The 54,221-nt window shown below is 61.5% G+C and carries 57 protein-coding genes, 1 tRNA gene and 1 other RNA gene (1 of these 59 cut by a window edge); 31 read left to right on the top strand and 28 right to left on the bottom strand.

Annotation, left to right across the window (positions count from 1 at the left end; translation table 11 throughout):
• The 3 genes from CXQ94_RS07485 to CXQ94_RS22860 all read left to right on the top strand — a co-directional run.
• Positions 1-720: the 3' portion of a Nif3-like dinuclear metal center hexameric protein gene (locus tag CXQ94_RS07485; protein ID WP_258066840.1), read on the top strand. Its footprint begins 372 nt before the window's first position; only the last 720 of its 1,092 coding nucleotides appear in the window; the start codon falls outside the window, past its left edge; its stop codon occupies positions 718-720.
• Between the two features lie 51 nt (positions 721-771).
• Positions 772-1,509, top strand: a complete 738-nt coding sequence (locus CXQ94_RS07480; protein ID WP_104087886.1) for a zinc ribbon domain-containing protein — start codon at positions 772-774, stop codon at positions 1,507-1,509.
• A gap of 224 nt (positions 1,510-1,733) precedes the next feature.
• Positions 1,734-1,874, top strand: coding sequence for a hypothetical protein (locus tag CXQ94_RS22860; RefSeq protein ID WP_219817000.1), 141 nt, complete (start codon positions 1,734-1,736; stop codon positions 1,872-1,874).
• A 16-nt stretch (positions 1,875-1,890) separates the two neighbouring features.
• On the opposite strand, the gene CXQ94_RS07470 is transcribed toward CXQ94_RS22860, so the two are convergent.
• Positions 1,891-2,655, bottom strand: a complete 765-nt coding sequence (locus CXQ94_RS07470; protein ID WP_104088502.1) for a YaaA family protein — start codon at positions 2,653-2,655, stop codon at positions 1,891-1,893.
• A gap of 240 nt (positions 2,656-2,895) precedes the next feature.
• On the opposite strand from CXQ94_RS07470, the gene CXQ94_RS07465 reads away from it, so the two are divergent.
• The 5 genes from CXQ94_RS07465 (at position 2,896) to CXQ94_RS07450 (ending at position 6,625) form a co-directional block, all read left to right on the top strand.
• On the top strand, positions 2,896-4,371 hold the full coding sequence (locus CXQ94_RS07465; protein ID WP_104087883.1) for a glyceraldehyde-3-phosphate dehydrogenase: 1,476 nt from the start codon (positions 2,896-2,898) through the stop codon (positions 4,369-4,371).
• Between the two features lie 127 nt (positions 4,372-4,498).
• An RNA gene (rnpB, locus tag CXQ94_RS07460) (RNase P RNA component class A) lies at positions 4,499-4,879 on the top strand.
• 116 nt (positions 4,880-4,995) lie between these two features.
• Positions 4,996-5,154 carry a hypothetical protein gene (locus CXQ94_RS22515; RefSeq protein WP_181034112.1) on the top strand — a complete coding sequence of 53 codons (159 nt, stop codon included), beginning with the start codon at positions 4,996-4,998 and terminating at the stop codon, positions 5,152-5,154.
• A 29-nt stretch (positions 5,155-5,183) separates the two neighbouring features.
• Positions 5,184-5,726: a GNAT family N-acetyltransferase gene (locus tag CXQ94_RS07455; protein WP_104088499.1), complete on the top strand. Its 543-nt coding sequence runs from the start codon at positions 5,184-5,186 to the stop codon at positions 5,724-5,726.
• A 110-nt stretch (positions 5,727-5,836) separates the two neighbouring features.
• Positions 5,837-6,625, top strand: coding sequence for an HNH endonuclease family protein (locus CXQ94_RS07450; protein ID WP_104087880.1), 789 nt, complete (start codon positions 5,837-5,839; stop codon positions 6,623-6,625).
• A gap of 1 nt (position 6,626) precedes the next feature.
• On the opposite strand, the gene CXQ94_RS07445 is transcribed toward CXQ94_RS07450, so the two are convergent.
• From CXQ94_RS07445 to orn, 6 genes are all read right to left on the bottom strand, one after another.
• On the bottom strand, positions 6,627-8,234 hold the full coding sequence (locus CXQ94_RS07445; RefSeq protein ID WP_104087877.1) for a peptide chain release factor 3: 1,608 nt from the start codon (positions 8,232-8,234) through the stop codon (positions 6,627-6,629).
• A 150-nt stretch (positions 8,235-8,384) separates the two neighbouring features.
• The gene (locus tag CXQ94_RS07440) at positions 8,385-9,245 is read right to left on the bottom strand and encodes an acyltransferase domain-containing protein (RefSeq protein WP_104087874.1); all 861 of its coding nucleotides are present in this window, start codon (positions 9,243-9,245) and stop codon (positions 8,385-8,387) included.
• Positions 9,246-9,299: 54 nt separating this feature from the next.
• Positions 9,300-10,745, bottom strand: coding sequence for a sugar porter family MFS transporter (locus CXQ94_RS07435; protein WP_104087870.1), 1,446 nt, complete (start codon positions 10,743-10,745; stop codon positions 9,300-9,302).
• 263 nt (positions 10,746-11,008) lie between these two features.
• Complete coding sequence (gene def / locus CXQ94_RS07430; protein WP_104087867.1) at positions 11,009-11,581, bottom strand: peptide deformylase; 573 nt, start codon at positions 11,579-11,581, stop codon at positions 11,009-11,011.
• A gap of 96 nt (positions 11,582-11,677) precedes the next feature.
• Positions 11,678-11,753: transfer RNA gene (locus CXQ94_RS07425), tRNA-His, on the bottom strand.
• Between the two features lie 167 nt (positions 11,754-11,920).
• Positions 11,921-12,523, bottom strand: a complete 603-nt coding sequence (gene orn, locus CXQ94_RS07420) for an oligoribonuclease (RefSeq protein ID WP_258066839.1) — start codon at positions 12,521-12,523, stop codon at positions 11,921-11,923.
• Positions 12,524-12,636: 113 nt separating this feature from the next.
• Between orn and mptB (CXQ94_RS07415) the strand changes: the two genes are divergently transcribed.
• On the top strand, positions 12,637-14,154 hold the full coding sequence (gene mptB / locus CXQ94_RS07415) for a polyprenol phosphomannose-dependent alpha 1,6 mannosyltransferase MptB (protein WP_146070249.1): 1,518 nt from the start codon (positions 12,637-12,639) through the stop codon (positions 14,152-14,154).
• A 370-nt stretch (positions 14,155-14,524) separates the two neighbouring features.
• On the opposite strand, the gene CXQ94_RS07410 is transcribed toward mptB (CXQ94_RS07415), so the two are convergent.
• Entirely contained in the window at positions 14,525-15,904 is a 1,380-nt protein-coding gene (locus CXQ94_RS07410; protein WP_104087857.1) for a DUF2029 domain-containing protein, read from the bottom strand.
• On the bottom strand, positions 15,840-17,255 hold the full coding sequence (locus tag CXQ94_RS07405) for a glycosyltransferase 87 family protein (RefSeq protein ID WP_104087854.1): 1,416 nt from the start codon (positions 17,253-17,255) through the stop codon (positions 15,840-15,842). The genes CXQ94_RS07410 and CXQ94_RS07405 overlap by 65 nt, the downstream gene beginning before the upstream one ends.
• A gap of 141 nt (positions 17,256-17,396) precedes the next feature.
• On the opposite strand from CXQ94_RS07405, the gene mptB (CXQ94_RS07400) reads away from it, so the two are divergent.
• Positions 17,397-18,944, top strand: coding sequence for a polyprenol phosphomannose-dependent alpha 1,6 mannosyltransferase MptB (gene mptB, locus CXQ94_RS07400; RefSeq protein WP_104087851.1), 1,548 nt, complete (start codon positions 17,397-17,399; stop codon positions 18,942-18,944).
• Here mptB (CXQ94_RS07400) and CXQ94_RS07395 read toward each other — a convergent pair.
• On the bottom strand, positions 18,941-19,642 hold the full coding sequence (locus CXQ94_RS07395) for a DNA alkylation repair protein (RefSeq protein ID WP_104088496.1): 702 nt from the start codon (positions 19,640-19,642) through the stop codon (positions 18,941-18,943). The genes mptB (CXQ94_RS07400) and CXQ94_RS07395 overlap by 4 nt on opposite strands.
• A gap of 63 nt (positions 19,643-19,705) precedes the next feature.
• On the opposite strand from CXQ94_RS07395, the gene map reads away from it, so the two are divergent.
• The 4 genes from map (at position 19,706) to CXQ94_RS07375 (ending at position 23,463) form a co-directional block, all read left to right on the top strand.
• Positions 19,706-20,473 (top strand): type I methionyl aminopeptidase, encoded by a 768-nt coding sequence (gene map, locus CXQ94_RS07390; protein ID WP_104087848.1) that lies wholly within the window; start codon positions 19,706-19,708, stop codon positions 20,471-20,473.
• A 67-nt stretch (positions 20,474-20,540) separates the two neighbouring features.
• Positions 20,541-21,401: a putative protein N(5)-glutamine methyltransferase gene (locus CXQ94_RS07385; RefSeq protein WP_104087845.1), complete on the top strand. Its 861-nt coding sequence runs from the start codon at positions 20,541-20,543 to the stop codon at positions 21,399-21,401.
• A gap of 86 nt (positions 21,402-21,487) precedes the next feature.
• A complete protein-coding gene (locus tag CXQ94_RS07380; protein WP_104087842.1) occupies positions 21,488-22,855 on the top strand; it encodes a glutamate decarboxylase in 1,368 nt (455 codons plus the stop codon).
• 122 nt (positions 22,856-22,977) lie between these two features.
• Complete coding sequence (locus CXQ94_RS07375; protein WP_104088494.1) at positions 22,978-23,463, top strand: universal stress protein; 486 nt, start codon at positions 22,978-22,980, stop codon at positions 23,461-23,463.
• Here the strand turns inward: CXQ94_RS07375 and CXQ94_RS07370 are convergent.
• Positions 23,460-23,924 carry an SRPBCC family protein gene (locus CXQ94_RS07370; protein ID WP_104087839.1) on the bottom strand — a complete coding sequence of 155 codons (465 nt, stop codon included), beginning with the start codon at positions 23,922-23,924 and terminating at the stop codon, positions 23,460-23,462. The genes CXQ94_RS07375 and CXQ94_RS07370 overlap by 4 nt on opposite strands.
• A gap of 77 nt (positions 23,925-24,001) precedes the next feature.
• Here CXQ94_RS07370 and CXQ94_RS07365 point away from each other — a divergent pair, with 77 nt between their 5' ends.
• The 5 genes from CXQ94_RS07365 to CXQ94_RS07345 all read left to right on the top strand — a co-directional run bounded on the left by CXQ94_RS07365 (position 24,002) and on the right by CXQ94_RS07345 (position 27,561).
• Positions 24,002-24,892 carry an SGNH/GDSL hydrolase family protein gene (locus tag CXQ94_RS07365; protein ID WP_104087835.1) on the top strand — a complete coding sequence of 297 codons (891 nt, stop codon included), beginning with the start codon at positions 24,002-24,004 and terminating at the stop codon, positions 24,890-24,892.
• A 17-nt stretch (positions 24,893-24,909) separates the two neighbouring features.
• On the top strand, positions 24,910-25,833 hold the full coding sequence (locus CXQ94_RS07360) for an oxygenase MpaB family protein (RefSeq protein ID WP_104087832.1): 924 nt from the start codon (positions 24,910-24,912) through the stop codon (positions 25,831-25,833).
• 45 nt (positions 25,834-25,878) lie between these two features.
• The gene (locus tag CXQ94_RS07355) at positions 25,879-26,340 is read left to right on the top strand and encodes a DUF3817 domain-containing protein (protein WP_104087829.1); all 462 of its coding nucleotides are present in this window, start codon (positions 25,879-25,881) and stop codon (positions 26,338-26,340) included.
• Positions 26,341-26,466: 126 nt separating this feature from the next.
• The gene (locus tag CXQ94_RS07350; RefSeq protein ID WP_104087826.1) at positions 26,467-27,045 is read left to right on the top strand and encodes a hypothetical protein; all 579 of its coding nucleotides are present in this window, start codon (positions 26,467-26,469) and stop codon (positions 27,043-27,045) included.
• Positions 27,046-27,183: 138 nt separating this feature from the next.
• A complete protein-coding gene (locus tag CXQ94_RS07345) occupies positions 27,184-27,561 on the top strand; it encodes a VOC family protein (RefSeq protein ID WP_104087823.1) in 378 nt (125 codons plus the stop codon).
• A gap of 33 nt (positions 27,562-27,594) precedes the next feature.
• Here CXQ94_RS07345 and CXQ94_RS07340 read toward each other — a convergent pair whose 3' ends face one another.
• The gene (locus tag CXQ94_RS07340) at positions 27,595-28,761 is read right to left on the bottom strand and encodes an aldehyde reductase (RefSeq protein WP_219816999.1); all 1,167 of its coding nucleotides are present in this window, start codon (positions 28,759-28,761) and stop codon (positions 27,595-27,597) included.
• A gap of 138 nt (positions 28,762-28,899) precedes the next feature.
• Between CXQ94_RS07340 and CXQ94_RS07335 the strand changes: the two genes are divergently transcribed.
• Positions 28,900-29,943, top strand: coding sequence for an LLM class flavin-dependent oxidoreductase (locus CXQ94_RS07335; RefSeq protein WP_104088489.1), 1,044 nt, complete (start codon positions 28,900-28,902; stop codon positions 29,941-29,943).
• A 163-nt stretch (positions 29,944-30,106) separates the two neighbouring features.
• Here CXQ94_RS07335 and CXQ94_RS07330 read toward each other — a convergent pair whose 3' ends face one another.
• Entirely contained in the window at positions 30,107-31,471 is a 1,365-nt protein-coding gene (locus CXQ94_RS07330) for a reverse transcriptase family protein (RefSeq protein ID WP_219816998.1), read from the bottom strand.
• Positions 31,472-31,722: 251 nt separating this feature from the next.
• A complete protein-coding gene (locus CXQ94_RS07325) occupies positions 31,723-32,421 on the bottom strand; it encodes a PASTA domain-containing protein (protein ID WP_181034111.1) in 699 nt (232 codons plus the stop codon).
• Between the two features lie 233 nt (positions 32,422-32,654).
• On the opposite strand from CXQ94_RS07325, the gene CXQ94_RS07320 reads away from it, so the two are divergent.
• Complete coding sequence (locus tag CXQ94_RS07320) at positions 32,655-33,896, top strand: glycosyltransferase (RefSeq protein ID WP_104088487.1); 1,242 nt, start codon at positions 32,655-32,657, stop codon at positions 33,894-33,896.
• A 25-nt stretch (positions 33,897-33,921) separates the two neighbouring features.
• Here the strand turns inward: CXQ94_RS07320 and CXQ94_RS22510 are convergent, their stop codons facing one another.
• Together CXQ94_RS22510 and CXQ94_RS07310 are read right to left on the bottom strand one after the other, a co-directional pair.
• Entirely contained in the window at positions 33,922-34,092 is a 171-nt protein-coding gene (locus CXQ94_RS22510; RefSeq protein ID WP_181034110.1) for a hypothetical protein, read from the bottom strand.
• A gap of 84 nt (positions 34,093-34,176) precedes the next feature.
• Positions 34,177-34,962: a DeoR/GlpR family DNA-binding transcription regulator gene (locus CXQ94_RS07310; RefSeq protein ID WP_258066835.1), complete on the bottom strand. Its 786-nt coding sequence runs from the start codon at positions 34,960-34,962 to the stop codon at positions 34,177-34,179.
• Positions 34,963-34,985: 23 nt separating this feature from the next.
• Between CXQ94_RS07310 and CXQ94_RS07305 the strand changes: the two genes are divergently transcribed.
• The 7 genes from CXQ94_RS07305 to mtnN all read left to right on the top strand — a co-directional run bounded on the left by CXQ94_RS07305 (position 34,986) and on the right by mtnN (position 41,224).
• Positions 34,986-35,687, top strand: coding sequence for an NUDIX domain-containing protein (locus tag CXQ94_RS07305; protein ID WP_258066834.1), 702 nt, complete (start codon positions 34,986-34,988; stop codon positions 35,685-35,687).
• Between the two features lie 395 nt (positions 35,688-36,082).
• Positions 36,083-36,733 carry a SipW-dependent-type signal peptide-containing protein gene (locus CXQ94_RS07300; protein ID WP_258066833.1) on the top strand — a complete coding sequence of 217 codons (651 nt, stop codon included), beginning with the start codon at positions 36,083-36,085 and terminating at the stop codon, positions 36,731-36,733.
• 95 nt (positions 36,734-36,828) lie between these two features.
• A complete protein-coding gene (locus CXQ94_RS07295; RefSeq protein ID WP_104087811.1) occupies positions 36,829-37,332 on the top strand; it encodes a S26 family signal peptidase in 504 nt (167 codons plus the stop codon).
• A gap of 49 nt (positions 37,333-37,381) precedes the next feature.
• Entirely contained in the window at positions 37,382-38,125 is a 744-nt protein-coding gene (locus tag CXQ94_RS07290; protein ID WP_104087808.1) for a hypothetical protein, read from the top strand.
• Positions 38,122-39,882, top strand: a complete 1,761-nt coding sequence (locus CXQ94_RS07285; RefSeq protein ID WP_104087804.1) for a choice-of-anchor G family protein — start codon at positions 38,122-38,124, stop codon at positions 39,880-39,882. The genes CXQ94_RS07290 and CXQ94_RS07285 overlap by 4 nt, the downstream gene beginning before the upstream one ends.
• A 119-nt stretch (positions 39,883-40,001) precedes the next feature.
• On the top strand, positions 40,002-40,469 hold the full coding sequence (locus CXQ94_RS07280; protein WP_219816997.1) for an S-ribosylhomocysteine lyase: 468 nt from the start codon (positions 40,002-40,004) through the stop codon (positions 40,467-40,469).
• A complete protein-coding gene (gene mtnN / locus CXQ94_RS07275) occupies positions 40,466-41,224 on the top strand; it encodes a 5'-methylthioadenosine/S-adenosylhomocysteine nucleosidase (RefSeq protein WP_104087801.1) in 759 nt (252 codons plus the stop codon). The genes CXQ94_RS07280 and mtnN overlap by 4 nt, the downstream gene beginning before the upstream one ends.
• 158 nt (positions 41,225-41,382) lie before the next feature.
• On the opposite strand, the gene CXQ94_RS07270 is transcribed toward mtnN, so the two are convergent.
• The 9 genes from CXQ94_RS07270 to CXQ94_RS07230 form a co-directional block, all read right to left on the bottom strand.
• A complete protein-coding gene (locus CXQ94_RS07270) occupies positions 41,383-42,975 on the bottom strand; it encodes an alpha-amylase family glycosyl hydrolase (RefSeq protein WP_258066830.1) in 1,593 nt (530 codons plus the stop codon).
• A complete protein-coding gene (locus CXQ94_RS07265) occupies positions 42,972-43,862 on the bottom strand; it encodes a carbohydrate ABC transporter permease (protein ID WP_219816996.1) in 891 nt (296 codons plus the stop codon). The genes CXQ94_RS07270 and CXQ94_RS07265 overlap by 4 nt, the downstream gene beginning before the upstream one ends.
• A complete protein-coding gene (locus CXQ94_RS07260; RefSeq protein WP_181034109.1) occupies positions 43,859-44,905 on the bottom strand; it encodes a carbohydrate ABC transporter permease in 1,047 nt (348 codons plus the stop codon). Before CXQ94_RS07260 ends, CXQ94_RS07265 begins: the two co-directional genes overlap by 4 nt.
• A 66-nt stretch (positions 44,906-44,971) precedes the next feature.
• Complete coding sequence (locus CXQ94_RS07255) at positions 44,972-46,288, bottom strand: ABC transporter substrate-binding protein (RefSeq protein ID WP_104087795.1); 1,317 nt, start codon at positions 46,286-46,288, stop codon at positions 44,972-44,974.
• 117 nt (positions 46,289-46,405) lie between these two features.
• On the bottom strand, positions 46,406-47,389 hold the full coding sequence (locus tag CXQ94_RS07250; protein ID WP_104087792.1) for a LacI family DNA-binding transcriptional regulator: 984 nt from the start codon (positions 47,387-47,389) through the stop codon (positions 46,406-46,408).
• A 217-nt stretch (positions 47,390-47,606) separates the two neighbouring features.
• Positions 47,607-48,371, bottom strand: a complete 765-nt coding sequence (locus CXQ94_RS07245) for an ABC transporter permease (RefSeq protein ID WP_104087789.1) — start codon at positions 48,369-48,371, stop codon at positions 47,607-47,609.
• Positions 48,368-49,192, bottom strand: a complete 825-nt coding sequence (locus tag CXQ94_RS07240; protein WP_104087786.1) for an ABC transporter ATP-binding protein — start codon at positions 49,190-49,192, stop codon at positions 48,368-48,370. The genes CXQ94_RS07245 and CXQ94_RS07240 overlap by 4 nt, the downstream gene beginning before the upstream one ends.
• 25 nt (positions 49,193-49,217) lie before the next feature.
• On the bottom strand, positions 49,218-49,583 hold the full coding sequence (locus tag CXQ94_RS07235; protein WP_104087783.1) for a DUF1048 domain-containing protein: 366 nt from the start codon (positions 49,581-49,583) through the stop codon (positions 49,218-49,220).
• 1 nt (position 49,584) lies between these two features.
• Positions 49,585-49,914 (bottom strand): PadR family transcriptional regulator, encoded by a 330-nt coding sequence (locus CXQ94_RS07230; protein ID WP_104087780.1) that lies wholly within the window; start codon positions 49,912-49,914, stop codon positions 49,585-49,587.
• 142 nt (positions 49,915-50,056) lie between these two features.
• Here CXQ94_RS07230 and CXQ94_RS07225 point away from each other — a divergent pair, with 142 nt between their 5' ends.
• The gene (locus CXQ94_RS07225; protein ID WP_104088470.1) at positions 50,057-51,052 is read left to right on the top strand and encodes a S9 family peptidase; all 996 of its coding nucleotides are present in this window, start codon (positions 50,057-50,059) and stop codon (positions 51,050-51,052) included.
• Positions 51,053-51,082: 30 nt separating this feature from the next.
• Positions 51,083-52,246: a hypothetical protein gene (locus tag CXQ94_RS07220; RefSeq protein ID WP_219816995.1), complete on the top strand. Its 1,164-nt coding sequence runs from the start codon at positions 51,083-51,085 to the stop codon at positions 52,244-52,246.
• Positions 52,247-52,262: 16 nt separating this feature from the next.
• On the opposite strand, the gene CXQ94_RS07215 is transcribed toward CXQ94_RS07220, so the two are convergent.
• Complete coding sequence (locus CXQ94_RS07215; RefSeq protein ID WP_104087777.1) at positions 52,263-52,778, bottom strand: hypothetical protein; 516 nt, start codon at positions 52,776-52,778, stop codon at positions 52,263-52,265.
• Between the two features lie 236 nt (positions 52,779-53,014).
• Between CXQ94_RS07215 and CXQ94_RS07210 the strand changes: the two genes are divergently transcribed.
• Positions 53,015-53,458 (top strand): hypothetical protein, encoded by a 444-nt coding sequence (locus CXQ94_RS07210; protein WP_104087774.1) that lies wholly within the window; start codon positions 53,015-53,017, stop codon positions 53,456-53,458.
• A 179-nt stretch (positions 53,459-53,637) separates the two neighbouring features.
• On the opposite strand, the gene CXQ94_RS22505 is transcribed toward CXQ94_RS07210, so the two are convergent.
• A complete protein-coding gene (locus tag CXQ94_RS22505; RefSeq protein WP_181034108.1) occupies positions 53,638-53,805 on the bottom strand; it encodes a hypothetical protein in 168 nt (55 codons plus the stop codon).
• Between the two features lie 17 nt (positions 53,806-53,822).
• Entirely contained in the window at positions 53,823-54,173 is a 351-nt protein-coding gene (locus CXQ94_RS07200; protein ID WP_104087768.1) for a metalloregulator ArsR/SmtB family transcription factor, read from the bottom strand.
• Positions 54,174-54,221 lie beyond the last annotated feature (48 nt).

Here is a 54,221-nt window from a genome sequence, read left to right as displayed (position 1 = left end):
ATCATGTTCGCCGTTGACCCCACCCTCGCCGTCATTGACGAGGCCCTTGAGTGGGGTGCGAAGCTACTGATCACCCATCACCCCTTGCTGCTGAAGGGCGTAAATTCCGTCGCCGCGACCAACGGAAAAGGTCAGGCCGTGCACCGCTTGATCGAGGGCGGCTGCGCCTTGCTGACAGTGCATACCAACGGTGACAGCGCCGTGGGCGGGGTCTCCGATGTACTGGCGGACGCCTTGGGCCTTCAGGATGTCATGCCGCTCATGCCTGCGACGCACGGATTGGTTGAGGAAGGTATTGGCCGGGTCGGACTGCTGGAAGGTGCCCTCACATTGGGCGATCTAGCTGCCCGGATTTTCCTGACGTTGCCCGCCGTTGCCGGGGGAGTGAGGGTGGCGGGTGACCGCGACGCACTGGTTCACAAGGTGGCCGTTTGCGGTGGCGCAGGGGACTCCTTGTTCGACGCCGTTCGGGCCAGCGACGCCGACGTCTATGTCACGGCGGATCTGCGACATCACCCGGCGTCGGAAGCCAGGGAAGCGAGCCTCGACGGCAGGCCCTACCTGATTGATTTATCCCACTTCGCCAGTGAATGGCTGTGGCTGCCGGCGGCTGCCCAGGCATTGAGCAACGTCTTGGCCGATCAAGGTTTTGTCGCAGAATTGGCTGTCAGCCAGACCAATACCGATCCTTGGGACTTCATTTTGACGCCCGGCAACTAGGCTGGCGTAAGCGAGATATGTTAACCACCGACTTCCAGCAGGAGAAACCACATGGCTAAGGCAGCACCGAGCGAACAAATGCGACTCCTGGACCTCCAGATCCTCGATAGCAAGCTACGTGCCTTGGACGTCCAGGCGAAGGGCCTCAAGGAGGATCCGAGGCTTCCGGACCTGCACTCAGGTGTTACCGTCGCCAAAAGTGACTTGGTAGTGCTGGATACCGAGGTTGGCGACGCCGCCCGCAAGCTCACCAAGGCCGAGGACGACGTGGCTCAGGTTGCCACGCGAATTGCCAAAGACGAAGCCAAGCTCAACAGCGGGACGGGGCTGTCCAAGGACCTGATGGCACTGCAAAGTGACATCGAATCTTTGACCAAGCGCCGTGGCGAACTGGAAGATGTCGAGCTGGAGCTGATGGAAAGTTCAGAAGCCGCCACCTCTCGGCAAGAAGCGCAGCAGGCGCTGGTGGGCCAGATGCAGTCGGTCCTCGATGAGGTTGTAGCGGAAATTCGCGGGCAGCTGGGGGCCCTGCGCATGGAGCGCGACGCCACGGCGGCAGAACGTGCCGAACTGGCCGCCACCTTTGACCCCGCCCTGCTGGGGAGCTACGACCGTGCGCTGACCAAGTACGGTGTGGGTGCTGCCCGGCTCTTCCACGGAACCTCCGAAGGCTCCGGAATGCAATTGAGCCCCGGCGACCTTGCGGTCCTGCTGAAAGCCGCTGAGGACGACGTGGTGTTCTGCCCCGACTCCGGCGCCATCCTGGTTCGTTCACCCGAGTGGTCCTAGCGCCCGCCGGCAGGCTGCGCCACCTCGTGTTTTGAGGCTCGGACTTCGTCCGCATGGAGCCTGTGCTAGCATTTTTCCGGCAACTATCCGACACACGGCCGCGGGCGGCCTTAGTGTCTCCTTTACGTTGCCTACAAAAAATACAGGCACAGGCTCGCACCGTCAGCCGCCGGCCTGAACCACCTCGCGCGCTGGTTGCCGGGCCGCCGTCGAACGTCGATGCCTTGACTGACGAGGCAATGAATCACGGCTGGACGCTGATGTTCGCGGACGAGCACCCCCATGCCGGCGGTACGGGACACTATGCTGCGTACCTGGAAAATGCCGACGGTTTTGAGGTCGAGTTGGTCGCCGAGCAGCGGTGAATTGGCTCGCGGACGGTCAGCCCGCCAGGATGATGTTCAGTGTGTGGGCCTTGCGCGCTGATCCGGCGACCAGTTCCACGGCCCACTTCTCCTCGGCAGCCTTGGCTAACTGTGCTGGGGTTTCCGGCGCTTTGCCGCGGCGGGTGAGAAGATGGCGGGCCAGTTCCCCGCGCGTGTGTTTGGCGAAGTGGGAGACCACTTTGCGGGTGCCGTCTCGCTCCGTGAACACGTTAACCGCCACTGTTCTCGCCGGATCCGGCGCCCACGCCGCAAGATAGGTGCTTGAACGGCAGTCCACCAGAAGGTGCCCTTGTACATGGGACGACAGTGCGCTGCCAAGTTTTGGTTTCCAGTAGCTGGCCAGCTTGCCCACACCCGGCAGCCCCACCGACATGGACAGCCTGTACGCCGGAATACTGTCGGCAAAACCTACGGCACCCCAAAGTCCCGAGACCACCACGACGGCGTCGTCCGCCTTGCGTTTTTGTGTCGGTGTCATGGTGCCGTAGCCCAGTGCGTCGTAGAGGACTCCGCTGTAAATGCTGTGGGCAGGCGCTGCCGGTTCCAGGTCCAGCCGGGTATTGCGCACCACTTCATGGGCCAGTGAGGCCCCAACACCGAGATGTGAGAGGGCGTTCTTCTGCGCAGATACGGCGGCCAGCGCCTCGAGAACCTCTTGCCGAGCCTGGCTTAGTTCAGGGAACTGAAGCTTGGCCAAGTCGACGGGAGCGCCGGCGTCGGCTGGGGTCTTACCTTCGGAAGGGGGCAGCAAAATGAGCACCATGAGAGCTTATCGGGTGCCGCGCCACCGGAAATCCACGCCCCCGAACATCGAGCGGGGAGTAGTTGTTGATCCCGTGCCGCCACATCAACAACTACTCCCCATTCGAGGACGCGTGGGCGGGATGGATGTAGACCGGTCTAGTGAAAGGGGTCACTGAACTCGCTGGTAACCACGCACGCTGCCTAAAATGGGTTCGGCCTCAACCAAGGGTGTTTTGGGCTAGAAAAGGTACTTGACGTGACACTGAACAGTGACCTCGCGCTGGACACATGGATCCAACGCGAAACCATGGCGGAAACAATGATTCCGCTCATCGGCCGCCTCTACCGCGAAAACAACGTGATCACCAGCATCCACGGACGTTCGCTGATTAACCAGTCTGTTATCAGCCTCCTCAAAGCGCACCGCTTTGCCCGGCAAATTGACGACGTAGAACTTCCTGTGGAGGAGACTCTTCCGCTTCTGAAAGCCCTTGTCACTCTGCAGCTGGGCGCCGCTTCGCTGGATTTGGCCCGCCTGAACGCTGGCTTCAAGGCCTCGGCAGAGGACGACCTTGAGAGTTACCTGCGCACTGAACTGGCCGACGTCGTCGATCGCTTTGGTGCCGACGAGCGCACCAGCACCGATGTGGTCCTGTATGGGTTCGGGCGTATTGGCCGCCTGCTGGCCCGCATCCTCATCGAACACTCCGGTGGCGGGCATGGCCTGCGCCTGCGAGCCATTGTGGTGCGCAAGGGTGGCGACGCGGATCTGACCAAGCGGGCCAGCCTGCTCCGCCGCGACTCCGTCCACGGCCCGTTTGACGGCACCATCACCGTCGATCATGAGAACAACGTGATCTTGGCCAACGGCACGGCCATTCAGGTCATCTACTCGGATAGCCCGTCGACCATTGACTACACGTCCTTCGGAATCAGCGACGCCCTGGTGGTGGATAACACGGGCCGCTGGCGCGACGAGGAAGGCCTCTCGCAACACCTGGCCAGCAAGGGTGTGTCCCGGGTGCTGCTGACCGCCCCGGGCAAGGGCACGCTGAAGAACATTGTCCACGGCATCAACCACGCCACCATCTCCGAGGCGGACAAGATCGTCACGGCAGCCTCATGCACCACCAATGCCATCACGCCCGTGCTGAAGGTCCTCAATGACAAGTACGGCATCGTGCACGGTCATGTGGAGACCGTCCACTCTTTCACTAACGATCAAAATCTGACGGACAACTTCCACAAGGGTGACCGCCGCGGGCGCTCGGCCGCTCTGAACATGGTGCTGACCGAAACCGGCGCCGCGAAGGCCGTGGCCAAGGCCCTGCCCGAGCTCGAGGGCAAGCTGTCCGGCAACTCCATCCGCGTCCCCACCCCGAACGTGTCCATGGCGATTCTGAACCTGACCCTGGAAAACGGCACCACGAAGGAAGAGGTCAACACCTACCTTCGCGACATGTCGCTGAACTCGGGCCTGCGCAAGCAGATCGACTTCATCGATTCCCCCGAAGTGGTCTCCAGCGACTTTGTGGGCTCCCGCCGCGCCGGCATTGTGGACGGACTTGCCACCATCAGCAACGACAAGCACCTGGTGCTGTACGTCTGGTACGACAACGAATTCGGCTACAGCTGCCAGGTGGTTCGGGTCATGGAGGAAATGGCTGGGGTCCATCCCCGCGCCTTCCCCGCTCTTGACACCGCTGCCGTGCCAGCCGCAGCGCTCATCTAGCTCTCGCGCCCAAGGCGGGTCCGGCGTCGGACACCAAAGTTCGACGCCGAACCTGCCTTTTGCATTTGTGCCCCGGTGTGTGTCCGTAGAACGCAGGTCGGTGAATCGACTACTATTACTAGTTGGATAGGGCAGCTAGGCAACCGCGCGTCACGCAAGTGGCTCGAGGAACGTCCGGGCTCCGCAGGACAGGGTGGTGGGTAACGCCCACTCGGGGTAACCCGCAGGACAGTGCCACAGAGAATAGACCGCCAGCACGGTTTCGTACCGGAGCAGGTAAGGGTGAAACGGTGGTGTAAGAGACCACCAGTTCCCTAGGTGACTAGGGAAGCTAGGTAAACCCCACCCGGAGCAAGGCCAGACAGGGCATGATTGAGGGCTGTTCGCCCGAGTGTCTGGGTAGGCTGCTAGAGGGCGTCGGCAACGGCGTTCGTAGATGGATGGTTGCCTCTCCGCCGCGGGTAACTGCGGCGGATGACAAAACCCGGCGTAACGGCTGCCCTATCCAAAACAACAGGCCATTCGACGCGTGAATTCGCGCCCGAATGGCCTTTTGTTTGCTGCGAAACCTAACGGCAGGGACGTGATCTAGCCAGCAGCTTGAGGCGGGCGTAGTCTCAAAACATGCTTACTTTAGTGCTGGTTTTGGTGGCCATTTGGCTCATCTTGGGCGTTGTAGGATTCATGTTCAAGGGACTGCTTTGGCTGGGATTCATCGCCATCGTTCTGGTCGTGGCCACGGTCGCCATTGGGTGGGTGCGGCGCAAGGCAGTGGACAAATAGCCGCCGACAATGTGCGTACACTTGCCAACATGTTGATACGCGAGGCAACCGCCGCCGATTGGCCAGGAATCTGGGCCGTCATGGAGCCCACCATCCGTGCCGGCGAGACCTACACCTTTGCCACCGACACCACCGAGGCAGCTATGCGCTCGGAGTGGCTTCCCGATGAAACCCCCACACACGACGCCGGCACCCAGTCCCGCAACAGCCGCAGCTATGTTGTCACGGAGGAAACCGGTGGGACCTCGGCACCCATGATTGTGGCGACCGCGCAGTTGCACCCCAATCATCCTGGTGCAGGGTCTCATGTGGCTAACGCTTCTTTCATGGTGCACCCCAACCATGAAGGCAAGGGATACGGACGGCTGCTGGCCTACCATGTGCTGGATGCTGCCGCGGCCGAGGGCTACCAGGCAATGGTCTTCAACGCGGTGGTCGAGTCCAACAAGGGAGCCGTGAGACTGTGGCAGTCACTGGGCTTTGAGATTCTGACCACTATCCCGGCTGCGTTTGAACACCCCGTTCACGGACGCGTTGGCCTGCACGTCATGTACAAGGCCCTGGGCAAGTAGCCTGGCGGCACACTACCTGTGCATAACCATCTGCGCGACGTTCCTGCTGTGCCTAGACTTGCAGCCATGGCCAACCTTCCACTGGGCGCTCCCGTCCCCGCCGCGCACTGATGCGCGCCCCGCCCGGCCGGACGCGACACCCCGGGCGGGGCCTGCTTGCCTCGGCGGCGGTGCTGGCCTTGTTGCTGTCCATCATGATGGCCGGGTGGCTGCACGCCAGCGGCCGCTGGCCGTTTGAGCCGGAAGCTGGCCCACCGCCAGCCATCAGCACACCGGCTCCGGGGCTGGGGAAACCCGTAGTCCATGTTGGCCCGGCAACGGCGCTTGCTGTGCTGGAGACAATACCCGTCAAAGGCAAGGCACCCAGAAACAAGTATGAGCGAAGCGCCTTCGGTGAAGCTTGGCTCGATGCCGACTCCAACGCCTGCGACACCCGCAATGACATCTTGCGCCGTGACCTGACCCAGACCACCTATGCGACAGGCTCCCTGTGTCTTGTGGCCACCGGCACCTTGCAGGATCCGTACACGGGCCGGGCCATCGATTTCCGGCGTGGCGCGGAAACGAGTGCCGCCGTGCAGATCGACCACGTGGTGGCGCTCGGGAACGCCTGGCAGAGCGGTGCACAGGCGCTGACGCCGGTGCAGCGCCAAAGCCTGGCTAATGATCCCTTGAACCTGCTGGCCGTGGATGGGCCCGCCAACCAGGAAAAGTCGGATGGCGATGCAGCCACGTGGCTGCCACCCAACAAGGTCTTTCGCTGCCAGTACGTGGCCCGGCAGATATCGGTCAAGGCAGCCTACAGGCTGTGGGTCACCCCGGCGGAAAAGGCCGCCATGCAGCGCGTGTTGGGGCAGTGCCCCGGCACCACAAGCCTGCCGTCGGGGTATGGGCCCTGAACTAGGCCATCTTGGTGCCGATTTCTGTCAGCGTGAGATCGGGGTGGTTCTTTTCAACCCGGCGCATGGCCCAAATGTCGTTGAACAGGGCAAGGAACTCGCCGTCGCTGCGCTCAAGCACCTCAGCACCATGGACATTGGCCAGCGTGGCCGCAGCCTCCGGCGTCGTCAGCCTGGCGAGGCTGTAGGGCAGACGCTCCAAACGCATGGGGGCATTGAAATCGTGGTGCATGCGGTCCTCGACCACCTCAAACTGCATGGGACCAACGGCCGCCAGCACGGGCGCCTGGTCACCTCGGAGATCGGACCGCAACACCTGGATGACACCTTCGTGCTCCAGCTGTTCGATCCCGCGCCGGAACTGCTTGTACTTGCTGGGGTCCTTGGAGCGGGCCACCTGGAAGTGTTCGGGGGCGAACAGTGGGATGGCCGGGAATTCCACCGGCTCCTCCACGAACAGGCTGTCACCGACGCGCAGGGCCGAGGCATTGACAAGTCCGACGACGTCGCCGGGGAACGCGGTATCAATGACCTCGCGCTCACGGCCGAACACCTGCTGAGCGTACTTGGTGGCGAATGACTTGCCGGTGCGTCCCTGCGTGACAACCATGCCGCGCTCGAACATGCCCGAGCACACGCGGATGAATGCCACATGGTCGCGGTGGGCCTGGTTCATGCCGGCCTGGACCTTGAACACGAAACCGGAGAACGGGGCCTCGATGGGGCGAGGGGTGCCGGTGACATCGGGGCGTGCGGCTGCCGGCGGGGCGAAGTCCACCAAGGTGTCAAGGATTTGCTTGACACCAAAGTTCAGCGCGGCCGAGGAGAACAGCAGCGGAGTGGCCTTGCCAGCGTAGAACGCCTCCAGATCCAAGGGGGCATCCTGGTCAACCACAAGACTGGCCTCGTCGATGGAGTCGTCCCAGGCGACGCCTTCGGACTCGGCGGCTTGCTCCGGGGTGAGGTATTCGGTCAAGGCGATGTGTGCGCCAGAGCTGTTGCGGGCAAACTTGGCGAACTCGTTGCGCTGAATATCCCAGACACCACGGAAGTCACCGGCAATACCGATGGCCCAGGTCAGCGGCATGGGCGTCAACCCGGTGCGTTCGGTGATCTCGTCCATGAGTTCCAGCGGGTCTAGGCCGGGGCGGTCCCACTTGTTGATGACGGTGATGATGGGAAGGTTGCGCTGGCGGCACACCTCAAAAAGTTTCATGGTCTGGGTTTCCAGGCCCTTACCGGCGTCAACCAGCATCACGGCGCAGTCCACGGCGGCCAGCACGCGGTAGGTGTCCTCGGAGAAGTCGGCGTGACCGGGAGTGTCCAGCAAGTTGATGACGGTGTCCCGGTAGGAGAACTGCAATGCGGCCGAGCTGATCGAGATGCCGCGGTCCTTCTCCATCTGCTGCCAGTCGGAGACCGTGTCCTTGCGATTGGACTTGCCATTCGTGGCACCGGCCGTGCCAATCACCTTCGCGTGCAAGGCCAAGGCCTCCGTCAGCGTCGACTTTCCCGCATCAGGGTGGGAGATGACGGCAAAAGTGCGACGCCGGGTGGCCTGTCCTGTGATTTCAGTGACGCGGGCGGGGGACTGGGCCGGAGAGGACACGAGACTACTTTCTAGGGGTGTTAAATTCTTTGGTGGCGTGGGCGGGGCGAAAGAACTTCAAGAGCACGGCAAAACGCCAACTCCCAAGTTTAGCGCAGCTGCGCCGAGGAGCGCTGATCGGCCAAAAGTGTGCTGGCCAAAGTGTGTGGGCTAGTGCGGCAGCACCAGGTACCCAAAACCCAACTGCCAAGCACCTCCGGCAGCGATGCGATCCAAAACTACCTTTTGCAACGCCGTCGTGCGAGGGAGCTGGTCAAGGTTTTCCATACTGCGCGTGCGGAAGGTGAAGTACACGGCGTCGGTGGGTTCATCCCGTGGGGTGCCGTACGGGGTAAAGAGCGCTGCGAAGCGCGAAATGTTCGACCATTCGTCAATGTGTGCGGCCAGATAGGGGTCAAGCAGCCATGACTCGCAATTGGCGATCCTGACCGGTTGGGCAGGAAAATGGGTGGCGAAAAACTTGCTGGCCGCTGTCAGGCTTTCGGACACGGATTGCTGGCTGAGGCCGCCGTCTTCGGGGATGTGAACGCCCAGGATCCATTCGCCGTCGGACACGCCAGGAACGGCCGCCGTGGGCTGATGAATCAGGTACTGCAAGCGGCCCAGCTGGAAGATCCGCCCGGAGAAGACATTGGTCAGCCACTTGTAAGTGTCCATCCCGAACCGGCCGTGGACGCGGCGGTTGATCGCCAGGTTCCTGCCGAAGTCGGCCAGGGTGTCCCGGCTAACGGCGTCCGGAATGTCTTTTTCGGCATGCCACGTCAGGATGGCGGGAACAAAACGCACCATGGCTTCAAGCCAATCGCGCTCGGTGACAGGGACTTCCGGGGTGCCCAGCTCAGGCACCGAAGCATCGGAGCTTCCCAGCCGTGCGGAGAGGTACTCCTGGACGAGTTGCGCAGCGGGGCTGACGGGCCCCTCGATCAGTGCCTGGCATTGCTGGCGGTCCTCATCAGCTACACCCAGATAATCAAGGGCCAGGTCTGTGCGCAGTGCTGTGTGCGGAATCATCAAGCCAGCTTATCGAGTTTTCGTGATGGCATGGTTTTCGTGACCGTGCCGAGACTACTTGGCGGCCTTGGGTTTCTTCACGAACAATGTCTCGGCCTGTTCAAGGGACATGCCATTGGTTTCCGGGATCTTGAACATGACAAAGAAGAACGACGCCGTAGCGAACAGTGCATACATCCCGTAGGTCAGCGGCAGGGACGCAGCCGCCATGACGGGGAAGCTGAGCGTAATCAAGAAGTTGGCGATCCACTGAGCGGCCGCCGCCAGACCCAGGGCGCGGGCGCGGATACGCGACGGGAAAATCTCACCCAGTAGCACCCAGACGAGAGGTCCCCACGAGGCTCCGAAGCTGACCACGAATACGTTGGCAGCCACCAGAGCTATGGGACCCCATGCGCCGCTCAAGGTCACATCCGAGCCTGTGCCGGTGGCCGAAGCGAAAGCCAAGGCCATAGTGCCAAGGGAAACCGCCATGCCGATGGAGCCGGTGAGCAAGATGGGGCGTCGACCGATCCTATCCACGAGCGCGATGGCGACCAGGGTAACCAAGATATTCACGACGGCGGTCACCACCGAAATGGTCAGCGAATCCTTTTCCTGGAAACCTACCGCCTGCCACAGCGTGGTGGAGTAATAGAAGATGACGTTGATGCCAACGAACTGTTGCAGAACGGAAAGGATGATGCCAATCCAGACCACCGGCAGCAAGCCAAAACGCTTGCCCCGCAACGAGCCCTTCTTCGCAGAAAGCGAATCCTCGGCGATGGCGGCCTTGATGTCGCGGATGCTGCGATCGGTGTCCTCATCCGGGGCAATAGTTTTGAAGACGAGCGCGGCTTCTTCTTCTTTGCCCTTGACCACCAAGAAACGGGGGGATTCGGGCAGGACGAACGCAATGGCACCATAAACGAGTGCAGGGACGATTCCGGCCAGGAACATCCAGCGCCACGCCGGCAAGCCGAACCAGAGGTCTTGAAGGGCGCTACCGGCCGCGTTGGCAAAAAGCGCATCGGAGAGCAGGGCGGCAAAGATACCCACCGTGATGGCCAGCTGCTGCAAAGAAGCCAGACGTCCGCGGTGCTTGCGAGGGGAAATTTCAGAGATGTAGGCAGGGGCAATGACGGAGGCCAGCCCAATGCCCAAACCGCCCACCAGACGCCAGGCAATGAGGTCCACGACGTTGAACGCCAGGCCGGTGCCGATAGCACTGACCAGGAACAGGCCGGCGCCCAGTTTCATGGCCGGGATACGGCCCCACGCGTCGGCAATCCTTCCAGCCAGGTAGGCGCCCAATGCGCAGCCAAGCAAGGCGACAGCCACGGCAAAACCTGTCAGGGCGTCACCGAGTTTGAACTGACCCTGAATGGCGTCAACGGCGCCGTTGACAACGGACGAATCAAAACCGAAGAGGAAACCACCCACCGCACCGGCAACGGCCAAGCCAATCACTTTACGTGGAATCCCCGAACTGACTACGGGCTCGTTATTGATATTGGACATGGTTTCCCCTCAAAGTCAGCTAACCCAGAACGGGCTCGCCATGAAAAAGACCGTATGCAACTTATCCATACGGCCAACATACTCCCCAACTGCTCCCACTGCTCGCTTCGCTCGTAGCGGGCCCCTCGCAGTTGGGGGCCCACCCAAGTTGTGCCACTGTTTGCTTCGCTCGTAGCGGGCCCCTCGCAGACGAGTTGGGCCCACGCGCCCGAGGGACCCGTGTTTGCCGCGCCCCGCGCGGCAAACACGGGAGGGCGTGGGGATTAGTGCCCGAACGGGTCCGGATCCACGCCAGGCATCCACGTCAACCCGGGGACGCCCCAACCGTTGCTCTTGGCAGCGCGCTTGGCCTTCTTGGCGAAGCGGGCGTTGAGCCTATCGACGTAGAGCTTTCCATCGAGGTGATCGTATTCGTGCTGCATGCACCGGGCAAACCAGCCGGTGGCTTCAAAGTCGAGCGGGTTGCCGTCAACATCGAATCCGCGGACCCGCACCCATTCGGCACGCTTGAGCGGGAAGTCGATGCCGGGGACTGAGAGGCAGCCTTCAACCTCGTCGTCGGGGTCAGGGGCGTTGCCGGAAATCTTTCCCACCGTCAGCGTGGGGTTGACCAGCACGCCGCGATCGGGAACGCCGTCGTCGTTCTCCATGTGGTAGGTGAAGATGCGCAGGCCAACACCAATTTGGGGGGCCGCCAAACCTACCCCATGGGCGGCGTCCATGGTCTCGAGCATGTCGGCGACCAGTGACTTCAGGGAGTCGTCAAAAACTTTGACTTCCTCGGCCCGGCGGTGGAGAACGGGCTCGCCCAGAATGGTTACGGGGTGGATGGTCATCGCAGAATCCTTTGCCGACGTACTGCCAAACAGTGGGGAATGAAAAACACCCCGATCAAATGATCGGGGTGTTTCGTGTTTCATCAAGAAACACCTTGGGGTGAGATACGGGGGTTGAACCCGCGACCTCCTGGACCACAACCAGGCGCTCTGCCAACTGAGCTAATCCCACCATGCGCTACCGGCCACATTCACACTCGGAAGTGATCCTTGCGGTTGAGGCAACGACGACTACTTTACACGTTTTCGGGGATGCTCATTGCCAAAAAGGGTTGTTTTGGCCAAAAAGTGATCTAAATCGCTTCCCGAAGCTCCTGCACCCTTGATTTTCCGCGGAGCTTAGTTGGCAAACTTGGCGGCAATCTTTTTTGCCGTTGCCGAATCCGGACCTGGTGCAGGCACAAAAACGGCTTCACGGTAGTACTTGAGCTCGTTGATGCTGTCCTGGATGTCGCCCAGGGCGCGGTGGCCACCCGTCTTGGGCGGCGACTGGAAGTAGGCGCGTGCGAACCAGCGTCGGGAGAGTTCCTTGATGGTGGAGACATCGATGACGCGGTAGTGCAGGTGTTCGACGAGCTCGGGCATGTCCCGGGCCAGGAAAACCTTGTCCGTGCCGATCGAGTTGCCCGCCAGTGGCGCCTTGTTGGGCTGCGGGACGTACTTTTTGATGTACGCCAAAACTTGGGCCTGGGCATCCTCCATGGTGGTGCCGCCGTCGAGCTCGTCAATGAGCTTGGAGGAGGTGTGCATGTTGCGGACAAAGTCATTCATCTGCGCCAACGCCTCATCGGTGGGCTTGATCACCACATCCACCCCGTCGCCAAGAATGTTCAGCTCGGAGTCGGTCACCAGCACCGCCACCTCGATCAATGCGTCGTTGACGGCATCCAGGCCGGTCATCTCACAATCAATCCATACAATACGTTCGTTAGTAATAGGCACGCCTCCAATGTACCGCGAACCCCGGTCTTGCCGCCGCTGGTAAAATTGCATCGACAGATCCTGCGTGGTGACCACCATGACGCGGGAAAGCTACTTTCGACGGCCGGAGACCAGTGACGACACCCTCGCCTCCCGCCTCGGGCGAACAAACAATCTCGGCACACCGGCCGTGGATCGCGTTGCTGCAAGGACTGGTTGGTTCCCTCCTGATCCTGGCAGGATCGCTCGGCGTCGGGTGGATAGCCAACGGCTCGCCGATGATCCGCAACACCCTTGTCATTGCCTTGCGTACTGACGGTACGGGCGTAGTGGTTTCGACCATTGCGTTGACGCTGGGAGCCATGATTTTGCTGAGATCCTGGCTGCGGCTGGGGCAGCGACTTTCACAGTGGGGCGCCGGATCCCTGAAGCAGGTGGTCCTGGCCGTGGTGCTCTGGGGTGCGCCACTTTTTGTTGCCGTCCCCATCTTCTCCCGCGACGTCTACGCCTACACGGGCCAGGGCCGTTTGATGGCGGAGAACCTGAACCCGTACACCACCGGCATCTCCGCGTTGAGCAACTGGTTCATGTTGGGAACCGACCCGTCCTGGGCCGAAAACCGTACGCCGTACGGCCCACTATTCCTGTGGCTGTCCCGCGGCGTTGTGGCCATTACCGGCGCCCAACCAGACCTTTCGGTGCTCCTTTTCCGCCTTTTGGCGTGCATTGGAGTGGCATTGTGCGTGATTTATCTCCCAAAATTGGCCGAATTCTGCGGCTACAACGGGGCACGCGCCTTGTGGATTTCCGTGGCCAACCCCTTGTTCTTGATCTCCTTCATTGCCAGCGCCCACAATGACGCACTCATGGTGGGCCTGGCCGTTTGCGGAACCTACTTTGCGGCAACGAGGAAACCAATCCTGGCTATTGTCATGGTGACCGCCTCGATTGCCGTCAAGCCCATCACCATAGTGCTTCTGCCTTTCATAGGACTCCTCTGGGCCGGCAAGGCTGCCGGGTGGGGGCGCCGGTTCGCTTGTTGGGGCGCCACGGTGGCGATCAGCGCACTACTGCTGTGGCTCGCTGGTATTCCGCACAACCTCGGATTCGGTTGGACCTGGGCCCTGCTGGATGGAACGCCCGGCTATACGGGGTACTCGCCGTCCGGATTCGGCGGGCAACTGGTGGGTTCGGCGGCCCATGCCGTGGGCCTCGATGGCGCTTTATTTGAAGGCGGCTTCCGCACGCTTCTGACCGTGGCGAGCATCGGCATCGCGGGGTGGCTGGTCCTCTTTGGTGACCCCCATAAGGTGGTGCGACGGCTTGCGCTGGCATTCGCCGCCGTCGTCATGCTGGCACCCATCATCCAACCCTGGTACATCCTGTGGTTCCTGCCGTTCCTGGCGGCCACCGGAATCAAGAACAACTGGCAAATCAAGGTTTGCTACGTGGTCATTGGGTTCTTTGTAGTCTTTGGCGCCCAGGACCAACTGTTCGTGTGGAATTTTGTTGACCTGCCGATGGCCACGAAGGCGCTGTCCTACTGGGTGGCGATTGCCGTAGTTGGCTATCTGCTGCTCATCGACGTCCACACACGCAAACTGCTATTCACCAAGGGCCACGAGCTGGCACCCGCCGCTTCCCTGAAGTAGGAGGCTCGACGGCGAGAGGGATCCAGGATTACTCTCTGCCTTGGCCAAGCGAAATCGGCGCAGGTAAAGTCAGGTGCTGCCCTGAAGATCCGAATCCAAGGGCGACCGTCCAATGCGCCAACCTCCCGTTCCTGGCCAGCCCGGGGGTGCCAACGTGAGGGCGCGGTCCTCGGTGGTCCGCAATATGTTCGTCAAGGTGAAGCCCGGCATCGTTGAGTTCTCGGGTTCGCCACGTATGGCCGCTGTCTGGCAGATGGGCTGCCAGCAGCTTCCCCGCGCCGAGGCTCGCCCAGTTTTGGGGCGGTTTCGGTGCGGAACGGCTACCAGGGCGCAGGTGGCAAGAACCGACGTCGTTCTCGGCGCGGACTCGCTACCTCGGCGCGGGGGCGTGAGTCAGGCTGTCGCTGGTCTTCGTGGCCTTGCGGCCTAGCTCGATGGTTCGCTGCACAGCCCACACCAGCAAGGTCACGAGCAGTACATTGCGGATGGTGAGTACCGCGGCCATGATCGGGTTCGCGTGAATGAGCGGGGTGTAGAACAGCGGGTAGATGACAAAGGTTGTGACGGCGATCCCCATCAGCAGCGTGGCCGGGACCTTCCATCGATCCCAGTTGTGCGTGAGGCCGGCGATGACCACCGGTGCCAGCCAGATGATGAACTGGGGGGAGCCCACCTTGTTGAAGACGATGAAGGCGGTGACCATGAGCAAGGAGCCCTCCAGGAGCAGTTCCTCGCGCTCGGCACCGCGGCGTAGCGCCCAGATCATCAACAGCGCGCCAGCAACCGTGGCAACGATCAGCAGCGGCTGCATCAGCAGGGCCGCCACATCGGCGCCGGGACCGTAGACCTCGGTGGAATTGATCGCCACGTTGTCAGCGATCTGGGACCCGCCAATGTTCAAAACGCTCAGCCACACCCACGGGGTGGAAAACGTTGCCTCAAGCTGCATGCCGCGTTCGCCCTGGTTGATGGCGAAGTCGAACAGGTGCGAGCCGGCGCCGGTGAAGAAGGTGATCCCGGCTACGACGGCGCTGACGGCCACCCCGGCCAGCAACACGCGGACCCGTTGGGCGCTGGCAATGAGCAAGGGAGCGATAACAGCGGCGGGCCAGACCTTAATCCAGGTCGCCACGGACAGCAGGACGGCGGCCACAACGGGTCGATCGGCCGCGTAGAGCAAAGCTATAAGCACAATCGGGGCCGTGATGCCCTCGACCCGGGCAAAGCTGAGGTAGCCCATGAAGATGGTGAAGAATAGCCAAAACCATGCCGGGGCAATGCCGCGCTGCACCCGCGGGCCGCGGGTCAAGTAAAAGAGTCCGACGGCGTTGAGCGCAATGATGATCAACGTCCACCCCAGCAGGTACAGGGACGGGCCAAAGATGTTGGCGGCGAAGATCGGGATCTGGGCCAGAACAGGATAAACCCAGGGGCTGATGATCTGGCCCAGGTCGCTGGGGTTGTAACCCAGTTGGGCCCACTGCCGGTATTGCTCCGTGTCGCTAAAAGTGTTGCCGTGAACGATGAATGTCATCATCCACCCCAGGAAAAAGAGGTGAACGGCGGCGAACCCCCACCACACGCTGGCGGGCGTGCGGAACCAGGAAATGAGCGACGGCGGGAGGAATCGGTTGCGGAGCAGGACGGTCCGCTTCAGGATCCGCTCGAAAAGTGGCGTTGAAATCTTAAGACTCCCCGCCGGAGGCTGAGACAGTTGCAGGCCCTGTGTCGGCCCTTGGGGCCACAGCATCAGCGGAAGACTTTGCCTTGCGGCCCGCCAAGAACAAAGCCCGCACCGACCAGATGAACAGCAACACGAGCATTAGGTTGCGCAGCGTAAGCACGGCGGCCATGACGGGGTTGTTGTGGGACAAGGCATCGTAAAACATTGGGTAGACCGCAAAGGTGAGCGCGCCAATGCCAATGAGCATGGCAGCCGGGACTCGCCAGGCCCTCATGTTGTAGGCCAGACCCACGGCAACAGCGGGTGAAAGCCAGACCATAAACTGGGGGGAGCCCACCTTGTTGAACACCACAAAGGCGGTTGCCAAGGCCAGTGAGCCCAGCAGCAACAGCTCCGTGCGGTCCGCACCACCATTGCGCTTGCCCGTGTGCAGAGCCCAGAAAATGAGTGCGGCAACCACCAGGGCGGCCAGAATGAGCAAGGGCTGCATCAGTACGCTCATGACCTCGGTGCCGGGGCCGTCCACCTGCATGGAGTTGATGTCGTGGTTCATGAACATGCGTGCGCCGCCAATGTCCAGCACACTCATCCACAGCCACGGAGTGGTGAAGGTTGCCTCGAGTTGCATACCCCGATCGCCCTGTTCCAACAGGAAGTTCAGCAGTTTGGGCAGCGCGTTCATGCTCAGCGCCAGTGCCACCACAAACGCCGTCACCAGCATGCCGGCAAGGACCACACGCACCCGTTGCTTCACAACAGTCAAAAGGGCCAGAACGACGGCGGCCGGCCACACTTTGACCCACGTGGCTACGCTGAGAATCAATGACGTCACAAACGGTTGGGCCACGCCAATCGAGAGGGCAATCAGCACCATGGGGGCCGTGAAGCCGTCGACTCGGGCGAACCCCAGCCAGCCCAGCAATGCGGTGAAGCCGATCCACCACAGTGCCGCCGGGATCGCCTTGGTGTTCTTGCCCCAGCTGGTCAGCTTTGCCACGGCCAGGCCGTTGAGAATGGTGATCATCAAGACCCAGAGGAACAAGAACGGGCCGCTGCCGAAGAGGTAGGCCAGCGCCATGGGAATCTGCGCCAGGATGGGGTACACCCAAGGGCTGGGGCCGGTGACCTGGTTTGCGTCGAAACCTGCCTCGGCCCACGCCCGGTAAACGTAGGTGTCGCTGAAGGCATCGCCTCGGAGCGACAAGACCGCCGCAAAAATGACGAAGAAAAGGTGAACTACGGCGAAAATGATCCATAGTCCTCGCGGGGTTTGCAACCACGCCTGGGCTGGTGCCGGAAGGACCCGGTCCCGGAAACGGGCGAGCGCGGCAAAGAATGTGTCCGTGGAGATGGTTGGATCCTTCTCAAGCGTGATTGGGTAGAATGCGAAGAACGGTGTTCTTCGCGCTTTATACATATTAGCGCAGCCGATATTTTTTCCACGGTTCGGTGGAGCCATCGCGGGCTGGAAAAGCTGGCGGTTGGCAGAGGCCAGTGACAGTTCAGGAGTGAGTGATTGAGCCGCCCGAGTATTGCTGAACACGAGGTGAGGAGTCCGGTGTCAGCTCAGGATTCAGCGCGCACCGGCACCGCGACTTCCGCGGTATGGCAGGGTTTTGCCGGTTCCATGATGTTGCTGCTGGGATCCTTGGGGGTTGGCTGGTTGGCGAGCAGTTCGTCGTTGATCAGGGCACAGCTTTTCATTGTGGCAAGAACCACACCAGTAGCCGTCGTCACGTGCACCGTCCTGCTTTGCGTTGGGGCGATTCTGATGTTGCGTGCCTGGCTGCGCCTCTCCCAACATTTTCGGGGCTGGGACAACGACTCCAAGTCCCTACTGATCAAGGCGCTGGCGCTGTGGGTGGCGCCCATGATGGTGGCCCTGCCCCTCTTCAGCCGCGACTCCTATGCTTACATCGGCCAGGGCCGGCTCATGGAGCAGGGGCTAAACCCCTACACCAACGGCATCTCGGCGTTGAGCAACTACTTCATGCTGGGCCCGGACACGCTGTGGACCGAGGCGCCCACCCCTTACGGCCCCGTGTGGCTGTGGATCGAGCAGGCCGCCGTGTGGGTAGCCAATGGCAGCCCCGAGGTGGCGTTGATCCCCTTCCGTCTGGCCAGCCTTGCCGGTGTGATTCTTTTGGCCATCTATGTACCCCGGCTTGCCGAGCTGCACGGCTTCAACCCCAACCGCGCACTCTGGATGGTGGTACTGAACCCCGTGCTGCTGATCAACTTCGTAGCCAGCGTGCACAATGATTCGCTGATGCTGGGACTGGTGGTGGCGGGGATTTATTACGCATCAGTCAAACACCCCATAGCCGGGATTCTGCTGGTGACGGCGTCCATTGCCATCAAACCCATCACCTTGATCGCCCTGCCCTTTGTTGGTTTGTTGTGGGCGGGTTCGCAGGCCGGCTGGGTGCGGAAGTTTGCCGTCTGGGCTGCCACCTTGGGCATTTCCGCCGGTGTCATGGCGGCCATGGGGTTTGTCAACGGACTGGGTTTTGGCTGGTTGGCGGCCCTGCAGACCCCTGGCACGGTCTGGATCTGGTACGCGCCGGTGGGTCTGTTCTCGCATCTTGTTGGCTTTATTGTTTCCTTCTTTGGCGGGGCAGGAGCCTCGGTGACGGACGTTATCCAAGCTGTCGGGCAGGTCATTTCGATCCTGCTCGTCATGGCGTTGGCGTTCGTCAACGTTCGCATGCCTGCTTCGGGCGGGCTTGGACAGGACCTGACGGGGGAGGCAAGGTACTCGCAGGCTGTGCTTCGCCGCATGGCGTGGGCCTTCGCCGCCGTCGTCCTGCTGGCCCCCATGATCCAGCCCTGGTACATGCTCTGGCTCTTGGCGTTCTTCGCCGTGACGGGCGTCAAGGACGGCTGGCAGTTGCGGACACTGTGCTACCTGACGCTGTTCTTCACCTTAATTGCCTTGACGGACCAGCTGAGTATCTTCCCCGGCATTTCGGTGGCATTGGTGCGCACCGTGGCCATCAGCTCGGCGGTGCTGGGGGCGCTCTACCTCATGTTCTGGGACAAAAAGGTACGGGAGATTTTTGTGCCGCGCCGGATGCCGGTGACGGTCGGGCCCCAGGCTTCCTAGGCTCCTAGATGTTTGAGCGCCTCACGCCGCGAGAGCGGACTGAGCTGTTCGGCATAGGTGGACACAAAGTCCAGCACCCAATTCGGGTCCGTCTTGGCGTGCTGACGTAGGGCCCAGCCAATCGCTTTGCGAATGAAGAACTCCTTGTCGGTGAGATTCTCCACCGTCACATCGTGCAGCAACACCGTGTCAGTTGATTGTTTTGCGGGCAACTGGGCGATGATTGCCGCCCGTCGGAACCAAAAGTTCGGGTGGACGCTCCACATGCGCAATAGCGGATCCATGGTGTCCCGGTGAGTTTGCAGCAATTCGCACAGCCGAGGTGCCACGGAATCCACATAGTCCCACCACTGGCCCGTCTCGATCACAGACACGTAGAACGGCAGCAGCGCCATTTCGCCTCTGCCCATGCGTGAATCGGTCAGCATGATGGCCGAGTAGCGTTCCTCCCGAAATTCGGCGCCATTCCACAAATGAGCCACCGTGGCGCCAAGCTGCCCGGCGTCGGCGAAAGGGTGTTCCTTGGCAAGCGCCCGCACCGTTTTGCGCACTGCCGGTGACGGAGCGCCAAGGTATGGCATGGTCGATTTCATGTAGGCCGCCATGCCCGCAGCCTTCTCGGGAATGGCGGCCGCCTCAAGTGCCGGGCGCAGGGCCGCGAGGAACAGGCGGTTGGGGGAAGCGGCGTCGTCCGTCATTCCCACAGCGTAGCGGCCTTCGGTACTGTGGATGTAACACTTCACCGCAGTAAGGGACCTCCCATGGGCAAGATCAAGACAGCTACGGAAATCGCCGCAATGCGCGAGGCCGGGCGCATCGTCGCGCAGGCGCTGGCCGCCGTCAGGGCCCATGCCGATGTGGGGGTGAGCCTGAAAGAGCTCGACGCCGTCGCCGCCAGCGTGTTCAGCGATGCCGGCGCCGTCCCTGCCTTCCTGAACTACCATCCGCGCTGGGCGCCCACTCCCTTCCCCGGCGTGATCTGCGCCAGTGTCAACGATGCCGTGGTCCACGGCATCCCCAACGGCTACAGGCTGGCCGACGGAGACCTGGTCAGTATTGACGCCGGAGCGTTCCTCGAAGGCTGGTGCGGCGACTCGGCCATCAGCTTCACCGTGGGTCAGGGTCGCCCCGAGGACCTGGCCCTCATCGCCGCCACCGACGCCGCACTTGCCCGGGGCATTGACGCGGCCCGGATCGGCAACACCATGGGCCACATCGGCCACGCCATCGAGAAGGAGGCCAGGCGCGCCGGTTACGGGCTGCTGGCCGACCACGGTGGCCACGGCATCGGCAAGGCCATGCACGAGGAACCGCCCGTCCCCAATGAAGGCCGGCCGGGCCGTGGAATGAAACTGACGGAGGGGCTCGTTATTGCCATTGAGCCCATGTTGATTGCCGGTGGCAGGGACGATTACCAGCACGACGGCGACGGCTGGACCCTGCGCTCGCTCAAGGGCAAGCGGGCAGCCCATAGCGAACACACCATCGCCATCACCGCCGACGGTCCCGTGATCTTGACACTGCCCTGACCAGACGGCGGCACTGTTCTGCGCCTAGCCCAGTTTTGGCAGGATAGGGGGCTAGAATCTGGTTTCCATGGAGCCACATCCGATTCTGTCGCCGGACACTGTTGTGAGAACGCTGCGGGCCGCCGGATGTGTCTATGCCGAAGACGAGGCAGCGATTTTGAGCGAGGCAGCCCAGACTCCCGCAGAACTGGCCGCCATGATGGGGCAACGGGTGGCCGGGTTCCCGCTGGAACACATCGTGGGCTGGGCCCAGTTTCGCGGGTTGCGGATAACGGTGACCCCGGGTGTCTTTGTGCCGAGGCTGCGCACCGAACTCCTGGTCAGCAAGGCCCTGGAAGTCCTGCGCTCCCACCAACACGGCCACACAACAGAGGCCGAGGTTGCTGCCGGGCGGGACCACAGCCACCGGGTGGTTGTGGACCTGTGCTGCGGCAGCGGGGCCGTGGGGGCAGCACTAGCCCACGAGCATTCCGGCCTGGAAATGTACGCGGCTGACATAGACCCTGCCGCGGTGGCCTGCGCCGGGGCGAACCTCAGGAGCGTCAACGGGCACGCCTCCTGCGGCGACTTGTTTGACGCCATTCCAATCATCCTGCGCGGTGTGGTGGATGTGGTGGTGGCCAACGCCCCCTACGTTCCCACGCAAGAGATTGCGTTCATGCCGGCCGAGGCCCGCCTGCACGAACCGGATTCGGCACTCAACGGCGGGGCTGACGGCCTGGAAATCCAACGCAGGATTGCGGCGCAGGCCCGCAGCTGGTTGCGGCCCGGCGGCTCGCTGCTGGTGGAGACAAGTATGAGGCAGTCGGCTCTGAGCGCGCGGATCATGGCGGCTCATGGATTCGCCGCCTCGATCTCACACAGCGAAGAACTCGACGGCACGGTGGTCACCGGAAGACTGGGGGACCGGGCGAACACCAGTCAGTGACGGGTCTACTGAAATCGTGCGAATGTGGTTAGCCTCGGTACTACGGAGCAAATCGCGTATCCAAGGGAATCACCAGGGAGCAACCCATGAGCCTGCACCAACGCCATCCTCAGCACGACGAGAACATGATCGATTCGGCCTTCGACGGTGGGGTGGGGTCAATCCCCAAGCACCGTTTGCCCAGGCACACCCAGAGCGCGGATGCCGCCATGCGGTTCGTCCAGGATGAGCTGATGCTTGACGGCAATGCACGCCAGAATCTGGCAACGTTCGTGACCACATGGATGGAACCACAGGCGGCAACCCTGATCCAGGAGTCGCTGGAGAAGAACATTATTGACAAGGATGAGTATCCACAGTCGGCAGAAATTGAGCGGCGTTGCGTGAACATCCTGGCGAATTTGTGGCATGCCTCTACGCCCGCCGGGGGAGCGGACGCCGTCGGATGCTCCACGACGGGATCCTCCGAGGCGGCCATGTTGGCCGGTATGGCGCTCAAATGGAGGTGGCGGGCCCGCCAGGAAGCTGCCGGGGCTGATGCCACCAAGCCCAACCTGGTCATGGGGGCCAATGTACAGGTGTGCTGGGAAAAGTTTGCCCGCTACTGGGATGTTGAGGCCCGGCTAGTCCCGCTCGACGGCGCCACCCACCTGACCGCTGCACAGGCCGCCGCGGCCTGCGATGAGAACACGATCGGGGTTGTGGCCGTGCTGGGGTCAACCTTTGACGGCTCCTATGAACCGGTAGCCGAAATCGCCGCGGCCCTTGATGCCCTTCAAACCAGCACGGGACTGGATATCCCGCTCCATGTGGACGCCGCCTCCGGAGGGTTCATTGCCCCGTTCCTAGACCAAGACCTCCGCTGGGATTTTCGCCTAGACCGGGTAAAGTCCATCAACGCCTCCGGCCACAAATACGGCCTTGTCTATCCCGGCGTGGGCTGGGTGGTGTGGCGCAGTGCCGATGACTTGCCCAAGGACTTGATCTTCAGCGTGGACTATCTGGGCGGCTCCATGCCAACCTTTGCCCTGAACTTTTCCCGCCCGGCCGCCCAGGTCATAGCCCAGTACTACACCCTGGTACGGTACGGCTTTGACGGCTACCAACGCATCCAGCAACGTGCGCGCGACATCGCCACAACCATTGCCAAGGGCGTTGAACAGCTGGGAGTGTTTACCCTCATCAGCTGGGGGGATGAGCTCCCGGTACTGGCGTTCAGCTTGACGACGCCGGACGCTTTCACCGTTTACGACCTTTCCCATGAGCTGCGCAGCTTTGGTTGGATCGTGCCCGCCTACCCGATGCCCGAGGGAATGGCCGACGTCGATGTGCTGCGCGTGGTGGTACGCAACGGGTTCACCTTCGACCTGGCCGGAATGTTCCTGAGCGACCTGGCCGCGTCGGTGGAGCGGCTCGCCGGGAAAGCTCCCGACCGGGTGGCTTTCCACCACTAGGAACGCGCGGCGGGGGCTAAATTTCGAGCCAAAGCCGGGCTTCCGGTTTAGTGCGGCGAAGGCGAAAATAGATGCAGAGCCTGTATGTCGCAAAGGTTGGCTTGGGAGGGAGAAGGTCCGCCATGGAACCTCGATTTGGTGCGGGAGCAGTGTTGGTGGGGTTGCTACCGGGGCAGGATCCTGCCGTGTTGCAGTGCGCCGCCGCGCTGGCTGCCGCCACGGGAGCGGAGCTGGTGGCTGCCTACGTGGACCCGGGAAGCTACCTGATCGAATGGGATCCCAGGGGCGATGTCGTGGCCGAATCGCTGAACAGGGCGCTGGATCCGGAAGATGACGCGGCGTCGGCGGTTGTGGAGCTACGACCGCTGCTGGATCGGGCGGCCTCCGCCGTGGGTCTGCGCAGCAACTTCCATGTTCTGGGCGGGGACCCCGCCCTGGCGTTGGGCCGATTGGCTGGGGTGCTGCAGTGTGCGGCCATTGTGGTGGGGGCAAGGCGGCCCGGGGTTCTGGCAGGCATTGATGAGGTGTTGGCAGGGTCGGTGGTGCACAAACTCCTGGCCACCCAGCACATACCCGTTCTGGCCATTCCCCGTGTAGACGCCCACTAGGCGTTTCCGGCCACCACGGCTGACAACTGCGCCAAGCCCTTTTCAAAGTCGCCACCCACCAGCTTGTCCATGTTCATGAACAGCATGAATACCCTGCCCACACCCTTGTTCTCACCTGTCATGGACCATGTGACGCGGGTTCCAACGCCCTCGGAAACAAAGGTGAAGGTGGTCGGGTTGAGCGCCTTCATGGGCTTGGTGAACTCTAGCCGGATGGCGATTTTGGCCGGCTCGGAGGCCTCGGTGATTTCCATGGTTCCCGCCCCGGCCTTGCCGTTACCTTTCCACGCGTACTTGGAACCCACGCCGCTGACGGGGCCTTCATAGCTGCGCTGCATGGTGGGGTCAATGGTTTCCCAGGGGGACCATTTGGGCCACTCACGGAAGCTGACCACCAGGGGGTAGATCTCTTCTGCGGGGGCCTGAATGAGAAGGCTGCGAGAAACGCTGAAGGTTGACATGGCGCCAGTGTATTACTGCGCAAACTAAATGTCGCCGGTGCTGCACCAAACAGCCGCCACGGGAGGAGGATAGGGTCATGAGTCTTCAGCAGAACGCCAAGGACGATCGCCCCACAAGCCAGGGTGGGCCGCACCCATGGCACCGGTTTGTGGCGCTCGGAGACTCATTCACCGAAGGCCTGGGAGATCCGGATTCACGGCACCCCGGCGAGTTTCGCGGCTGGGCCGACAGGGTGGCGGAGGAACTGGCAGTGGGGCACGCAGACTTCGCTTACGCCAACCTGGCCGTCAGAGGTCAGCTGTTGCGAGAGGTCATCGACTCGCAGCTTGCCACGGCCATAGACTTGCGTCCCGACCTGGTGTCCATCCAGGCCGGTGGCAACGATCTCCTGCACCCAGGCGCGGACCCTGACAAGCTCGCTGACGTCCTCGAACGAGCCGTATTGGAACTGCGGGCCATCGATGCCACCGTACTGCTTTTTGTGGGCCCGGATTCGGGAAAGTCCACCATCATGGGGCAGTTCCGTACCAAGATTGCCATCTTCAACGAAAATGTTCGCAGCATTGCCGCCCGGCACGACGCGTTGATAGCCGACCTGTGGACGCTAACCGGGCTCAACGATCCGCGCATGTGGAGCCCGGACAGGCTCCACCCCTCCGCCCTGGGCTACCAGGAAGTAGCCATCATGGTCTTGAATAGCCTCAACGTCCAGCACACGCTCATCCACGGCCAGCTCACGCCGGCACCACCCCGGAGTTGGCGCCAGGCCCGCGCTGACGACCTTGACTGGGCGAGAGCATACTTCATGCCGTGGGTGTTGGAGGGCCTGAAGAACCGCTCACGCAGCGAAGGCTTCTACGCCAAACGCCCCTATGCCACCCCCGTCGCCGGCAGCCTCTTCGGTAACGCCGTCCCACCACCGCCAGAGGCAGGCAATCCAGGGGACGGCGTGCATCCACAGGAATAGAAGGCCAGACTGGGGCCATGGAAAACATTGTGGCCAGATGGCGTCGTGAACTGCGGGGGACGTTCAGCGCCAACTCCACGACCATCCCGCAATGGGAACTCGACCTTGAAAAGGGCGACGACGGCGGGTACTTTGCGCCCGATTCGGCGGCGTGGGCCGTCCACGGCTCCATGACGACACTCGTGGCAGGGATCCACGCACTGCTCCTTCAAGCACTCCACCCGGGTGCCATGGCCGGCGTCCACGATCACTCGGACTACAAGAGCGACCCACTGGGCCGCCTGGCCGGCACCATCCGATGGATTTACACCCTCACTTATGGGGACACAGCAGCGGCCCAGGCCGCGTCGCAGAAGGTGCTCTCCATTCACCGCTTCATCACGGGAACGTATACGGCAAACAATGGGCAAGAAATTCCCTACACCGCCCACGATCCAGACCTCCTGCGGTGGGTGCACCTGGCCTTCACAGAAGCCTTCCTCGCCTCACACAAATCCCTGGGTACCCGCGTCCCAGGTGGCCCGGACGCGTACGTGGCAGACTGGGCCATCGCGGGCAAGCTCATGGGCGTGGACAACCCGCCCGTGACGGAAGCCCAACTCAATGAGCAACTCCACGCCTTCACCCCCGAACTGCGCTATGACCAGCGCGTGGCGGACACCGTCGCCTTCCTGCGGAACCCGCCCCTGCCGCGCTCGCAGCAACGCGGCTACAAGATCCTCTTCGCCGCGGCCGTGGAAACCCTGCCCGCCACCTACCGCACCCTGCTCCAGCTGGAACCAGCGCACTGGGGCCCATTCCCGCTTCCGGTGCGAGAAGTGGCAAAACTGGTGCTCGCCGTCGTCCATCTTGGGCTGGGTAAAACAGGACCCAGCGAACAGAGCGCCCGCGCTCGCAGGAACCGGCTCGGTTTGGAGGAAGCGCACAGGAAAGCCCGATAAACTCTACTTTCGATATTTTCCCCAAACAAGGACTGCCCACAGCCCATGTCACCTCGCCGTTTTTACCGCGCCCTTGCCATTGCCGAAACCATCACCTGGACGTTGTTGATCTCGGCCATGGTTCTGAAATACGTTTTCAAGGTGGGGGACTGGCCGGTCTCCATTGGCGGGTTCGCGCACGGGCTCGTGTTCATTGGGTACGCCATGACGGCGGTGCTGGTGGGCGTGAACCAGCGTTGGCGCAAGCGTCTGATTGTGGGTGCCGTGGCAACCGCCTTTGTCCCGTACCTGACCATTCCGTTCGACAAATGGCTGGAAAAGAATTCCAAGCTCGACGGCGAATGGCGCACCACCGCCACCGACCACCCCAGCGACCATGGCTTCACCAACGTCGTGATGCGTTGGCTGCTCAACCGGCCCGTACTGTTTGGTGTGAGCTTCGTGGTGCTGTTGGGCGGCATCATGTCCACCATGCTGTTCATCGGCCCTCCCGGCGGCCGATCCTAGCTTGGTCTGCACGTTTATGTAACGGTTTTTCACAGCGCTCACACCAACTGCGCGCAGTTGGTGCACAGCGGGTTGTCATTTACTGGATGAGTCAGGCAAGGGCCTGATTTAGTAAAGGAGCCAGCGGTGAGCCAGGAAGAATCCAACAACAACGGCGCGGGGCAAATCCCCGGCGCCAACAACGGCGGCGCGCAGGCGACACCGCCTGGACCTGTGCCAGGACAAGGCCAGCCAGGGCCAGCCGTTCCAGCACCCCAGCCCTATCAGGCCGCCGCGCAGCAGCCACCGGCAACGGAGCCCCTGCAGCCCCAGTCCGCCCAGGCATATCCGCAGCAAGTCGGCGATCCTGCGCCCTATGCGCAAGCTCCGCCGGTCTACTACGCGAGTCAGCAAGGCAATGGAGTTCCGCCATCCGGTGGACGCGCCACCGGGCATCCCGGCAAGACGCCGGGGCGCAAGAAGTGGTGGACCGTCCCCAAGGTGATTGTTGTTGGTGTCATAGCCGTCCTGCTGGCCGGTGCCGGCGGCGGCGCCATCGGGTTTGGTATTGGTGAAAACAATGCCTCACACCATGAATTTAGCCAATTCCAGCAGCACCGCTATGGCCAGGGCCGGGGCGGCAGTGGAACGCTCCCAGGACAGAACGGCTCCGGCAGCAGCGGATCCGGTTCTGGCTCCAGTTCCGGCAATAGCAACAACCCCTAGCAGGTGAGCGATTCCGCGGACCAGGTTGGCGCATTGTTCCCTGGCCTGTTCCGCGGGGCGCCACGGGGCTAGCCTAGGAGTGGGGCACGGGCCGCGGGAAACAATTCTTGATCGGTTGCCCCAACCAGGGAGGCAAGCATGTTGGCAGAAAGCACAGCTTTTAGCGGGTTCTCGGTGGATAACGTGGTGCCGGCGAAGGAGTTTTACGCCGGGACGCTTGGCCTGAAGGTGAGCGAGCACAACGGCATGCTGACCCTGCACCTGGCAGGCGGCGGCACGGTGATTCTCTACCCCAAGGGTGCAGCCCACCAGCCGGCGTCGTTCACGGTATTAAACTTTCCCGTGGCCGACATTGACGCCACGGTGGATGCGTTGGCAGGTGCAGGCATTGCCTTCGAGCACTACCAAGGAACGCCCACTGAAACCGATAGCAAAGGTATTTTCCGCCGCGGTGGCCCGCTGATTGCATGGTTCAAGGACCCTGCCGGGAACGTGCTCAGCGTCATCCAACAGTGAGCCGCGGCCCTTCGTTCAGCAGTACCGGAGGGACTATTTGGCTGGCCCAGCCAGTTGAAAATCGATCAGGCTCTGCGCCGTAGCAACCAGCGCATCAGCGTTGGTGCGCGGTGACCATCCCAAAACGGTCCGGGCCTTGTCATTGGCGAGGTGCTTGACCTTTCCTAGGCGGGGAACCACATCCTCGGCCAGCGACTTGTTGAATAGCGCCGCTAGCCGGAGAAGAACGTCAGGTAGCACCCGTGTGGGCACGCGTGAGGCGCCCTCGCCCAGCCTGGCATGGAGCACGCGTGCCATCTCCTGCATTGACATGGCATCACCGCCAGAAGCCAGGAACCGTTGGCCCCGTGCGGATGGGTGGGTCATGGCCAGCACATGCAGCGTCGCCACGTCCCTCACATCCACCACTCCGGAAGAGACCTTGGGCAGGCCAGGTAGCGACCCTGACATGAGCCGCTGAACAATTTGTACCGAGCTGGAGAGCTTGGGGCCCAGGATGGGGCCAAAGATTCCGACGGGATTGACCACCGCAAGCTCCATTCCCTCCTGCCCGCTTTCGATGCCCGCCATAAAGTCCCAGGCCGCCGTTTCCGCCAGCGTCTTGGACCTTACATAGGGGCTCACGTGGGCGTCGGGATCCGTCCAGTCTTCTTCCGTGTACGGGCGGTCAAGGATGGGGTGCCCGTACCCGATGGCCGCAAATGAGGAGGTTTGCACCACCCGTTTCACTCCCGCCTCCTGGGCGGCCCTAAGGACACGTAGCGTCCCGTAGCGTGCCGGGATCACCAACTCGTCCGCGTCCTTGGGCTGCGTTGGCGGGAACGGTGAGGCCGTGTGCAGAACGTAAGTTGCGCCGTCGACGGCGGCGTGCCAGCCGGCGTCGTCCATCAGGTCAGCGGCTGCAAAGCTGAGCCTATCCCCGGCGTCCACCCCGGCGTGGGCCAGCGCGGCGGTGACGTCGTGTCGTCGGTCAAGGGAGCGAATGGTGGTCCGCACCCGGTAACCGTCGGAGAGCAACGCCGCAATGCAATGCGCGCCAAGGAAACCAGAGCCACCCGTCACAAGAACTAGTTCATTGGCCATGTCCGTCGCCTGCCCCTCGCCGTTTTGCCTGTCCGTCTTCCATCTTCCGCCCAAAACGGCGCCGAGGCCATGGCTAGCGTCCCGTTCCGCGCCGCCGTCGCGCCAGGCATGGCGCATAGCAGTGTCATGCGCCTTCGCCGCAGTGGGCGTGGCGCATAACAGGACGGCAGCACGGCGCGCATCCGATATTGCGCCGATCGTCTGTCTGACATATGATCTGTAAAACAACGTAATTGATGATTTGTGGAGGACATTGTGGAAATTGGTGCTTACAGCTTTGGGGACACGCCGCTGAACCCGGATGGGTCCACGCGATCCACTGCCGAGGGTATTGCGAACTTGTTCGGTGCCATTGTCCACGCCGACGCGGCAGGCCTTGACTACTTTGGTGTGGGGGAGCACCATACGGTTTCCATGCCCGCGTCCTCGCCGGGCGCCATGCTGGCAGCGGCTGCGGGGGTCACACAGCAGATCAAGCTCGGCAGTGCCGCCAGCATTATCAGCACCGATGACCCCGTTCGGGTCTTCCAGCAATTCGCCACGGCGGACGCGATTTCCGGGGGTGGGCGCATTGAAATTACCGCCGGTCGTGGCTCCTCCGTGGAAACCTTCCCCCTCTTCGGCTTTGACCTGCGCGACTACGACCAGCTGTACTCCGAAAAGCTGGAACTGCTCATGGAGATCAACAACGCCAGCGACGAACACGTTTCCTGGAATGGAACCGTGCGCCCTGCCATCGAGAATTTGGCCGTGGTGCCCCGCCCAGTCCAGGGAAAGCTGCCGTTGTGGATTGCCACGGGTGGCAGCCCTGCGTCGTCGGCACGGGCCGGCCGGCTTGGCCTGCCCGTCTCCTATGGGATCATCGGCGGTGCACCGCACCGTTTTGCGCCGCTGGCCGATCTGTACCGGCAGTCCGCTGCCCAGGCAGGTCATACCGGCGATCACATTAAGGTTTCGGTTGCTGCCTTGGGCCTGGTGGCGCCCACCAAGAAAGAAGCACTGGAGCGCTTCTACCCGGGATGGCACAACCTCAATGTTGAAATGGGCCGTCTGCGCGGCTGGCCGGCACCGGATAAGAACGCCTATCTGGCCCAGGCCGATGCACCCGGTGCCTACTATGTGGGCGACCCCGACGAGGTGGCGCAGCGCATTGTGCACCTGCACGGCTACATGGGCCACATGCGCCACTTCCTGCAAACTGATATTGGCGGCTTGCCGCACGGGCACTTCTTGGAATCCATCACCTTGCTCGCCACCGAGGTCAAGCCCCGCGTGGAACGCCTGCTGGCCAAAAAGTAGCTGGCAGTCCGACGATCGCCTGGTTGCTTTCCTGGACGTGGAAGCGGATGGTGTCAGGCTGCAGCTGGCGCCGGCAACGTTCTCGCTCAGTGGAGGCAGACCGGCGCACGCCACCGCCCCGCGTTCCGTGGTGTGGGCCACTAGGACGACTGGGCGTACCTGGTTACCAAACGATTCTGGCGAAGTCTGCCCGCAGCTGCGCCCCGCGGCGGGGGTTGACGCTAGCCACCCAGGCGATGCGCCCCAACAGGTGCGACCGAAAATCGGCGTGGGCCTGCCGGTTCGCCAATTCGGGTCCGAGGACGGCACAGTTGTGCAGGATGGCCTTGAGCCGGTCAAAATCTGCTCGGGTCACGTTCGGGTGCTCGTTGACCACCACACCCGTCACCGTTTGGCGCAGGCTGGCACCACGCACCCGGGTTTTGCGGGGGTTGAGGCTGTGGCCCTCATCGGTCACGATCCGGCTCACCCCAGCAATGAAGTCATCGGAGCCCCGGGCCAGGGTCGTGCCCGCGCTAAAGGCGAGATCGTCGGCGTACCGGGTGTAGCCGGCGTCGAACTTGCCCGCCCAACCGCTCAGCCGCGAATCCATTCGACGAACGGCTAAATTGGCCAGCATTGGGGAGGTGGGTGCGCCCTGTGGGAGGTGGGGCAGTGCCAGGGCCTGCCGCAGGGCAAAGCGGTCCGTCGGTTCCCCGCCGGCAGGCATTCGGGACAGGATTCTGGCCGGCACGCGGTGCGTGCACAGCCCCGTGATCCTGTGTGCCACTGCCTCCGCATAACCGGCCTGACGCAGAACGCCGAATACCCTGCCGGCGGAGACCTTGGCGAAGAAGGTTGCCAGGTCGAGGTTGATCACCACCAGGTTTCCGGCATGGGCGGCGGCACCGGAGACGGCGCTGCGGCCGGGCACAAAGCCGTGGGCCGCCGAATGTAGGGGGATGGGCGAGAGAAGATTCGCCAGGATGGTGCGTTGCAGGGTGCGTAGCCTAGGCGCTGGAACTTCAAGGAGTCGGGGAACGCGGCCCGGCCGTGTATGCCACTCATAGCGGTAGTGCTGCAGGATAGGTGCGGCACTGCGATTGAAATGTTTGGGATCGGCAAACCACTCCAGCTCGCCCGGGGTAATCCCCAAGTGTTGGGACAGCACACCCAGATTGTCCACCACGGGGATGCCCAGGGGTGATTCGCGTGCCGAGGCGGGATCCAGGCAGTAGTTTGCAAGTGGCAGCGGCTTGCCGGTGCGACTTGCCCGTGCCAGGGCTCTGGCGAACGGCTTGCTCCGGCGGACGACGGCGGCGAGCTCGCGTGGTGCGTCGAGTGGCCTGCGCGGGTAGGTGGCAATGATGTGGGCTGCCAGTGTGGGGATCCAGCGTCGCTGAGATCCAATGGTGTGGTTGCCGGCCTGGACCAGTGCCGGCGCGGTCCACTGGTCGGCTGCCAAAAAGGCGTCAGCCAGCGCCGTGGACAACGCCATGGGTAGGGCGTGTGGGGTCCTGGCCAGCACCGCCGATCCGTTGTTACTCATAGGCTGCGACGGCTAACGGATGACTTAACTATCTGTGCGGGTGCCGTGCTGCGCGGAGCGCAGAGCCGCACCTGCGGTGCATGGTCCAGGCAATATTGCGTGCCCCGGGGTAACCCCGGAGAGGGATAGACACCACGTGTTTCTCCCACCTCATCCGATAGCCGTCGCATGCGCTTAGCCTAGACCATGGGTATGACACAGAGGCGCGGAGGCATAGTCGCGTGGCGCCGACGTCGAAGTTCTCGAGGCGGTTACTCGAAGTGGACGGTCACGTTCGATCCCTTCAGGGCACTGCTGTTGGGCGCGGGGTCCTGACTGACGATCTTCTTGTTGGACGGTCCGTTTTGGACGGCGCTCGCTTCCGTCGCTGATCCCTGATTGGCGGCCATCAGGGATTGCCGTCTGGATTCGATGGCCGTGGCCGACGGCGTGGCCTGGACGAGCTTGAACGACGTCGTCCCCAGCCTGGCAATGGCGTCGGCCCAGATGGTTCCGACCAGGTCGGGTACTTGCTCCGTTCCCGTGGCTGCTTTTAGAACGTCTTGGCGGGCGGCGTCGGCGGATTTAGCGGAGAAATAGAACGCAATGGCTGCACCAACAGATGCTGTAATACCGCCCACCAGCGCGCTGCGAAGAGTGGTGTCTTTGAGGCCGAATGACAGTGCGGTTAGAAGGAGTAGCCCCACCACCAATATGGCGGCCACCCAGCTGCGGATCATGCTATCGGTGGAATCCGGAGCAGGTTTGCCGGCACCGAGGCGGGCCCAGAGTACAAAGAGCGAGACGAACAGCACCACGACGGCGATGATCACCAGTGCCCAAAGGAGCGTTCCGCCTTGCAAGGCGTCCGGGGCCGTTGTCGGTGCAGTGGTGGGCGGGTCTGTGGATGGTGCAAGGGGCCAAATCCCCGACGAAGATAGACCGAATATTGGCAGGCTGGCTCCGCGCATTTTTGCCCCCTGGGGTGGCAATTCGCTGAGCGGCGGACAGTCACCGGTAGCATCGGCCTCGCCCTGATGGTTCGGCCACAAGGCGAATTTTATACCTTTTGGCGGCCAATGTATTGGCCTATGACCCCAATGGATGGGATCCTCGCCAGCCGCCGGGAGGCTTTCTGCCATCGACCAAAGATCCGTGGCAGCCCCGATGCGTGCCCCCACACCTCGTGCCTAGCATGGGTGGCATGAACAGTACCGAAACTCCCCGCAACTACCTGTTTGCTCTCACTGACGCGGGAGGCACTGTTCCGCCCGAGATTGGAGTGGCTCGCAGGCTCGCCGACAGGGGACACCGGGTCAGAGTATTGGCCGAGGCGTCGATGGAGGACCAGGTGCTGAGGGCAGGCGCTCAATTCTTGTCGTGGCACGGCGGTGTCACGGGTGAACTCCGGGATTGGGGTCGGCAATCACCACTGAGTATTGCCCGCGGCACGGTAGATCACATGATCGCCGGTCCCGCCCGAAACCAGGCAAGGGATACCACACAGGCCCTGTGCTCCGTACCGGCAGAACAGGTCGTGACCTCGTTCTTCGCCTTGGGTGCCATGATTGCGGCGGAGGCACGCCAAATCCCGTTCGATGTTCTCATGCCGAATGTCTACGCGCTGCAGGCAAAGGGCATGCCCCCGATGGGGACCGGGATGAAGCCTGCCCGCGGCGCGCTTGGCCTGCTGCGCGACCGGCTGGTGGGAGCGGCCACGGCCCACATGATTGACCGGTACGCCCTTGAGCGGATAAACGCCTTGCGCCTCGACTACGAGCTGGCGCCGATCGCCACTACGTGGGAGCAGGTTCGGCGGGCTAGGCGGCAGCTTATTCTCACATCAGAGGCGTTCGACTTTCCTGCTGAGCTGCCAGATAGCGCCCGCGATGTGGGGCCGATCCTTGACGATCCCGTGTGGGCATCTGATAAGCCGTGGACTCCGCCGGCAGGTGATGCACCGCTGGTCCTGGTCGCCATGTCGTCGACTTTTCAAAATCAGGCTGCGTGCCTGCAAAGGGTTGCTGATGCGCTGGGAACACTTCCGGTGCGGGGCCTGGTGACGGTGGGCCCGGCCATCGCGCCCGAAGCAATCCGTGCACCGGCGAATGTGAGCGTGATGGCCTCTGCCCCGCACCGCGAGGTCTTGTCCCAGGCCAGGCTGGTGGTCACCCATGGGGGACACGGCACTGTGATCAAGGCGCTTGCCGCCGGGCTGCCACTAGTGATTCTTCACCACGGGCGAGACCAGGCGGACAACGCCGTGCGGGTCACCGAGCGCGGAGCTGGTGCGGCCGTATCGCGCCGGGCATCTGCTGCAACAATCGCCAAAGCAATTACTGCGATTCTTGGTACTCCCGAATATCGGCAGGCCGCGGAGCAGCTGGGCGGGGTGGTGGCCCAGGACGCCGCCAACAACACTTTGCTCACGGAGCTTGAAGACTGATTCCGGGCCACCCTAGTGGCGTGGTCTAGTTCAGCTGTTCGCGCAGCAAGTTCTTCTGGATTTTCCCGGTTGCCGTCATAGGGAACGCGTCAACGAACTCCACCGGCTTGGGGTGGTTGCTGACCAGCAAACTCAGGATTACCCCACGGGCCGTCAGGCTCACGGTGCTCAGTTCCGCCTCGGTCCATGCAACCATCGGGGCACCTTTCGCGTTGGGAAGCACCTGCCACCCCTTTCTCTGCCTGGGGTTGAGCGGCGTGTCTGGGAACAAGTATTGCAGTCAGCTGGCCGCATTGATGATGGCAACGCCGAGCTCCTGAAGTTCTAGCAAGGTTGGATCGTGTGCGGGGTGGTTGGTGACGATGCCGGCGAGTTGTTCAAACGGCAGAATCCTGAAGCGGGACATGGCGCCCACTTTTTCTGTACTGGCCAGGGCGTATGTTTCGGCTGCCCTCGAAGCAAGGGCCCGTTTCATGGCCGCCTCCTCGACGTCGCCGGTGGTGAGCCCCTCGCTGGCGTGGACGCCAGCGACGCCGAGCAAGAACAGATCTGCCGAGATGGTTTGAGCGGCTTCCATGGCGGCCGCGCCACAGGTTACCGCGGAGTGTTTGAACAGGCGCCCGCCCAGGATGATGACCTCGATCCCCGAATGGTCAAGTAGCGCCGAGGCGATGGTGGGGCTATGGGTAATCACGGTGCAAAACAGATCCGGCGGGAGGGCCCTAGCGACGGCGAGGTTGGTGGTACCGCCGTCGAGAATCACGGTGCTGCCGGGGTCGATAAGCCGCACAGCTGCCTGGGCAAGCTGGTCCTTGCTCGCGACTTCGATGCCGGCCCGGGTGGCGTAGTCGGCAATGGCCGCAGAGACCGGCAACGCCCCGCCGTAGACACGCTGACACAGGCCGGCCGCGGCAAGTTCCCGCAGATCCCGGCGAATGCTGTCCGGGGAGAGGTGCAGTTCGGTCGCGATGTCCTTGGCGACAAGTTTTCCGTCGCGGGCCAGACGGGTGAGAAGAAGCGCATGGCGTTCCGCGGCAAGCATTCTTGTTCCTTCCGAGTTGTTCATGTTCTTGCACTATTGTAATGGGCATGACTGAATTGACGAAGACCGGACAAAACACCATGGCGGGCACCGAGCATGGAATGCCAGGCGTGGACATTCCAGATGCCCGTGGCCGCACAGGGCTCGACCAGGTGGGCGTGGGTTTGGGGCGAAACAAGGATGTTGGGGTCACTCGCGTGGAGGTGACCTCCAATGGTTGGCACGTACTTCGGCGGACCACCTACACATTCCGCCAGCGCAGTGGAAAATTGGTGACTGAGCAGCGGGAAACCTACGACAGGGGCAACGGGGCCACGGTGCTCGCCTACGATCCGTTGCGAAGGACAGTCCTGCTCACCCGGCAATTCAGGTTTCCCGCCTACGTCAATGGGCACGAAGACGGCATGCTCACCGAGGCCGCCGCCGGACTCCTCGACGATGACGCACCCGACGTCGCCATCCGGCGAGAAGCCATGGAAGAGCTCGGCGTTCAGCTCGGTGAACTACGGCACGTGTTTGATCTGTTCATGAGCCCGGGTTCGGTCACCGAGCGCGTCCATTTCTACGCGGCCGCCTACACGCCAAACGATCTGAGCGGCACCGGAGGGGGAGTGGAGGAGGAAGGCGAGGACATTGAAGTGATCGAGATTCCCTTTGATGACGCCCTGGCCATGACCGCCGACGGAAGAATAGTCGACGGCAAGACAGTCATCCTTCTTCAGTGGGCAGCACTTAATCGTCTACTCTAAGGGCCACCGTTCATCCAAAAGGGCAATTCGCTTTTCTCCAAATGAACCTTTCGGACAAAGCCCTTGATATATAGACAGTTTCACCACTCGAAATCATTGCCTAAAAAACCGAACCTCTATTGACAGCATCTATTAACTTTGGTTTCATAGGATTTATTGTAAGGGTATTGTCGCCCCTTTTGAATTTTTTTGGAGCATGTCTGATTTAAATTTGACATTCCTATTGCGGAATGGTTGATTCGAACTATTGGAATCGAAAAGACAAGTATTCAATTCTGATTGATTCTGATGTTTCCGATCCGCTGGGGGTTGGTTAATACAGTTTTGGGGGCAGTATCTTGAAGAGTGGAACGAGTAGGACAAAATCAAAGGGTTTTTCAACAAAGGCTCGAGCTTTGCTGGCAGGGGGCCTGGTCTTGGGTGTTGGCGCGGCCTTCACTCTGGCAGCCTGGACCGACAATGAATGGGTCTTCGGCTCCACCGGCGGGGCAGACGGACCAGGCAACCCGGGAACGGGCATTTACCAGATGCAACAGAACACCTTTACGGGTGCTGCAGGTGCCGCATTGTGGTCGGATCAGGAGACCGCCAACGGCGGTGCGCTGACGTTCAGTGTCGGAGCCAAAGACCTAAAGCCAGGAGCCACGGTGTATGCGCCGATGCAGCTCCGCGCGGTCGCCGGATCGAAAGCCATGGTAGCAACACTTGCCGAGGGTGTGCAGGCAGCAAATCCGAGCCCAGTCAACCATGCTGGCCTCTACGCAGCCCTGGTTTACCAGGCCAAGTCAGGCGTTGCGAAAGCTGACTGCACCGCCGCAGGTACGGCTGCTGCAGGTGGCACCGTTTTGGTCCCGGCAAATTCGCCGTTGACCACCACATCGGGTGCCGTCTCCCTTGCCCTCCCGGCGGGAGCCACTGCCGCGGATCCCGGCGCTGCCGTGGATATCTGCTTTGCCGTGACGCTTCCGTCCGCAGTGACGGATGCCACCCTGCAGGGCAAAAACACCATTCCGCTGTGGCGGTTTACGAGCATCACAGGTTCGTAGCCGCATTGTCTGGCAGTTTAGTACGTTCTAGGGGTCCTTTGTCCCGAGAATCTTCGCCGGGGCAAAGGAAGCTGGTTCAACGAAGCGCAAGCGTAATGGGCTTCCTTAGAGAAGCGCTTTTAACAATTATCGCTACCGCTGGTGTGTTATGCCTGGTGGCGCTTATTTTAGGAGCATTCTTTAAAGTTTCCTTTGTGGTTTTCCGTACAGGCTCCATGGAACCGAATTTTCCCGTTGGGGCAATTTCCTTGGTAATGCAAACTCCTGCAAGCGATCTTGTTCCCGGGGATGTTGCGGCCGTCCTTCCTGAAAACTATGCCGTGATGATCACCCACCGGGTGGTTGCGGTTTCTCCAGTTGCTGGAATGCCCGGTGTAGCGGACCTGGTCCTAAAGGGTGATGCGAATGCCAGCCAGGACCCCTTGCCATACAGGGTGGCGTCGGCGAAGAAGGTGTTGGCCACAGTTCCCGGTGTTGGTGCATGGATCATGGCTATGCGCGGGCCCTGGTTTCTAGGAGTGGGAACCGTGCTGCTGTCGGCGTTGGTGATGTGGGCGTTCTGGCCGAAAAGGGAACCGGCGCATCGAAAAGAGCCGTAATCGGCTTTCAATTATTAGTGCAGCAGGCCCTAGTCCAAGGAGGCAGGCAATGTACTTATCAACCTTGAGCGGCTCTTCCAAGCGAATTTCTGCGGTGCCGCGGCTCCAACGAATAGTGGTTTCCGCTCTCGCCCTGGCTCTTCTTGCAGGCGGCTACGCGAACCTTGGCATGGCCACCGCTGCCCATGCCGAGGACCTGGTGCCGGTCCCCGAAACAGGGTCTCCGGGCATGATCTCCCTTTCATCCTCGGTGTATCCGCTGGTTTTTCCGTTGTTGGAGGCGGGACAAAGTTTTAGCTGGCAAATAGGAGTGACCCTTGAAGGGGCCCGATCCGGAGAGTCAACGCTCCAGTTGACGGCAACGGGAAGCCTCTCACATGACGGCGGGTATCAACTCGAGATCGATAAATGCCCCACGCTGTGGGCGGGCACAAGCGGGGCGGGGCAGGCGCTGAGCTGTCCGTTGGGCGATTATCCAGTAGTACCTTTGCAGGCACTGTCTGCGTTGAAGCAAGGCGTCAGCTTACCGTTGGATGAGCTCACAACGGGCACTTCATGGTATTTGCGCGCCACCCTCCGCCGCCCTTTGGATGCGGGTGCACAGTCAAGTGATCCGTACCTTCATCTAGGCGTAGGAATTTTCGCCTCTGGTGATGACCCGGAGATTCACGGGGGGGACGTGTTGTCCACTACGGGGGCGCAAACCATACCTTTCCTCTGGCTGGCGGGGGGCCTGCTGACTTCCGGCGGCGTAGTAGTGATCGCTCGACGACGGAAGGGCGGCATGCCATGAGCTCAAGCCACGCCAAGCGCGTCCGCCGCTGGTTGGGCCAGCCGCGGCGTCTCCTGGTGGTGGCAAGCGTGGCAGTGTTCGCCGTCGTAATTTCCACGACCATCACTCACGCCGCCTGGACCGACAACGAATGGGCCCATGGCGCTGTGGGTGTTTCCAACCCGGGCGATTGCACCACGAATACGATGTTCATGAACCAGGCGTGGGGGAGGCAACTCACGGGAACTGTAGCCAACATTGCCCTCGACTCCCTTGTAGGCGTGAACGGAGTCAAGGCTGCCAACGACGGCACCACCACTGTGCCGACGCCAAATGACAACACTGTGACCAAAGTGGATGCCACCACCTACATTGCAAAACTTCCCGTAGGCATACTCAACTCCACGATCATTGCCCCAGCACTCGGACTTGGCTTGCCAGTCGGCGGAATTGGCGCGTACACCCAATGGTCTCAGGCACAGCCAAACGGCAAGGCACACGGGGCATCCGGACTGGTTTCCGACCAGTCCGGTGCGGTGGATGTTGCAGGCACGGCGAACGGTAAGGTCGAGGGTCCCGATGCGGCCGTCATCAATCTGGAGAAGCTGGTGCCTGCGGCCCTTGCAGGCCTCTCCCTGAATGTGGGCGCCGTAGCTTCCTCGGCAGAAGTTGACGCATGCCAGATGGTCAACGGCTGGCCACAGGTGTCGGCTGCTCCAAACGTCACCCGTGAGTATGGGATCGCCGGGGTCGATCTTACAGCCACGGTGCCTGCCGTGGGGGCCCTTTCCACGGGAGCAGCCAACTTGGTTGGTGCAGTCCCGGGAACGCTCACGGCTCTGGGTGGAACGACTGGGGATGTGTCCACAGGAATTTCCGGCGGCTTGTTCACGCTGCTCAGCCCCGTGGTCAAATTGCTCTCGACTGCGCTTAGTCCGTTGTCGCTTGGATCGTTTAGCACAGAGGCCATTATTGAAAAACTGGATGTGAGTGGCATTCAGGCGCTGTTGAAAAAACCGATCGCCGATTCAGAAGGTGTGCTGGCTGTCGATTTTTCCCTTGGAACCGTGCGCATCGACATCTCCTCCCTTGTCGGGGGGGAATATGGGTTGAACAATCTGAACGCCAACCATGAGGTCATCTTGGATGACGCCATCGTCAATACGCTCATTTCAAAGCTCACAGCGTTGCTTGATGAGTGGAAAGGCAAGGTCATGGATGCCCTCCTGCTGGCCGTCCGCTCGGTGAAGCTCCATTTCACCTCGAAGAGTACGGTCAAGCTCCTGGTGGTGCCGATTGCCTCCATAGATGTCGAGGCGGGGCCAGCCACCCTTGGCCAATTCCTGGACGGCACAGCCCCAGTTCCGAAAGTCTCGGTTAAGCTCTTGGGGGCACTTGATGCTCCCTTGGTTAACAATCTGACAACTGCCTTGCTGGGTGGCACCCTCGGGGTGGTAGGAAATGTTCTCAAAGCGACAGTCTTTGGTGCCAACGCCTTGGTTCCAGCCCTTGGAGTCAGTCTTGCAGCGCTGGTGACACCAGTGGTGACAGCGGTGTCACCAATTGTGAGAACTTTCCGTTCTTTGGTCTCCATCCGGATCAACGTTCAGCCGGATAAACCATGGAGTGGCGGTGCGAAGCCCTCCGACGTCACGGCGCCAGCCGGGGAATACAAGGTGTCGGCCATAAGGGTTGGACTGGTTGACTTTAACTCCGCCTCCCTTCTGAGCCTGTCTTTGGCCAACTCGTCGGCGGGCCCGGCCGCGGTGCACCCGTAGCGGACCTCAACTTTGTTACGTTCACAGCTTGGCCTGGCCAGCCCGGCGCTAGGATTAAAAATGCAAGCGCCGGCGCCGAGATGGCCCGGTTCGCCCCCCGCCGCCAGAAAGCAAGAACCATGACACCTTCGCGCATGAACGTTGAGTCTTTCAACCTTGACCACCGGCTCGTCTCGGCACCCTACGTGCGTGTTGCCGACCGCAAAACACTCCCGCACGGTGACGTCATCACCAAATATGACGTGCGATTTACTCAGCCCAATGTAGGGCACCTTGAGATGAAGGCTGTCCATTCTCTGGAGCACCTGTTCGCCGAGTACTCGCGCAACCATTCCCACGCTGTCATCGACTTCTCCCCGATGGGATGCCAGACCGGTTTCTACCTCATCCTTGCCGGTGATCCGGACCTCGCCGTGGTGCTGGAGCTTATTGAGTCCTCTCTGACCGACATCTTGAACGCCACCGAGGTTCCTGCCGCCAATGAGGTGCAATGCGGTTGGGGTGAGAACCATAGCCTGGAAGCCGCCCAGGTTGCTGCGCGGGACTTCCTTGCCCAGCGTACCGTCTGGGAGCAGGTTTTCGCGTGAGCCCGATCGACGTCATCGTCATTGCCGCCATGGAGGAAGAGCTCGCACCGTTCATTGAGCGGGCAAGCCATGTTGGCAAACCGGTCCGTGTGGGCAATGCGACGCACCGCACCGGTGTCATCAACGACCTCTCCGTGTTGCTCGTCCAAGGCGGGATCGGCCTGGTCAATGCCGCAGGCGCGGCGACGTCGTCCATCCTGATGGCAAAAAGTGGTGCGGAGCGGGAGCTTCCGCCACTGGTGATTAGCGCTGGCACGGCCGGGGGATTGGGAGCCGCCGTCAAGGTGGGGGATGTGGTGATTGGAACAAACCACATCAACATTGACGCCGATGCACGCGCCTTCGGGTATGAACTTGGGCAGGTCCCTGGAATGCCGGCGAGCTACCCGGTGCCGTCCTCCCTGGTGCAGGCAAGTCACGTTGGGGCTCCGGAGCATCGTGTCGGGCAAACCGTCCATCAGGGCCTGATCGTTTCCAGCTACGCGTTCGTTGGCAAGGACCGGGCCGAGCGCATCACCGAACAGTTCGCAGGCGTTTTGGCCACGGACATGGAATCGTCGGCGATCGCGCAAACCTGCTACGTGCACAACACCGCGTTTGTTGCCGTTCGTGGTATCTCCGATCTCTGTGGTCCGGCCTCGGAGACTGACTTCCTCACGCACGTCGACGACGCCGCCGAACGCTCCGCCGAGATTGTGACAGCCATCCTTGAGCCCCTTTTGGCGTCCCTGCGGAATCTTGACGGGGCATCCTGACTCCACGATCGTCACGAATGTTCAATGCGATCAAGGGATTGGAAACCGGCGACAGGCTTGGGGGGACGGACCTGTCGCCGGTGTCGATCGGGCAGATGGCGAATCGGCGCAACTGCGCCTCTGGGATTTAAGGACCAGCCCAGAGGTGGCTAGGTGATTTAGTTCTGCACGATCCAGGCGCTGTTTCCCGGTTCCAGCCAACCGGCCGCCTGAAGGGGCCTGGCGCTGATGAGAACCTCCCCGGCGGGCAAGCGCACACGCCCGGTTCCCATGGCCATGGCAATGCAGATGTTCTCCTGTCGCTGACACAGCAGGAGTCCACCTGCCTGCACAGTCCAGGAGACGTCGTCGTGCTTGCCAAAAATGCCGCGCCCGGTGAGGTGTCTGCGCAGTTCAACAGCTCTGCGCAGTAGCTGCAAGGACGAGTCGGGATCGTGGTGTTGGCGTTCGATTGCGTAATTGCCCCAGCCCTCAGGGACGGGCAACCAAGGGGAATCTGGCAGCTGTCCCTGCGAGAACCCGTGGCTTCGGTGGCTTTCCTGAGTCCAGGGGAGCGGGATCCGTGCCCCGTCACGGCATACCCCGCCCCGGCTCCACATCGGATCTACCCGTTCCGCTACGGGAACGTGTACCTCCGGCAGACCAAGTTCCTGTCCTTGGTAGATGTAGGCGGCACCGGGCAGCCCCAGGATGGTCAGCAATGCCGCGCGCGCCCGTTCGCTGCCCGTGGCACCACCGCCGTATCGGGTGGCTGAACGGACAAGGTCATGATTTTCCAGCGCCCAGGTGGGAGGTGCCCCATGGGTTTGGCGGGCATCTTCCAACTCGCTGCCCACACCGGCCCAGGCATCCGCGTCCCACCCAAGCCCAATGAACGCATAGGGAAACGCTTGATGCATTTCATCGGCACGGGTGTAACGTGCTGCGCGGGCCGGATCAAGATTGACCTCACCCACCAACAGTCGGTGCGGTGTGTATTCCTGGGCAAGCCGTCGCCACCTCCTGTACACCTCGTGGACGTCCTCCTGGTCCGAGACCAAGGGGTTCGATCGAAGCCCGTCAACCACGGCGGTGACAGACGGGGCATCTGGGAGGCCAGGAGCCTTGAAAAGGGCATGGGCGACGTCGATCCGCAAACCATCCACCCCCTTGTCGAACCAAAACCGCAGAACAGACTCAAAGTAGTCGCCCACCGCAGGATTCCGCCAGTTCCAATCCGGCTGGGCGGACGAAAACAAGTGCAGGTACCAGTCCTTATCGTCCACGGATTCTGGAGATGCACGGCTCCATGCGCCACCACCGAACACGCTCTGCCAGTTGTTCGGCGGCAGCCCGTCGTGGCTGCCAGGGGCGAAATGAAACATGTCCCGTTCGGGTGAGCCGGGCCCTGCCGCTAACGCCTGGCGGAAGAGGGGATGGGCGCTGGAGCAGTGGTTGGGAACTACATCCAGGAGCACGCGCAAACCGAGAAGGTGGGCGCTCTGAAGTAGCTGGTCAAACTCCTCCATGCTGCCAAAAAGTGGGTCGACGCCGCAGTAATCGCTGACATCGTAGCCCTGGTCAACCTGTGGTGAGGGTTGGAACGGAGTCATCCAGATCGCATCAACACCCAGCGATGCAATATAGGGCAACCGCTCCATTAGGCCAGTCAAATCACCAATTCCATCGCCGTTCCCGTCCGCGAAGGAACGTGGATACACCTGGTAGATGACAGCTGAATCCCACCAGGTATCCGTCATGGTGGCGGTCATTTGCCAGCCCCCGATGTCAGACCTTCCACAATTCGTCGCTGGAAGACCAGCACCATGATCACCAGCGGAATGGTCACAATTACACCGGCAGCCATTTGTTCACCAAAGGGGGCCTGGAACTCTGTTGCGCCAGTGAACTTTGAGATGGCAACGGTTGCGGTCTGGATCCTAGGATCGTTGACCATGGAGAGTGCAATGATGAACTCGTTCCAACTGTGGATGAAGGTAAGAATTGCGGTCGTAAAGATCCCCGGCGCTGCCAGCGGGAGCAGGACCTTGCGAAACGCCTGCCATTTGGTGCAGCCATCGATCATGGCCGCTTCTTCCAGATCGAAGGGCAGGGACTTCATGAAGGTGGTGAGATTCCAGACGGCCAGCGGGATAGCGAAGGAAAGATTTGGCACAATCATTGCCTGGTAAGTGTTGATCCAGCCAATGTTCGTGAAGAACTTCAGCAACGGCACCACCACGGAAATCCCGGGAAACATTGAGGTGGCAATGATGACCCCGAGAATGACTGACTTGAACCTGAAGTTGAGCCGGGAGATGGCGTAGGCGGCGAAAATGCCCAGAACCAGGGCCGCCGCGGTGGTCACACCTGCCACGATCAAACTGTTCAGGAGGGCCTGGCCAAACATCGTTGATCCGTCGAAGACCTTGACATAGTTCTCCAGCGAGAAGGGCGCAGGCAGCAAGGAGTTATCGAAGATGTCTGCTGTGCGCCGGAGGCTGGAGACAATCATCCAGTAGAAGGGTGCCAGGCAATAGATCAAGATTGCTGCCAGTCCCGCGTAGACGGTGTAGGAGCCCCACCGCGGCTTCTTGGGGGCAAGGACTGCTTTGTTGCTTTGCGTCTGGGAGAGGGACCGGAGTTCGGTGATGGTCATGATGCGGGTCCAGCCTTCTGTGAACGGGTCTTCTTGCGTGCAAGTCGCAGCTCTTTTGTCCCTGTGACGTCCGCGCCGAGCACTTTGACGAAGACCACAGCGACGACAGCAACGTAGAGGAAAAGGATGACGGCGAACGCGGACGCGGAGCCATAGCGCAGTTGGTTCGACTCATCCCAGGCCAACATGGAGAGGGTTTCCACTGAGTCCTTGCCGGGTCCGATGAGCACGAATGGAAGGTCAAACATTCGCAGGGCGTCAAGGAGGCGGAATAGCACGGCGACCAAGAGGGTGGGCTTGACCAGGGGGAGTGTGATGGAGCCCAACTGACGCCACCAGCCGGCACCGTCGATCTTGGCTGCTTCGTATACTTCCTCGGGGATGACCTGCATCCCGGCCAGGACCAGCAGGCCGATGAACGGGGCGGTCTTCCATACTTCGGCAACAATCACCGCAATCTTGGAAGCCGCGCCTTCGGCCGTCCACAGAATTTCACTGCCCAAAAGGTTATTGGCAATACCGTCAGACTGGAAGATCCAGCGCCACAACAGGCCCGAGACGGCGGTGGGGACTGCCCAGGGGATCAAGATACTTGCGCGAAGGAACGATCGTCCACGAAAAGCCCGGTTCATGGCTAGGGCCAGTATGAGACCCAGGATCGTCTCCAGTGAAACTGTCGTGAGGGTGAAGAAGGTGGTGTTAGCGAAAGCGTTCAGGAACCGGTCGCCGGCGTCGCCAGTCAGCAAGTTCAGGTAGTTACCTAGGCCTACAAATGTCTCCCCCTCCGTGACAAAACCGTCGGCGTCGATGCCGGTCTGATCGGCGTAAAGGGATTGGTGGATGGCAGAGATCAGCGGATAAGCAATGACCAGGGCCAAAACGACGGCGGTGGGGGACAGTAATAAGGCCGCCATGCGGCCCTCGCCCAACTGGCCCTGACCCAGCCGTCGGTCTTTGGCCCGACGTTGGCCAGGAGGTTTAAGGGGGCCCGGGGCCTGTGATTCTAAAACGCTCCCGGGGTGGGAGGTTGTCGTGGAGGTCATGCGTGGATACCTATCCGATCGGTGCGGCGGCCCGGTGGACATCTCCCACCGGGCCGCCCCGCTTAGTTACTTGGAGGAAAGCGCCGCAAGCTTGGCCTGCATGTCGGCCAGGGCAGTGTTCGTGTCCTTCTTTCCTGAAATGGCTGCATACGCTTCTTCCTGAATGGCCTTGGTCGTGGCGCCGTACTGGACCACCTTGGGGCGGGGCTGGGCGTTGTCCAGGGAGACCAGGAGGGTCGGGAAGAAGGGGCGCTTGGCTACGACGGCCGGGTTCGTGTAGAGCGAGGCGTACACCGGGGCGCGGGAGCTCAAGGCAAGGCGCTTCTCGGCCTGGTCCTCACTGGTGAAGAATTTGATGAATTCCAGGGCTGTGGCCTTGTTTTGGGTGAAGGGTGAGATGGCCAGATTGCGCCCGCCCAAGGTAGATACGCCGGGCCCGGAAATGCCGGGGATGGAGGTGACGTTGAATTTATTGGCGACCGAACTTGAACCGTCGGTGGCGCTCAGGGATGCGTAGACGAAGGGCCAGTTGCGCAGGAAGAGAACTTTGCCCTCCTGGAACGCGCGCCGTCCCTGCTCCTCTTGGTAGGTGATGGCGTCACTGGGGAACAGGCCGTCCTTGAAACCGTCAACCAATGCGGAAAGTCCTTGTTTTGCCGCCGCGGTGTCCACCGTGGGCTTCCCCTCGGAGTCAACCAGGGTGCCGCCTGCGGATGCCACGGCTTCGGTGAAGTTGACGGTCAGCCCTTCGTTCTTATCAAACTGGCCCGTGTAGCAGGACATGCCTGCAGCTTGGGGCAGGGCCAGTACGGCCTTGCAAGCAGTTTTCATCTCGTCCCACGTTTTTGGCGGCGCCGCGATCCCCGCGGCCTCCAAAAGATCGCTCCGGTAGTAGAACAGGGCACCATCGGTGTAGTAAGGCGCGGCGTAAAGTGTGTCGCGGTAGGTGGCGGCATTCACCGTTGCGTCAATCATGCTCCCAACGGGCAGGGCGTCCTTTGGCAGGGGCATGATCCACTTGTTGGCGGCGAACTCGGACGTCCACACCACATCGAGGTTGACGACGCCGAAGGTGTCGGCCTTGATTTGTGCGTTTTGAACCAATTGTTGACGTTGCTGGTCAGCGGAGTCCGGCAGCTCCACAACGCTGACTTTCTCATCCGGATGGGAGGCGTTCCATTCATCTATGCTCTTTTGGGCAGCGCCGGAGGCATCGCGGGAAGAAACATAGTTGATGGGTCCCTTGCCTTCAAACGCCGCCGCGGGGCTTGCTGCCTTGGTCTGCGGCGTACTGGCGCCACATGCTGTCAGGGCGACAGCGGCGATTGCAAGTGAGGCGGACGTAGTGAGAATGGATTGCCAGGTGCGGCTGCGTTGAATCATGGATGCTCCTTGGTTTGTGTTGTTTTCGTGCAGGGTGGAAGGAACGACGGCGGGCGCAGGAATGCGCCAGCGCTCGCGTTGAGTGGTGGGAAAGTGAGGGTGTGGCCGGCCGGATGCTTAGCTGGTGCGGCGAGGAGGGGCTGTGGAGCCGCGTTCAACGAGCCGGTGGGGCATGACTTTTGGGCCGAGGTTTCGGGCCCGCAAGAGTTTTGTGACGGCGGTCCTGCCCATCTCTTCCAAGGGTTGGGCCATGGTGCTCAGGGTGGGTTGCACATGCCGGGCCGTGGAGGTGTCATCGAATCCGAGAACAGAGACATCTTCGGGGACCCTGCGGCCGAGTCTTTGCAGTTCATTGACCACGGCGACGCCCATCTCGTCACTAACGGCAAAGATCGCGGTGAGTGCCGGATCTTGCGCCAGTAGTTCCCCCAAACCCTGGGCTCCACTTTCATAGAAAAAGGTGCCCGTCGTTGTAACAGGTATGCAGCGGGCCTCGGTCATGGCACGCATATAGCCCTGGGACCTTGGCTTGGCGACGTAGATTGAGCTGGGGTCTCCGGCCAGGAGCCCGATGCGACGGTGTCCCAGGCCCAGAAGATACCGTGTGGCATCGTAGGCGGCCTTTTCGTCGTCGATGGCAACGGCGGGGGAGCCGGACTTGTCACTGATGGCCACCGAGATCACGGGGATATTCGGGCCCAGCAGCTGACGAATTTCGGGCGTGATGACAGCGGAGATCAGTACGACGCCGGCGGCCCGGTAGGTGCGCAACGTGCGCAGGTAGCTGGCGATGAATGTCGACTTAACGCCTGTGCGGCCCAGCATCACCGCGTAACCGCCTTCCTGGGCAGCGATTTCAATGCCCTGCATCACCTGGGACGCCAATGCATCGGACACCATGGGTGCAAGCACCCCGATTACGGATGTTTGGCGTGTTTTTAGTCCTCGTGCCAGGTAGTCGGTCTCGTAGTCAAGGGCGTTGACGGCCTGCTCGACGCGAGTCCGGGTTGCGTCAGAGTAGCCAACCAGCCCATTGACAACCCGGGAAACGGTGGCCGGAGACACTCCTGCGTGCCTGGCTACATCCCTGATGGTGGCCACCGATTCTCCTCATCTTCGAGTGTTACGCAAACGGTTTACGTAAACGGTTTCGTGATTTGCTTCACCCAGCATAAAACTCGACGCGGCCGAATGCGGTGCGTTTCGTAAACAGAAGACCAAACAGCCCCCAGATGAATCACTGGGGGCTGTTGCGTGAGGGCACCTCACATGGTTGCTTCTTGGACCTCGCTCTGCGACTGATCTGCTCTTGGAATGCTCAACCGGAGATCTTGCGCCGGTAGGCGGCCATGGCTAAAACGTAGGCGATTACCAGGATGCCCAGGCACCAGGCCAGGGCAACCCAGATGTCGGTGCCAACGGGCTGCTGGGCGAATAGGTTCCGGATCGTGTCCACGATCGAGGTAACCGGCTGGTTCTCGGCGAAGGCGCGCACCGGGCCGGGCATGCTGGCTGTGGGAACGAATGCCGAGCTGATGAACGGAAGGAAGATCAGCGGGTAAGAAAACGCGCTGGCCCCGTCCACGGTCTTCGCGGAAAGGCCAGCAATGACGGCCAGCCACGTCAGCGCCAGGGTGAATAGGATCAAAATCCCGGCAACTGCCAACCATGTAAGTACTCCGGCGCCTGTGCGGAAACCCATGAGCAGGGAAACCAGCACCACCACGGCCACAGAGACCAAGTTTGCAACTAGTGATGTCAGCACGTGAGCCCAGAGCACGGAGGAGCGGGCGATCGGCATGGACTGGAATCGTTCGAAGATTCCGCCCTTCAAGTCCAGGAAGAGCCGGTAGGCAGTGTAGGCGACGCCCGAGGCAATGGTGATGAGCAAGATGCCAGGCAGCAGGTAACTCACATAGGAATCGGATCCGGTATTGATGGCACCGCCGAACACGTAGACAAACAGCAGTAGGAACGCGATCGGCATGATGGTGGTCGTGATAATAGTGTCCGGGCTGCGCAGGATGTGGCGTAGGGACCGTCCCAAGAGGACGGTGGTGTCGCCAATGAAGTGCTTGTTCATGGCTTTTCCTCACTGTTCACGGTGGTGCTGAGGTCCCCGGCGTCGCCATCCTTTCCGTTGTCGCCCACAATGGCGAAGAAGACGTCTTCGAGAGTGGGCTGCTTCTCCACGTATTCAACCTTGGCCGGCGGCAGCAGCGCCTTGAGCTCGGGCAGGGTGCCGTTGACGATGATCCGCCCCTCGTGGAGGATGGCTATCCGGTCGGCGAGGTGTTCGGCCTCATCCAGGTATTGCGTGGTCAGCAGCACCGTGGTGCCGTGGGCGGCGAGTTCCTTGACCGCCTGCCACACTTCAATACGTGCCGCGGGGTCCAACCCCGTGGTCGGCTCGTCAAGGAAGATCACCTCCGGGTTTCCGATCAGGCTCATGGCGATGTCGAGGCGTCGACGCATTCCGCCGGAGTAGGTGGCAACTTTCCGCCCTGCCGCCTCGGTGAGCGTGAATCGATCGAGCAGCTCTTCGGCGATGGTGCCCGGGTTCTTCAGGTGTCGCAAGCGGGCCACCAGCACCAGGTTTTCCCGCCCGGTGAGGATTTCATCAACGGCCGCAAACTGCCCCGTGAGGCTGATGGATTCACGTACCTGCGCCGCCTGTGTGGCGACATCGTAGCCATTGACGGCGGCAGCGCCGGCGTCGGCCGCCAGCAGGGTCGCCAGAATGTTTATCACCGTGGTCTTGCCGGCCCCGTTCGAGCCGAGGAGGGCGAAAATGCTGCCCTGCGTCACGTCGAAGTCGACGCCGCGCAGCACCTCCACCTTCTTATAGGACTTTTGCAGTCCCTGCACGTGGATCGCAGGCCCCGTGGCCTGATGGGTTGTCATGTCCTAGTCCTTACATCTCGTGTGGTTACGGTTCTGTGTCCGCGGCGCCGTCGATTGCCTTGTTGAGCCGCTCGCGTTCCTTGTCGATCCACTGCTTGCCGCCGTAGGCCGCGGAGAATGTGTCGGCGAAATCGACGGGGTCTTCCCCAACGATTGAACGTACGGGGGTTCCGTCCACAGCTGCGCGCTCCCAAAGATCGACGAAGTCGCCCATCATTTTCAGAGCGGTCTCACCATCTGTGACGCCCCCGTTGTACATGAAGTACCGCTGCAGTGCCTTAGCGGCTGTGCCGTAGGGCTCTGGCAGGGAGTCGATCCGGGTCTTGTACTGCTTGTACTGCTTCTTTTGTTCGAGCGATCCGGTGACCAGCTCGATCCACTTCACTGCCATTTCACTTTCCTCCTTGTTGGAGCTTTCCGAGCCGTTCTGCGAGGAAGCTCCACGTCCTCCAGAACTCTTCGAGATAAACCTGACCTTTGGTGTTCAGCGAATACACCTTGCGTGGCGGCCCCTTCTCCGAGGGGACTTTTTCCACCTCGACCAGACCATTGCGCTCCATCCGCACGAGCAACGCATAAACGGTGCCCTCGGCAATATCGGAGAAACCCTGTTCACGTAGCTGGGTCGTAATCTCGTAGCCGTATGCAGGCGCTCCGGCCAGGATCGCCAGGACGATCCCTTCCAGCGTGCCCTTGAGCATCTCTGTCATCTGCTTGCCCATTAGGCACCTCCTCGAACTACTCAGTAGTGCTAGCTACCACTACATAGTAGCACCAAGTAGTTGACGTGCAAGCTCTTTTTGAACAAAGTTTTTCTCCTGTGTGATGGTTGCCGGGTATCAAGTTCGCTGTGAGACTGTGATCATGACGAGTTCTTTTGACATGTCCTGGACGCTGGATGGGATCGCCATGGAGGGCACGGTTGTCCGGCCCGACGGCGAGGGTCCATTCCCAGCGGTGGTCCTTGTGGCTGGCAGTGGCCCCACCGACCGGGATTGGTGTTCGCCGCTGCTTCCCGGGAGCAATGGCAGTGGGAGGCTTTTTGCGCAGGCGTTCGCCGACGCCGGCATTCTTTCGCTGCGCTATGACAAGCGAGCGTCGGGACCGCATGCGATGGAAAACGTCACGAAGCTTTTCGGGAAGGTGAGCATGAGTTCCCACCTGGACGAGCTTGTCGCGGCGGTTGGGGCGCTTTGCGCACTGGACTTCGTTGACACTTCACAACTGGTGGGCTTCGGCAACAGCGAGGGCGCCCTCCATGTGCTCCACTACGCGACAAGCACCCAGGAGGTTCCCTTCGCCGCGGTGGTGCTCGCAGCACCACCGGGGCGCCCGATCCAAGACGTGCTGCTGTCCCAGCTGGCCCTGCAATCCAGCCAGTTTCCCGGAGGGGCGCAGTTGATGCCCAAGGTCGAGGCGGCCGCTGCGCGCTACGCGGCTGGAGAGCCAATGAATCCCGACCCCGCCCTGCCTGACAGTGTGAAGATGGTCCTGGCAAGCTTCGAGGCCCCGATGAATCTGCCGCTGGCCCGCGAGCTGTGGGTGGAATCCACCTGCGATTCTCTCGTGAACGTGCAAATCCCTACGCTGGTGCTCATCGGCGGCAGGGACGTGCAGATCGACGAGCACGCCGACGGCGTCCCGCTCCAAGAGGCCGCCGCGGGCATGGCGAACGTGACCTTCGCCTTCCCGCCCAACGCCAATCATGTTTTCAAGGAAGACACCCGTACCCCCGCAGAGGTGGCCGCGTCGCCGGGGAACGGCTACAACGAGCCAGGTACTCGCCTTGACCCGGAAGCCCTGGAGACGATCCTTTCCTGGCTGGCTCGGACGCTCGGTCCGGGACGAACCGACGCGTAAGCCAATGACGGAGACTAGCGAAAGGGTGTCTTGAGCGTACTCGTGTGGGTCTGTTTTTCCGTCGGAGCAGTTGGTGTGCTCCTGACATGGATGAGTGTGATCGGAACACTGATCGTGCCCCGGCCCACACGCAGCGTCGTCTCCGAGGTTACGGGCCAGGTCACCGCGAAGTTGTTTCTTGCCTTGACGAAGCCGGTCACTGCCTATGAAACTCGTGACCGGATCCTTGCCTGGCAGTCACCGATGTCGTTGTTTGTCCGCCTGCTCGTTTGGGTGGCCTTGTTCGATATCTCCTTCACCTTGCTTCTGTTGCCCTTTGTTGGTGATGACATGTGGAAGGCCGCCAGCGAAGCAGGTTCTGCAATGTTCACACTGGGCTACGCGGCGCCGTCGAACGTTGGCAACACGGCACTGGTCTATGCGGCCGCCATTACCGGGTTGATCGTCATCGGCTTGCAGGTGGGCTACCTGCCCACCCTGTATGCGGCGTTCAACCGGCGGGAAGCTGATGTCACACTTCTGGTGTCACGGGCGGGGTCACCTGCGTGGGGGCCGGAGATCCTGGTTCGGACCCGGTATGGGATGGCCGCCCAGGACGGCACCACAGAATTGGGCGAGCTGTACCGAACCTGGGAGCGGTGGGCGGCCGAGGTGGCCGAGTCACACAGCACCTACCTGACCCTGATGTGGTTCCGCTCGCCGGCCCCATACTCAAACTGGCTCATTTCACTGCTCAGCGTGATGGATGCCGCGGCGTTGCAACTTTCCTTGAGTCCCGAGTCCGTCCCGAACACCCGTGCCCGGTTGGTGCTGCGGATGGGGTTTACCTGCATGAACCAAGTGGCGCGGGCCATCCGAATACGGGTCGAGGACGACGTTGATCCTGATGTCCCGCTCGAGGTGAGCTTTGGCGAATTCCGGGAGGCTGTGGAGCTCTTGCGGGCCGTTGATTTTCCGCTTGAGGTGACCGCGGAACAAGCCTGGCCGCATTTTCGGGGCTGGCGCGCCAACTATGAAAAGGTGGCGTACTCACTGGCTTACGCGATCGATGCCCCGCCAGCGATGTGGAGCGGGCCGCGCCGGTTCGTATATGAACCGGTCCGGCCGCACCGGCCCCTAAACCGCACCGCCAAGGAGGTCAGGCCGGACGATCCTCAGTTGATTGCCCGACGACGACGTCCAGATCTGCCCTAACGGCCCGTCTCAAGCCCTACTTCTGGCCCTTCTTGTCGTCCACGATTCCGCCAATCAACCCGCCAATTGCCCCTCCCAGCACCCCTCCTGCCGGACCGCCCAGGAGCGAGCCGATCCCCGCCCCGATGCCGGCCAGGCTTGATCCAAAACTGACCCGAGCGATCTTGACGGTAGTGGATCCGTCGGGACCCTCATTGACGTCGAAGGAACCTACCGCAACCGATGCGATGACAAGGGCCACTGGGCTCGTCTTTTTGCCCGCCAGCATTCGGCTGTACACTTCCCGCGTTTCAAAGTAGGCCCGTTGGGGGTTGCCTTTCGGCTCTCCGGCCTTATATCCGGTCTTGTAGAGCCCGAGCAGTGTCTGGGCCTCCTCATCCGTGATGAGATCGGCTGCGCTCAGCCTGGCGAGAATGGCTTCATGCTCGGCAACATAGTCTCCCTTGTGGTCGGCCGTGATGCGCCGGGCTTCCCGCCGAACGGCATGCATCAGGTCAGGTACGCCGACGATGGTGGTTGGTGTGAGTTCCATCTTGAACCTCCAGGCAATGTGATAATCGACTCGCTTATACCACACTACGCTGGAGCCCGTTTTTTGTGACCGCCTTTGAGGGTATACCTTGCGGCACGCACCACGCTTCGTCGCCGGTGGCGCAGGCCCCGCCCCCGGCCAGCTCGCTCAACCATCACATTCCTTGACTACGCCGCGCGAAACGGCGCATCATTACGACCACCGGCAAGATTCAAATCTGAGACAGGAGAACGTCAATGCCAATGATCGACGTGTACGCAACGGCAGGGACTTTCGCGGACAAACACCAGCTGGCAAAGGACCTCGCGAGCACATTGAGGATCATCGAGGGTGTTCCCGACATTCCCATGTTTCGCCAAAACACGGCCGGATTCGTCCATGAAATGCCCCAGGGAGACCTCTCCAACATCGACGGCGACACGAATTACGTTCGCGTGCAGGTGCTCACGAATGCTGGCGCACTAGACCGCGAGAAGCAACTCGCAGTGGTCTCCCAATTTACGGAACTCGTTGCCAGGGCGGCGGATGACCCAACCTTGGCGGAGCGCACATGGGTGTTGCTGACCGAGGCCGTTCCCGGTGGGTGGGGCCTGAATGGACACGCGAATACCAATGAGGAACTCGTCGCTGCAGCGCGCAAGCAGATTGGTGAGCTTCAGGCTGGGAAGACAAGCCCCTAATATTGTTGGTCAGCGACACTGGCTGGCTGCGCAGTGTAGTGCGCGGTGAGGCCCTGTTTTTAGTGGGCCTACATGCATGGTGGACCACACTCTTTACAGGCGTTGTTCGACCAAGATTGTGTCCCGCCAGATACCAGCGTAAGGCCCTTAGGTCATGTGGCCGACTCGTTCGCGGTGGCCTAACCCAGCATATTCCCGACCATGTCGACGTCGACATGGTTTAGGCGCGGGATTCTAGGGGCGAAGAAGTCCTCCATGGACGGTGTAGCTTCGGCAAAAGTGGCGTTGCCGTTGGCAATCCCTGCGGCGTAGATCCGTTCCACTTCTGCCCAATCGGTGGGTTTCATATCCCGAATTTCCGTGTTCACAGGGCCAGGATGCTTGCCGATGCAGCCTCCAAGGCGCCGGGGACTAAGGAGTAGTACGCCCAGGTGCCACGCTTTTCCCGTTTCAGCATTCCGGCATCCACCAAGATCTTCAGGTGGTGGGAGACGGTGGGCTGGCCCAGGTTCAAGGGCTCGGTGAGGTCACATACGCAGGTCCCATCGCCGTCGCCCGCTTTGACGATCGAGAGCAAGCGCAGTCTGTTTGGATCGGATAGCGCCTTGAGGATTCGGGACGATTCCACAGCGTCGGCAGCGTTGAGCGCCGGTTGCCCGCTGGGTTCGCAGCAGAGTTGATCTGTGGTTGTCTCGATCGCTGGAGCGGTGTTCATGTATCCATTATGCCCATAGATTGACAATTGTCGATATAAGGATCAATA

The organism is Arthrobacter sp. GMC3 (assembly GCF_002929305.1).
In the GTDB taxonomy this organism is placed as follows: Bacteria; Actinomycetota; Actinomycetes; order Actinomycetales; family Micrococcaceae; genus Specibacter.
Note: the sequence above shows the minus strand (reverse complement) of the source record. Positions and strands in the feature narration are given on the sequence as shown.

What these genes read in the sequence shown, in the direction of transcription:
- CXQ94_RS07290 (WP_104087808.1), top strand. Translation starts at nt 37,382, where the DNA reads ATGTACTTATCAACCTTGAGCGGCTCTTCCAAGCGAATTTCTGCGGTG.
- CXQ94_RS07225 (WP_104088470.1), top strand. Translation starts at nt 50,057, where the DNA reads ATGACGAGTTCTTTTGACATGTCCTGGACGCTGGATGGGATCGCCATG.
- CXQ94_RS22510 (WP_181034110.1), bottom strand. Translation starts at nt 34,092, where the DNA reads ATGGTTGCATGGACCGAGGCGGAACTGAGCACCGTGAGCCTGACGGCC.
- CXQ94_RS07255 (WP_104087795.1), bottom strand. Translation starts at nt 46,288, where the DNA reads ATGATTCAACGCAGCCGCACCTGGCAATCCATTCTCACTACGTCCGCC.
- CXQ94_RS07240 (WP_104087786.1), bottom strand. Translation starts at nt 49,192, where the DNA reads ATGACAACCCATCAGGCCACGGGGCCTGCGATCCACGTGCAGGGACTG.
- CXQ94_RS07450 (WP_104087880.1), top strand. Translation starts at nt 5,837, where the DNA reads ATGCGCGCCCCGCCCGGCCGGACGCGACACCCCGGGCGGGGCCTGCTT.
- CXQ94_RS07235 (WP_104087783.1), bottom strand. Translation starts at nt 49,583, where the DNA reads ATGGCAGTGAAGTGGATCGAGCTGGTCACCGGATCGCTCGAACAAAAG.
- CXQ94_RS07455 (WP_104088499.1), top strand. Translation starts at nt 5,184, where the DNA reads ATGTTGATACGCGAGGCAACCGCCGCCGATTGGCCAGGAATCTGGGCC.
- CXQ94_RS07380 (WP_104087842.1), top strand. Translation starts at nt 21,488, where the DNA reads ATGAGCCTGCACCAACGCCATCCTCAGCACGACGAGAACATGATCGAT.
- CXQ94_RS07200 (WP_104087768.1), bottom strand. Translation starts at nt 54,173, where the DNA reads ATGAACACCGCTCCAGCGATCGAGACAACCACAGATCAACTCTGCTGC.
- CXQ94_RS07295 (WP_104087811.1), top strand. Translation starts at nt 36,829, where the DNA reads ATGGGCTTCCTTAGAGAAGCGCTTTTAACAATTATCGCTACCGCTGGT.
- CXQ94_RS07270 (WP_258066830.1), bottom strand. Translation starts at nt 42,975, where the DNA reads ATGACCGCCACCATGACGGATACCTGGTGGGATTCAGCTGTCATCTAC.
- CXQ94_RS07355 (WP_104087829.1), top strand. Translation starts at nt 25,879, where the DNA reads ATGTCACCTCGCCGTTTTTACCGCGCCCTTGCCATTGCCGAAACCATC.
- CXQ94_RS07410 (WP_104087857.1), bottom strand. Translation starts at nt 15,904, where the DNA reads ATGCTGTGGCCCCAAGGGCCGACACAGGGCCTGCAACTGTCTCAGCCT.
- CXQ94_RS07310 (WP_258066835.1), bottom strand. Translation starts at nt 34,962, where the DNA reads ATGAACAACTCGGAAGGAACAAGAATGCTTGCCGCGGAACGCCATGCG.
- CXQ94_RS07370 (WP_104087839.1), bottom strand. Translation starts at nt 23,924, where the DNA reads ATGTCAACCTTCAGCGTTTCTCGCAGCCTTCTCATTCAGGCCCCCGCA.
- CXQ94_RS07345 (WP_104087823.1), top strand. Translation starts at nt 27,184, where the DNA reads ATGTTGGCAGAAAGCACAGCTTTTAGCGGGTTCTCGGTGGATAACGTG.
- CXQ94_RS22505 (WP_181034108.1), bottom strand. Translation starts at nt 53,805, where the DNA reads ATGAAACCCACCGATTGGGCAGAAGTGGAACGGATCTACGCCGCAGGG.
- CXQ94_RS07340 (WP_219816999.1), bottom strand. Translation starts at nt 28,761, where the DNA reads ATGCGCCATGCCTGGCGCGACGGCGGCGCGGAACGGGACGCTAGCCAT.
- CXQ94_RS07375 (WP_104088494.1), top strand. Translation starts at nt 22,978, where the DNA reads ATGGAACCTCGATTTGGTGCGGGAGCAGTGTTGGTGGGGTTGCTACCG.
- CXQ94_RS07285 (WP_104087804.1), top strand. Translation starts at nt 38,122, where the DNA reads ATGAGCTCAAGCCACGCCAAGCGCGTCCGCCGCTGGTTGGGCCAGCCG.
- CXQ94_RS07385 (WP_104087845.1), top strand. Translation starts at nt 20,541, where the DNA reads ATGGAGCCACATCCGATTCTGTCGCCGGACACTGTTGTGAGAACGCTG.
- CXQ94_RS07245 (WP_104087789.1), bottom strand. Translation starts at nt 48,371, where the DNA reads ATGAACAAGCACTTCATTGGCGACACCACCGTCCTCTTGGGACGGTCC.
- CXQ94_RS07260 (WP_181034109.1), bottom strand. Translation starts at nt 44,905, where the DNA reads ATGACCTCCACGACAACCTCCCACCCCGGGAGCGTTTTAGAATCACAG.
- CXQ94_RS07265 (WP_219816996.1), bottom strand. Translation starts at nt 43,862, where the DNA reads ATGACCATCACCGAACTCCGGTCCCTCTCCCAGACGCAAAGCAACAAA.
- CXQ94_RS07320 (WP_104088487.1), top strand. Translation starts at nt 32,655, where the DNA reads ATGAACAGTACCGAAACTCCCCGCAACTACCTGTTTGCTCTCACTGAC.
- CXQ94_RS07280 (WP_219816997.1), top strand. Translation starts at nt 40,002, where the DNA reads ATGACACCTTCGCGCATGAACGTTGAGTCTTTCAACCTTGACCACCGG.
- CXQ94_RS07330 (WP_219816998.1), bottom strand. Translation starts at nt 31,471, where the DNA reads ATGAGTAACAACGGATCGGCGGTGCTGGCCAGGACCCCACACGCCCTA.
- CXQ94_RS07480 (WP_104087886.1), top strand. Translation starts at nt 772, where the DNA reads ATGGCTAAGGCAGCACCGAGCGAACAAATGCGACTCCTGGACCTCCAG.
- CXQ94_RS07395 (WP_104088496.1), bottom strand. Translation starts at nt 19,642, where the DNA reads ATGACGGACGACGCCGCTTCCCCCAACCGCCTGTTCCTCGCGGCCCTG.
- CXQ94_RS07210 (WP_104087774.1), top strand. Translation starts at nt 53,015, where the DNA reads ATGCCAATGATCGACGTGTACGCAACGGCAGGGACTTTCGCGGACAAA.
- CXQ94_RS07230 (WP_104087780.1), bottom strand. Translation starts at nt 49,914, where the DNA reads ATGGGCAAGCAGATGACAGAGATGCTCAAGGGCACGCTGGAAGGGATC.
- CXQ94_RS07305 (WP_258066834.1), top strand. Translation starts at nt 34,986, where the DNA reads ATGACTGAATTGACGAAGACCGGACAAAACACCATGGCGGGCACCGAG.
- map (WP_104087848.1), top strand. Translation starts at nt 19,706, where the DNA reads ATGGGCAAGATCAAGACAGCTACGGAAATCGCCGCAATGCGCGAGGCC.
- CXQ94_RS07215 (WP_104087777.1), bottom strand. Translation starts at nt 52,778, where the DNA reads ATGGAACTCACACCAACCACCATCGTCGGCGTACCTGACCTGATGCAT.
- CXQ94_RS22515 (WP_181034112.1), top strand. Translation starts at nt 4,996, where the DNA reads ATGCTTACTTTAGTGCTGGTTTTGGTGGCCATTTGGCTCATCTTGGGC.
- def (WP_104087867.1), bottom strand. Translation starts at nt 11,581, where the DNA reads ATGACCATCCACCCCGTAACCATTCTGGGCGAGCCCGTTCTCCACCGC.
- CXQ94_RS07435 (WP_104087870.1), bottom strand. Translation starts at nt 10,745, where the DNA reads ATGTCCAATATCAATAACGAGCCCGTAGTCAGTTCGGGGATTCCACGT.
- CXQ94_RS07360 (WP_104087832.1), top strand. Translation starts at nt 24,910, where the DNA reads ATGGAAAACATTGTGGCCAGATGGCGTCGTGAACTGCGGGGGACGTTC.
- CXQ94_RS07440 (WP_104087874.1), bottom strand. Translation starts at nt 9,245, where the DNA reads ATGATTCCGCACACAGCACTGCGCACAGACCTGGCCCTTGATTATCTG.
- CXQ94_RS07365 (WP_104087835.1), top strand. Translation starts at nt 24,002, where the DNA reads ATGAGTCTTCAGCAGAACGCCAAGGACGATCGCCCCACAAGCCAGGGT.
- CXQ94_RS07325 (WP_181034111.1), bottom strand. Translation starts at nt 32,421, where the DNA reads ATGCGCGGAGCCAGCCTGCCAATATTCGGTCTATCTTCGTCGGGGATT.
- CXQ94_RS07405 (WP_104087854.1), bottom strand. Translation starts at nt 17,255, where the DNA reads ATGTATAAAGCGCGAAGAACACCGTTCTTCGCATTCTACCCAATCACG.